This window comes from Sulfoacidibacillus thermotolerans (genome assembly GCF_003144315.1).
Classification (GTDB): Bacteria; Bacillota; Bacilli; order Alicyclobacillales; family SLC66; genus Sulfoacidibacillus; species Sulfoacidibacillus thermotolerans.
On record NZ_MPDK01000007.1, the window covers coordinates 57,672 to 115,342 of the forward strand.

Consider the following 57,671-nt stretch of genomic DNA (forward strand, 5'->3'; position numbering starts at 1 on the left):
AAAGGAGTGTGAAGTGCTCGTTTATTTTGGCCAACTAAATGATATAATACGGACGAATTGCTCAAAAGGAGTGGTATTTTATGGATCTTTGGTTTACGGAAAAGCAAACAGAGGATTATGGAATTACGGCCAAGATAACAAAGACGTTACACACAGAACAAACTGAGTTTCAAGATCTTGCAGTCATTGAAACGAATGAATGGGGACGAATGCTGGTTTTAGATGGTTGTGTGATGACGACCATCCGTGATGAATTTGTCTATCACGAGATGATTGCACATGTTGCTTTGTCTGCACATCCAAATCCGCAAAAAGTGCTAGTAGTTGGTGGTGGAGATGGAGGCGTAATGCGTGAAATTATTAAGCACGCTACAGTTCAAAAAGCTGTCTTAGCAGAGATTGACGGACGCGTGATTGAAGTTGCAAAACAGTTTCTTCCAGAAATTGCGGTTGCATTAACTGATCCACGCGTAGACGTACAGGTTATTGATGGAATTGCACACGTAAAAGAACATAAAGAAGAATATGATGTCATTATTGTCGATTCCACAGACCCTATTGGTCCAGCTGTGGGACTTTTTGCAAAGGAGTTTTATCAAAGTATCTATGAAGCATTAAAACCAGACGGCATCTTCGTTGCTCAAAGCGAATCGCCTTTTATGCACAGTGAATTGATTCAACGTGTACAAAATGACGTCTCAGATCTTTTTCCCATAACTAAACTATATGTGGCGTCGATACCAACTTATCCGAGTGGACTGTGGAGTTTTACAATTGGCTCAAAGCGCTACGATCCAGCGCAAATTGCAGATGAAAAGCGGGCAGACGGGTTATCTACACGCTACTATACGAAGGCGTTGCATCAAGCTGCCTTTGTTTTGCCGGCATTTGTTAAAGAGTTGGTGAAAGCATGAAGGAGCTATCACACAAAAAACCTTTTGATCCTGCTTATTCGGGAAATTCATTTATCGGTTCGACAGATACCTATGATTCTGCACGGGCAGTGATTTATGGGATGCCAATGGATTGGACGACGTCGTTTCGACCTGGGACAAGACTTGGACCGCAACGGATTCGTGAAGTGTCAATTGGACTTGAAGAATACAGTCCGTACTTGGACCGACATTTAGAGGATGTTTCCTATATAGATCTAGGAGATATTCCATTGCCCTTTGGCAACCCCGTGCGAAGTCTAGAGATGATTGAACAATATGTTGGGAAATGGCTTGATGATGGGAAGTTGCCTTTTGGGCTCGGTGGGGAGCACTTAGTCACGCTGGGAGCTGTGCGTGCAGTATTTTCACGCGTACCTAATTTGCACATTTTGCACTTTGACGCACATACTGACTTGCGCGATGAATATGAGGGAGAAGCGATGTCTCACTCGGCGGTGATGAAAAAGATCGCGGAGTTCATAGCGCCAGATCGCATTTACCAATTTGGCATACGCTCAGGTACGCGCGAAGAGTTTTCCTATGCGCGGGAAAATACGAGATTTTTCCCATTTGAAGTCCTAAAGCCGCTTCAACAAGTTCTGTCAGAGATCGGTCATAAACCTTGTTATATAACGGTTGATATTGATGTTTTAGACCCTGCCTTTGCTCCAGGGACAGGGACAGCAGAAGCTGGCGGAATTAGTTCTAAGGAACTGCTTTCCGCACTTCATGCCATGCGTGAATTGGAAGTGGTGGGATTTGATTTGGTCGAAGTAGCCCCCGTCTTAGATCCTACAGAACAAACGCAAATTGTTGCCGCGAAACTTTTGCGCGAAGCTTTGCTAACGTTTATTCAATAAACAGAAATGAATAAAACAGGGAAAATAAAAATTTTGTCGAATGCAGCGGGGGCCATTGAAACTCCACTATGCATGGAGCGAACTGGAGTGGGTGGATATTACCGCGCACATTATACCGAAGTGGCGCAAGGAATGGAAGGAAGCCATACACTGATCGAAGTAGACCTCTCCGATCCTCATACTCCTAAGATGCTCATGACACGTCGTGGAGCGGTGGAATCAGAACAAAGTTTTATTCTTGGCACGAGTACAAAAGGGTATTATCAAGTAGTTAGTGGCAATTTGGCATTTGATATTGAAACAAGAAGACTGCGGGCGAAGACGGATTCCCGCAGTCTTTGGATTGAATTAGAGGCCACTTTTACCTTTTCACAAGTCGAGAAGATTCCTTTTACAGCACAAATAGAACTCACTTGGTGACGCTGTGAGGGAAGACAGGAATCAATTCTCATTAGCGCTTGTCATTACAGAGTAAAATTGCTTTGCTTCCTCTTTTTTAGCGGAGTTTGTATAAACTTGTTCTTCTCGTCTTGTGATTTCCTCTTCCCCATAGCGTTCGATGAGGTGCTGGCGCTGAAAATACCGACTCGCCTGAAGATAACTTGCTTGTGCGAACGCAGCATGAATGGAACCTTGTACTGCTGCTCCCGCGATCGGCAGCAACAAGGTTCCTTGTTGTTCTAAAAGACCTATCGCGAGTCTTGTTGCGATCAGATCGACGAGTTGACCCACAGCTGGAAAAGACAGAGCGACGGTCCGAAGCGAAATGTGTTCTCCTACTGATTTGACAAATGTAAATCCAGCTTCTCGTAAAGCCAAGTGGGCACTCATCTTAGCTAAAATGAGATCGGTATCCGCAGTGATGGGAGCCATTGCGACCAGGAGGTGCGGGAGGTCTTCGGGCGTATGAAGGGTATATCCATAACTATAACCTGTCTCCACAGTGCACTGGGCCATCAGTCGCAAGGTTACATAGAGATCAGCTACAATCGCAGGAGCAATCAGGCCTTGCAGTCCAGGGACCAATCCTAAAGCAGAAGTGAGCAATCCTGCGGCTGCCCCTTGCGCAGTAAATGTTCTGCGAGTTGTCCGAAAGAGACGTTCTGCAGTTGCATCTTTTACATCTAAAGGGAGCATGCGAATGTCGGTAGGGGTTGAGGCATGACTTCCAAAGTCGCGTAAAATGACCTCAACCCGCTCAAATTGGCGTGCTGTGGAAGCCTGCTCTAATGCTGTATAGATCGCGCCACGCGCAAAATCAGTTATGCGTTCAGCAAGTTTTGGTTGCATGCGTTTCGTTACAGCTGAAACAAAATGAAGCAGGCGGCCTGTCTGTTGAGTCAAGCGTTGAGTAAATTGAACTGTAAAAGGGGGTTCAGCAGTCACTGACCAAGAAGCCAGTACTTGCTCTTCATATGGTGTCATTTGCAGGCCCCTCCTCGCATCAAAAGTTGTCTCCTAAAACCAATTCGCGACGAGCGTGTGATCTCCTGCTTTACGGGATTGTCGGTTATTGGTAGAGTGGGAAGGTAGAGATCTTTTGTGCGGGGAGAATTGGCGTGAAAAGTTTTCGCGATCCAGTGCATAATCTGATTGTATTTCAAAATGAAGATCAAATTGTGGTTGATCTTGTAAATACCAGAGAGGTTCAGAGATTGCGCCGAATTCGCCAACTAGGACTAGGGAACATTGCCTATCCAGGGGCGGAACACTCGCGATTTGTCCATTCACTAGGTGTAGCGCATTTGATGCGTCGTTTTTTGGATGATCTGCGTGAAGGGGCTGACGAGCAAACGAACCGCTTGCAGCGAGACTTGCAAAACTATCGGGTCTTGGCGTTAGCTTCTGCCCTTTTGCACGACATTGGGCATGGCCCTTTTTCTCATGCACTAGAAAGTGTGACAAAGATCCGACATGAGCGATTTACAAGTGCGATTTTGCGTTCTCATATGACGGAAGTGCATCAAGTTCTGGAGTCTTTTGAAGAGGGGTTATCTGCACGGGTTGCGAGCGTGATTGAGCGAACTTTTGAACCTTCGCGCGCCCTGGTTAAACTTTTATCTAGCCAGCTTGATCTTGATCGGGTGGATTACTTATTGCGTGATGCTCTGATGACGGGAGCGGGCTATGGAACATTTGATGTCGAGTGGTTATTACACGCGATGCGGATTGGCGAAGTTGATGGGGAACCTGAGGTGGGACTCGATCTGAAAAAGGGACAGAGTATAGCAGAAGACTATATTATGTGCAGATACTATATGTATCTCCATGTCTACTTTCATCGCACGACGCGTGCGGCTGAAGTCATGGTCGAGAAACTGTTGCAGAGGGCGGCAGAAGTTCGCGCTTTTTTGCCAGGTTTCGATGGATTAAATGCTTTGTTGCAAGGACAAATTGATCCTAACGACAGCACATCGCTTACTCTTTATTTACAATTAGATGATGGGGTTCTCTGGACAGCGATGCATTTTTGGTCGCGCCATGAAGACGTGATTTTGCGGGACTTTTCGCAGCGCTTGCTACATCGTAAAATTTTCCGCGGCATCGAAGTGGAATCTGAAGAGGAGGCGCAAAACGTCAGATCCAAGCAATGCAAACAGGCGATCGCAAGGGGCATGGATCCCGAGTATTATGTAATCGATGATCAGGCGGCGAGTCATGCGTATTCTGATCCGTATCTAGCGCCTCCGATTTCTGAGCAGGTGAAAGAACCTGCCAAAGTACGTTCTGCAGAAGCGTCAGAATCGATCTACCTCTTTGATGAGGAAGGAAGACCGCATGAATTATCTGAAGCCTCCTTCCTTGTGTATGCGGTTCGCAACCGCAGCGTGTATGCGCGACGTGTGTTATTTCCGGAGGAATGGGCATAGTGGCAGAACAACGCTCGCATTGCGATTTGTGGTTAGCGGAAATTTTAAACGTTGTTGATGTGGGGATTCACGCAGTCGATATTCAAGGGGTGACTATTTACTACAACCAAAGTGCAGCCAAATTGGATGGAGTAAATCCTCATGAAGTGATCGGACGACATGTACTTGATGTTTTTCCTTCGCTCTCAGAAGAGACGAGTTCGCTCCTGCGCGTGTTGCGCTCTGGCGAAAAAATTTCCCATCGTCAACAGACATACACGAATTTCCGTGGGCAAGAAGTGCACACCTCCAATACGACCATTCCGGTCTATTCTGGAGCAAAGCTGATCGGTGCGCTTGAAGTTGCAACAGACATGACAGAAGTTAAGCATCTCGCAGAGAAAGTTGTGAACTTGCAGGCGGCAACCATGCCGCAGCAAAAGAAGCATCCCGCAGGGGGAACTGTTGACTATACACTTTCTCACTTGATCACGAATTCAGCGTCTGTGAAAGCAGTGATTATGTTAGCACATAAGGTGGCCCACACTTCCTCTCCGGTGCTCGTGTATGGCGAAACGGGAACGGAAAAGGAACTTTTAGTGCAAGGGATACACAGTGCAAGTCCGCGAGCACAGCAGCCATTTATTGCGCAAAATTGTGCAGCTTTACCAGAGCCTTTGCTAGAAGGAATTTTATTTGGCACGGTGAAAGGGAGTTTCACTGGTGCTGAAAATCGCCCTGGCTTGTTTGAACTTGCGCATGGAGGAACGCTTTTTTTAGATGAGTTGAATTCAATGCCGCTTGATTTACAAGCGAAGTTGTTACGTGTCTTAGAGGACCATAAAGTGCGGCGTTTAGGAGATAATAAACTCATCCCAGTCGATGTACGCATTATGGTTGCGATGAATATAGATCCTGAAGAAGCTGTTCAAAAGGGGATTTTGCGGCCTGATCTATATTACCGCATTCGTGTTGCTGCATTGCATTTACCGCCACTGAGGGAGCGTCGTGAGGATATCCCCTTACTCGTCAATCACTTTGTTCAGGTATTTAATCATCGCTTTGCAAAACATGTTCGTGAGATTGCTCCAGATGCATTGAATTTCTTACTTCACGCAGAATGGCCGGGGAATGTTCGAGAGCTAAAACATGCGCTTGAGGCAGCCATGATCGTTGTTGAAGGAGATCGTATTGAATGTGACCATTTGCCAATCTACCTGCAAAATGGGAGAGGAAAGACCTCTGATTCGCCTTCTTGGACTGTTTCAACGCTAGCAGAAGCAAACTCGGAAGAAGTGTTTATGCCGATCAACCTGAAGCAAAAGTTGGCTGAAGTTGAGCGGGAATGGTTACATCAGGCCTTGCAAAAAGCAGATGGCAACATTGCATTGGCAGCAGAATATCTAGGGTTGCCTCGGCAAACGTTACAATCCAAACTAAAAAAGTATGGGGTTTGAACAGTTTTTATTGAATCATGTATAGTTTTCCTGCAGATGAGCCAAAATAAAAGTGCGATGGATGAGAGGGTGTGGTTGCGTTGGAAAACGAAACTCAGCACTCAGCGGAAGATGATACGTCCACTTCGTGAGAAGCTGGAGGGATGTGCTAAAGACAACTCCACAGTTGTTTCCGCGTCTATTTTAGCTTTCGGGAAGGGAATTTCTATCTGACGATTCTTCCATCGCAAAAGGGGACCTACGGGTTCCCTTTTTTTGTGCCGAAAAATCGGCTGGTTTGAACTCATATAAATTCTTTTGTCTCACTTTTTATGGGGATCACGTCTTGTGATCCCCTTGGCATAGAAGTTGCTTTAATGTTGGTGATGTTGGTACGAGGGGAGTTGTTCTTGTTGTTAGATCCATATGGGTTACAGCGGGTTCTGGAGCCACGTGGTGCCATGCCACAACCGGCTTGGAAAATTGACAATACAATGACGTGCGGGGCGGATGAAGTACTCATTGCAGTAGAGACATTAAATATCGATTCTGCTAGTTTTACTCAGATTAAGCAGGAAGTTGGATCTGATGAGATTGCGGTTGCAAAGCGTATGAAGGAAATTGTAGATCAACGTGGCAAGCATCATAATCCGGTCACTGGGTCTGGAGGCATGTTGATCGGACGCGTAGAGGAGATCGGTCCCGCATCGTCAAAGCGTGCTGAATTACAGGTGGGCGATCGCATTGCAACGCTTGTCTCCCTTTCATTAACACCACTGCGAATTGACAAAATCACGCACATCGAACTCGGAACAGGACAAGTCGATGTGATTGGCAAAGCTATTTTATTTGATCGCGGGATCTATGCAAAAATGCCGGATGATCTTCCTGACCGCGTCGCGTTGGCAGTTTTTGATATTTGTGGCGCACCAGCACAAACTGCACGGATTGTAAAGTCTGGACAGACGGTGATTGTACTTGGAGCTGGTGGAAAATCAGGGATGATGGTTTTAGCACAAGCGCGCCGAAATCTCGGCAAAACAGGACGGCTTATCGCTTTAGAATATGACGAAAAATCGGCAAAAAAAGTTCAGGAGCTTGGGTATGCAGATGATGTTCTCGTTTGTGATGCGCAAAATCCGGTGGAGACGTTAACTACAGTACAGGAAGTAGTAAAGGATCAGCTTGCAGAGGTAACCATTAATTGTGTAAGCGTCCCTGGCACAGAACTTGCTTCTATCATGGTTACGAAAGATCGGGGTCTCATCTATTTTTTTAGCATGGCGACGAGTTTTACAACTGCTGCACTTGGCGCAGAAGGACTTGGAAAGGATGTCGACATGATGATTGGCAATGGGTATGCGCAGGGGCACGCGGATTTGGCGTTACATCTCATTCGCACAGAACCTGCTTTACGTGCAGCGTACGAGCAAAAATGCAACTAATTTGATCTAGATCTGGGGGAGGGAATTTCAGTGAGTGTAAAAGAACATGACATTCTTTATGGAAAAAAACAGCGCCATTTTCGGGATATTCCCCTTTGGAAAGACGTTACGGATGAGCAATGGAATGATTGGAAATGGCAATTGACGCACACGATTGATACAGTTGAAGATCTAGGGCAAGTAATCCATCTGACAGAGGCGGAAATTCAAGGAATCAGTCGTGCGGGGAAAGACTCCATCCCGTTACGAATTACACCTTACTATGCGATGCTGATGGATCCAGATGATCCGAATTGCCCGATTCGTTTGCAAGCTGTGCCCATTTCGACAGAACTCACCCGTTCGCCCTGGGATATGGAGGATCCATTACATGAAGACGAGGATGCCCCGGCGCCTGGCCTGACACATCGCTATCCGGATCGAGTCCTCTTTCTAATTACCAATCAATGTTCTATGTACTGTCGCCACTGTACGCGCAGGCGCTTTTCTGGGCAAGTGGGCCATGCAGTGCCTAAACCACAACTTGATGCGGCGATTGATTATATTCGACGCACACCACAAATCCGTGACGTTTTACTTTCTGGCGGCGATGGGCTACTTGTGAATGACCGTATTCTTGAATACATCATATCGAGTTTACGAGCAATTCCTCACGTGGAGATTATCCGAATTGGTACGCGGGCACCTGTCGTTTTCCCACAACGCATTACAGAAAATCTTTGTAATATATTAAAGAAATATCATCCAGTTTGGTTAAATACGCATTTCAATCATCCGGATGAGATTACTCCTGAGGCGAAAAAAGCGTGTGAAATGTTGGTAGACGCTGGAGTGCCAGTGGGCAATCAGAGTGTTTTGTTGCGCGGGGTGAACGATTGTACTCACGTGATGAAGGATTTGTTGCACCAATTAGTGAAAATTCGGGTACGTCCTTATTACTTATATCAATGTGATTTATCTGAAGGCATCGAGCACTTTCGCACGACCGTTTCGAAAGGAATCGAGATTATGGAAGAATTGCGCGGTCATACGTCAGGATATGCGATTCCGACGTTCGTCGTAGATGCGCCGGGCGGAGGAGGGAAGATCCCTGTGATGCCGCAATACTTAATCTCACAAGGACATGGAAAAGTCGTACTGCGTAACTTTGAAGGCGTGATATCCGTATATCATGAACCGACATATGAAGATAAAGGATGTCCGCCCTCTTGTAAGCATGACCATCAAGAAGAAACGATTGGTGTGGCTAAATTGCTGCACAACCAAGCGGTCAGCTTGGAACCGCAAGGTTTAAAGCGAGCTGTGGCGCACCGCCATCATGAAGAGGGATAAAAGCTGTGAGTCGCCGGGAGAAAGCAAGCATGTGGAAGCGTATAGATGAACTCGCCGTCCGCGACCTTGCAATCGTTGGCGTGAGTAAACACGCAGGGAAGACGACTGCGTTGAATCGCTTAATTCAGGACGCCGCCTTAACTAAGCGGCGTCTCGCTATTGCAAGTATCGGGATTGATGGGGAGCGCGCCGATCATGTACTTGGCACAGTTAAACCAGAAATTTGGGTCCCAGCTCACACGCTGTTTGCTACTGCGGGATCTGTAATGTCTACCGCGAGTGCGGCGGTTGAGTGGAAAGTACCGACAGGCATCTATTCACCTCTAGGTGAAGTATGGATTGGTGAAACCATCACACAAGGGACGATTTGTTTGGCTGGGGTCAGACAATTGGCCCACTTACTCACTGTAAAAGAGATATTTCGTAAGTTTGCTGTAGATCATATCCTCTTTGACGGCGCGTTATCCCGTCTGATTGCCACTCATCCTCTCGTGTCTGATGGAGTGATTGTATCAACGGGGGCTGTTGTCGGTCCGCTTTCTGAAGTGGTGAAAGTGACGCAGGGAATTTTGCGCAAGTTAAATTTGCCTGCGTTTCCTGACCCATTTTTAAGGGAATTACCGATAGACGACGCTGGGGTTTTTGTGGGGAAAATGTTCCCTCGAGTGGATCATGCAGATCATTTCAGTGAATTTGAATTGGGAGAGATCGAACATTATCCCAATGCGAGTGCATTTACTGTGGATATACGAGGACAGGTGGCGTTAACCGAAGAGCATCGTTTATTTATCTATGGCGGAGCCGTCACTGACGGTGTGCTCCGTGGGTTGCAGAGTCGAAAGGCGCCTGTTTTTGTAGTTGCAGCGACACCTGCTCATGTGTTTGTATCTGATCTTGCTTGGCGGTCGTTTACTCGTGCCGGACACCATCTTTTCGTGCGCTTTGCGACACGAGTGATTGGGGTTACAGTGAATCCGACTTCTCCGAAGGGGACGATGATCGATCGGGAGCAACTCCTGCGGGGAATCGAATCGCTTACGGACGTTCCAGTATGGGATGTGATGGAGTAGATGCAAAAGCCATTTTTAAATCAATGGACCTACGAGCAAATCCAATTTTCGACTGTGCAGGCGATGGTAAAACCACTGACTGCAGCTGGGCAACGCTTAGCTCGATCAAGAACACCGTTTTTATGTGGGGATGAAGCACTGTGGTTGGCAGATCAAGAAGACGCACATAAGCTTTCTGCCGCGCTCTCACTCCCGCAGCGAAATGGGAAAGAATTGCGCGCAAACGTAGTGGCTCAGTTTATGTCGATGCCAGACCTGGAAGAAATTTTACGTTTATTACAACATGGTGAATCCTTGTTTCTCGAGCATATGGCGAACCTCAAACGCTTTTTCTACTTTGCTTGGCAACTTGGTGGGTATTTGCGTGAAGCAGACTTACACTTTGTCTGGTGGAATATCGATGCGGTGCCGCTTCTATCCTGTTTACAACAATCTGGATCAGCATTCACACCCACTTTTTCACTCGTCGAAGTAGGGGATGTCAGGCTGCGTGAAGCGCGTGCTGAACTAGAAGCGACGATACAAAAGCGGGGACAGCTTGAGTACGCCTTTTTAAATCAACTGAAAGAGCGGTATAAAATCTCGTTACGTCGCGATCAAACGCTGGTGATTGGTCTTGACTATGTCGATCTTTTACAACAAGCGCGGTCAGATCCTCAGTTGCAAATGCGCATGCAAACGATGTTTGAAGTGGTCTTTGCACCGATTTGGCCATCTGAGCGCGATGCTTGGATCGAGTTAGAAGCGAAACAGCGCGCAGACATAGCAGAGCTTGAACAGTCTTCCTTGCAAATGCTTACGCAACGGCTATTCCCTCTGCGTGAACGCATCGTTGCCCTTGTAAATCAAGTTGCACATTTAGACGAGTTGCTCGCGCGCGTCGCTGTGCATAAAGACCGCGGGTATACATGGACGGCATTATCATCCCATGACATTCAGTTAGTCGGCGGGTATCCGGTAGAGCATCCCGAGTTTACACCCATTGATTTAACCTTACACAACTCGATTTCCGTATTGACAGGCCCCAATATGGGAGGGAAAACGGCGGCGCTTAAAACGGTACTTACTGCGCTTGTTTGTCACCACTATGGGTACCCGGCACCCGTGACTGCATTTTTTGCACCATTATATGCACATGTGCGTTATGTAGGTGGGGATGCTCAATCCTTGCAATCTGGATTGTCTTCCTTTGGGGCTGAAATCGTTGCAATTCAAGAAGCGCAGAGTTTGCCAACTGCGTTTGTTTGTTTTGATGAAGTGGGGCGCAGCACAAATCCTATAGAAGGAGCGGCCTTAATCGAGGCGATTTTGCGTGAAGCACAAGTCGCGATGCAGAGCCAAATTCTCTGTGCGACGCACTTTCCGATTCGTTTGCAAGCACCAGTTTCCTATTTTCGTATAAAGGGGGTTCAAATGGATAAACTTCCCCTGGATCAAGTAGTAGAGGATTTATCAAAGCGTCTCGCTCTATTGCAGGAAGCGATGGATTACCACATAGTTGAGCAAACGTCAGGCGACGTTCCGCAGGAAGGATTGACGATTGCGAAGTGGCTAGGACTTTCTGATTCCGTCGTGCAAACTGCAGAGAGCCTTGTAAGAGGGAAAAAGAAGGGTTGAAAAATGAGGAAGGCATGTAGGATGAAGGGGTGATTTTGGTGAGTAGCAAGTTATATCTTGATCCGCAATTGATTGATCAAGCGCGTCAATATGCGTCAGCGATTGCCGATGATGTTGCGCGTTTTATCGCAGATAAAACAACTGTTGCGACGGAGCGTACCGTCTTGCGCTTATTGGGACTTGATGGTGTTGATGCAGAATATGTTCCATTGCCAAATGTAGTTGTAGACCATGTTCACGATCGCGGACAATTGCAACATGGAATTGCGCGGTTTGTGATCAATGGCATGATCCAAACAGGATGGTCGATCCAACAACTTGGTGAGGCAGTAGCTTCAGGGGCAATAGATTTATTAGCCTTACCGATGGCGCCTGAGAGTGAGTTAATCGATCTTGGCAAGCAGGCTGCAGACGCTGCACTTGCTAAAATTCGCGCGAATCGTGAGCGACGTGATCAACTTTTACAGAAACTTGGAGAAGGGCCACAGCCGTATATTTATGTGATCGTTGCTACAGGGAATATATATGAGGATGTTATCCAAGCGCGCGCTGCGGCCCGCCAAGGCGCTGATATTATTGCAGTGATTCGCAGTACAGGCCAAAGTTTACTCGATTATGTGCCCTTTGGCGCGACGACAGAAGGATTTGGCGGTACGTACGCAACGCAGGAGAACTTTAAGATTATGCGGGCGGCTCTAGATGAAGTCGGGGAAGAGATCGGCCGCTATATACGACTGTGTAATTATTGCTCCGGGTTGTGTATGCCGGAGATTGCTGCTATGGGTGCACTTGAACGGTTAGATGTCATGCTAAATGATGCACTCTATGGAATTTTATTTCGCGATATCAATATGCAACGAACCTTGATCGACCAAAACTTCAGTCGCATGATTAATGCGTATGCAGGGGTCATTATCAATACGGGGGAGGACAATTATTTAACCACTGCAGATGCTGTAGAGGCGGCGCATACAGTGCTTGCCTCTCAATTAATCAATGAGCAGTTGGCGTATCGCTCAGGATTGCGCGCGAATCAATTAGGATTAGGCCATGCATTTGAAATGAATCCCATGATCGAAGATGGATTTTTACTTGAATGGGCACAAGCATTGATGGCTCGGGAAATATTCCCTGAAGCGCCCCTTAAATACATGCCACCTACAAAACATATGACAGGAAATATTTTTCGAGGTCATGTGCAAGATGCTCTCTTCAATTTGATTGGGATTGCAACTGGCCAAGGAATCCAATTATTGGGAATGATGACAGAAGCGATTCACACGCCACTCATTCATGATCGGCAACTTGCCATTGAATCTGCAAAGTACATTTTCAATAATGCACGCCATTTGCAAGATGAACTGGAATTTAAACGCGATGGATTGATGGTCAAACGCGCAGCACAAGTGTTAGAAGAGGCAGTTACACTGTTGCGTGAGATCACACAAAAGGGACTTTTTAACGCCATCTCTGAAGGGATGTTTGCAGATGTAAAGCGTGCGATTACAGGAGGCAAAGGACTAAAAGGCGTGCTTGTGCGATCACAACAGTATTTCAATCCACTGGAAACGGCTTTGCGAACAGAACTAGGGTTACCTCCAATCGAGAGTTTGCTTGCGTCAACGCCTAATGAAAAAAGGGGAGAATGAGTGTGCGAGACTTCAAACATGTGCGACCTTATGGCGATACATTTAATGATGGTGTCGTGCAGTTTAGCTTCTCTTTACCTGTTCCCTTTGGCGAAGAGGCAAAGGAAGCTGCACGGCAATTTGTTGCAAAGATGGGGGTCCTAGAGCCGCGCGTTGTGCATAGTCAGGATCTAGGGGAAGAGATGACATTTTTCGTCGTCTATGGGAATGCGCCGTTTGAAATTGACTTTACAAGTATAAAAGTTCCTAAAGTAGAGAGTCCCGTGATGGACTTTTACGAAATCAACCAGTTTATTCGCGAGCAAATCGGGCGTAAAATTGTTGTCATTGGTGCATGTACAGGAACAGATGCACATACAGTCGGCATTGATGCGATTATGAACATGAAAGGATATGCAGGTGAATATGGACTTGAGCGCTATCCTGAGATTCAGGCGTATAATCTAGGGAGCCAAGTACAGAACGAAGAGATGGTCCGAAAGGCGATCGAACTTCAGGCCGATGCGATTCTTGTTTCCCAAGTGGTCACGCAAAAGGATGTTCATATTCCTAATTTAGGGGAACTTGTCGATTTGCTTGAGGCCGAAGGTCTGCGCAAGCGAATCGTGCTGATCTGTGGAGGGCCGCGGATTAGTCACGAGTTAGCCCTTGAGTTAGGGTATGATGCGGGTTTTGGACCTGGGACGCTGGCGCCTGAAGTGGCATCGTTTATCGTCCACGAAATCGTTAAGCGTAAGTTGGCTTTCCACGAATGAGATGAGGCGATGACAAATGCATGTCATTTTATATTCTCAGGCTACTTGACAGAAGTGTCAGGTAGCCAAGGTTTGGCTTGGGCGTTTAAAAATCCCCTTTGAAATTCGCGATATCTATGGTACAAAGGGTGCAGTAGAGGAGTTAACGCGTCTTGGGATTTCATCAGTTCCTGCCTTTCGAATTGGAGATGTGTGGATTGAAGGGTTCAAACCTTTAGAAATCCTCGAAGTCGTAGCTTCTCAACACGAATGAATGATTGGCCACTCATTGTTCGGGTGTCGGGAAAAGTGTCAATCTGCTTGACACGGAGTATGTTGCATCCGCATAGTGGCAATGGGGAGGAGTGATTTGACTTTGCATACATTAAACATCATTGCTTTTACGATTCTCGCTGTCGCTGCTTTGTACGGATTTTTTGGGGGATTGTATCAGCGATATGAATTTCTTACTCTGGGACAACCGATTGATCGCAGCGATCGTCGGGGGGAACGATGGCGCAGTTTTGCGCAGAATGTCTTGGCGCAAGGGAAGGTGCTTGCAGAACCATCGGGAATCGGTCACTTTTCCATTTTCTGGGGATTTATTCTACTTGGGTTTGGAGAACTGGACTTTTTCTCCTACGGGTTATTTGGAGTTCATATTCCAGGGTTTACAGCTCCATGGTTCACATTTACGCAGGAGATGTTGGCGACATTTGTCTTCGTTGCAATTGTCATAGCGGCTATTCGCCGGTATATCTGGCGGCCAATGCGGACAGAACCCACATTTGAGGCAGGATTTATCTTATTTCTGATCTTTGCCATCGTGGTTACATTGTTTGTGGTAGGGGCATTTAGTGCATTGCAGCAAGGGAGTATGCCTGGGTCTGCGGCGCCGATGTCTAATCTTGTGGCTTCGTGGTTTGTAGGGGTAAGCCCTACGGTCGCAGGGATTGTTGTGCAACTCGCGTTTTGGATTCATACCCTAGCTATTCTGGGCTTTCTTGTCTTTATTCCGCGCTCAAAACATTTGCATATGATCGGGGCCATGTTTAATTCGTATTACCGTAACCTCGGGCCCGTTGGCAAGATTCGCTCATTGGATTTAAGTGACGAAGCGGTAGAGGAATTTGGGGTAGGGAATATCACACAATTCACTTGGAAACAGTTGCTTGATGGATATGCCTGTACGGAGTGTGGAAGATGTCATGTCAGTTGTCCAGCGACACTAACAGGAAAAGATTTGTCGCCTAAATATTTGATTCTTAAGATGAAGGATCACTTAATTGAAACGGCGCCGGCACTGCTTGCTCAGAAAAAAATGGCAGCTGGTGCAGAAGACTTTTCACTTGCGACCGCACTTCAAGGAATGCCACAGCTCATTGGTGATGTGTATACGGAAGACGAGATCTGGGCGTGTACAACTTGTCGTGCATGTGAAGAAGCCTGTCCAGTGTATAATGAGCATGTGAGTCTCATTGTAGATATGCGTCGCAATCTTGTCTTGACGCAAGGGAGTGCACCAGGCGAAGTAAACCGCACATTTACGAATCTGGAGCGTCATTCAAATGAATGGGGGCGTCCACGTTCCGCCCGCGCCGAATGGGCAGAAGGGCTTGATATCCCGTTGATGTCAGAACTAGAGGAACCTGTTGAATACTTGTACTACGTGGGGACTGCGGCTTCATTTGATGTGCGCAATCAAAAAATTGCACGCGCTTTTGCTCAACTACTCAAACGGGCTGGCGTGAGCTTTGCGATTTTGGGGAAAGAAGAAGAGAGCGATGGAGATTCTGCTCGGCGTTTGGGGAATGAATTTTTGTATCAGGAATTGGTCGAGCGCAACATCGAAATTTTTAAGGAATATGGGATAAAGAAGATCATTACGACAGATCCACACGCCTATAATGCGTTTCGCAAAGAATACGTAGATTTTGGGTTTGAAGCTGAAGTGATTCATCATACAGAGCTTCTTGCACAGTTGATTGAGCAAGGGAAACTGCAGCCAAGTAAACGTGTAGAACGTAAAATCACTTATCATGATTCTTGTTATTTAGGTCGTTACAACGGAGTTTATTCAGCACCACGCTACATTTTAAGCAAAATTCCGGGTCTTGAGCTTGTTGAGATGGAGCGTAACCGCAACAAGAGTATGTGTTGCGGGGCCGGGGGCGGATCGATGTTCAAAGAAGAGACGGGTGAGCAACGCATTAATGTATTTCGCACCGAACAGGCTTTGGAGACGGGTGCAACAGCCATTGCGACAGCCTGCCCGTACTGTATGACGATGATGATCGACGGGACCAAGGCAAAAGGTGTGGAAGATGAGATCGACACTTACGACATTGCAGAGTTGCTGTTGCAGGCCATCTAGAGGGCAATGGAATACTGTAGAGTGTATGAAGATCCGCAGGTCGTAGCGATGGGAGGAAACGGATGGATCAGCCGCTTGTAAATCTGCGCCATGTATATGAATTTGAACAAGGGAAATACGTGGAGGCCACAACAGATGTGGTTGCGGAATACGCTCTTACAGTTTTTGTGAATGGACAAGAATTTGCAACGCTCGTGTGTACGCCTGCAAAACTACAGGAACTTGTACTTGGTTTCATCGCCTCTGAGGGATTGATCATTACGATCGATGAAGTGCAATCTCTTGAAGTAAACGAAGAGTCTGGTATGGCCTATGTACAATTGCACAAGAATGTCGAGATGAATCCCGATCATTTTACGAAACGCTATATCTCTTCATGCTGTGGAAAAGGGCGGCAATCCTATTATTTTTATAATGATGCGCAGACTTTGCCGATCCTGACGGAGGGGCCATGGCTTTTGCCACAGCAAGTTATTGCGCTTGTGCAACAGATGCAGCGACATTCGACCCTGTTTTTAAATACGGGTGGTGTACACAACGCAGCCTTGTGTGATGTCTCTGGCATTCTTGTAGCGCGAGAGGATATCGGTCGACACAATGCACTCGATAAACTGTATGGCTATATTTTACAGAACCGTGTTCCGGTCACGGATAAAGTCATGGTGTTTAGTGGCCGTATCTCATCGGAAGTATTGTTAAAGGTCGCGAAGATGGGGATAGGGATATTGCTTTCAAAGTCAGCGCCGACAGAATTAGCATTGCGAATGGCGGATGATTTAGGGATTACGGCAGTTGGGTTTGTTCGCGGAGAACGTTTTAAAGTCTATACTCACCCAAGGCGTATCTTACTTTAAAATCACGAGAATGTCTGACTACTCTATCCGTACAGCATCAAATATGTTAGTCTGATAGTGACAAGACTGAACGCTCAGTCGCCCGAAGACAGTCACCTCAGAAAGTGGAGGGATGAAGTCATGCGAAGTGTAATTGTATCAGCGGCGAGGACCCCGTTTGGAAAGTTTGGCGGGGCGTTGGCTTCCATGAAAGCGGTTGACCTAGGGGGCATCGTCATTCAAGAAGCACTTGCCCGAGCTGGGGTAGATCCGGCTTCCGTAGACGAGGTCATCATGGGGATGGTTTTACAAGGAGGGGCGGGGCAAATCCCTTCTCGTCAAGCAGCGCGAATTGCGGGCCTTCCTTGGGATACACCTACAGAAACGATCAACAAAGTATGTGCCTCTGGTTTACGGGCTGTTACGATGGCCGATCAGTTTATTCGCGCTGGTGACATCGAGGTTGCAGTGGCCGGGGGAATGGAGAGCATGTCAAATGCCGTCTATGCCTTGCCACGCGCGCGCTTTGGATTGCGCATGGGAGATGGCACAGCCATCGATCTCATGCAGCACGATGGGTTGCTTTGTGCTTTTCACAACGTGCATATGGCGGTGCACGGGTCACATGTAGCAAAAGAGTATGGAATCACGCGGGAAGCGCAAGACAAGTGGGCGCTGCGATCTCATGAGCGAGCACTTCGCGCGATGGACGAGGGGTTGTTGCGTGAGGAGATCGTTCCAGTGCGCGTGAGTGGGAAAAAGGGCGATGTCATCGTTGATACGGATGAAGCACCGCGTCGCGACACCAATCTAGAAAAATTAAGTGCGCTTGCACCTGTGTTTGATTCTGCTGGGACCGTAACAGCTGGAAATGCCCCCGGTGTGAATGATGGGGCCGGAGCACTTGTTGTCATGAGCGAAAAACGTGCAAAGGCCGAACAGCGCGAAGTGTTAGCAACCATTCGCGGGCATGCGGAAGTGGGGGCGGATGCGCCCTATATCGCAACTACGCCAGGCCTTGCCATATTAAAGTTACTTAAAAAGACGGGAGTTTCCCTCGAGGAAATTCGCTTGTTTGAAGTGAATGAAGCGTTTGCAGCGGTGACACTCACTAGTCAGGAAATTGTAAAATGGGATCCTGAAAAGGTCAATGTAAATGGGGGTGCTGTTGCTTTTGGGCATCCGATTGGCGCGAGTGGCGCGCGGATTTTAATGACTTTAATTTATGAATTGCGCCGACGCGGCGGCGGTCTTGGGATTGCAGCGATTTGCAGTGGTGCGGCGCAAGGAGATGCAATATTGGTGGAAGTCTAATTTGAAGAGGGGTTTGGTATGGTGAGTTTTCAGCGTGTGATGGTTGTAGGCGCAGGACAGATGGGGAGCGGAATTGCTCAAGTCGCTGCGCAAGCAGGTTGCGATGTCATTTTGCAAGATATCAAGGAAGAGTATACGGAACGTGGCATGCGTACCATTGCAACTAGTTTGAACCGTTTTGTGAAGAAAGGTCAACTCACAGAAGAGGAGTCAGCGCAAATCCTAAAGCGCATCACGCCGACGACAGAGATTGAAATGGCGCGTAACGCAGAAATTGTGATTGAAGCGGCCACAGAGCAAATGGCGATCAAAAAAGAGATTTTTAAAAAGCTAGATGAATTTGCTCCACAACAGACGCTGCTTGCGACGAATACTTCCTCCTTACCTGTTACGGAACTCGCTGCTGTCACAAAGCGTCCTGATCAAGTCATTGGTATGCATTTCATGAATCCTGTACCTATGATGAAACTTGTCGAAGTCATTCGTGGATTACAAACTTCAGACGAGGTATTTCAAGCGGTGATGAATTTTTCTGAAGAACTTGGTAAGAAACCGGTGGCTGTACAAGATTTTCCGGGATTTATCTCGAATCGTGTGTTGATGCCAATGATCAACGAAGCAGTGTATTGCTTATATGAGGGTGTGGCAGAACCACAGGCAATTGACGAAATTATGAAGCTCGGGATGAATCACCCGATGGGTCCGTTGCAATTAGCAGACTTTATAGGATTAGATACCTGTTTGTACATTATGGAAGTTTTATATGACGGGTTTGGAGATTCGAAATATCGTCCTTGTCCGCTATTGCGTAAGTATGTGGCTGCTGGATGGCTTGGCAAAAAGACTGGTCGCGGATTCTATGTTTATGAATGAAGCGAAGACGTTTACATTGGAAACTGGCAAAGACTCAGCAGCACAAAACTCAACTGCTGATTCTGAATGCTTCTATAACGTTTGAGAGTTGGTTTTAGTTGGAATGAGGAAGGAGGAATGGGCGTGGAGTTGAGACTGAGCTCTGAGCAGGAGGCCATGCGCAAACTGGTTCGCGATTTTGCAGGGCGCGTGATTGCGCCGCAGGCGCAGTCCATCGATGAAACGGACGCATTTCCTCGCAGTATTGTTAAACAAATGGGTGAATTGGGTCTGCTCGGGTTGCCGATCCCCGAAGAGTATGGAGGCGTCGGTGCAGATTACGTTTCCTACATGCTGGCAATTGAGGAGATCAGTTATGCGAGTGCAGCGCTTGGCGTAATTCTCGCCGTGCACACATCAGTAGGAACCTTACCCATTTATCATTTTGGAACGCCGGAACAAAGGGAACTCTATGTCCCTAAGCTCGCCACAGGCGAATGGATCGGTGCTTTTGCACTAACAGAGCCTAATGCTGGATCAGATGCACAAAGCATCCAAACACGTGCTGTGCGAGATGGGGATTTTTATCGTTTAACAGGAAATAAAGTATTTATTACAAATGGTGGCGAAGCAGACGTTTATACAGTGTTTGCTGTGACACAACCTGGAATGGGCGCGCATGGAATGTCTGCGTTTATCGTCCCGAAAGAGACAAAAGGCTTTCACGTAGGGAAAAAGGAACGTAAGATGGGACTAAATGGTTCATCTACTGCCGAACTTATTTTTGACGAAGCATGGGTGCCAGTAGAAAACCGACTGGGCGCGGAGGGCGAAGGATTTAAGATTGCGATGTCACAACTCGATGGAGGGCGCATCGGGATTGCCGCCCAAGCATTAGGTATTGCGCGTGCCGCATTTGATGCGGGAAAGCAATATGTTGCGCAACGGCGACAGTTTGGGCGACCACTCGCCGATTTTCAGTCCATACAAATTACACTCGCCGATTTAGCAATGCAAATTGAGGCGGCCAAACTGCTGACCTATCGCGCTGCCACATTGCGAGCAAGGAATGCACCTTGTACCATGGAGGCGTCGATGGCAAAACTTTTCTCAACAGATACCGCTATGCACGTGACAACGGAAGCAGTCCAGTTATTTGGGGGTTATGGGTATACAAAGGACTATCCTGTTGAGCGGTATATGCGTGATGCAAAAGTTACGCAGATCTATGAAGGAACAAATCAAATTCAGCGCATCGTGATCGCCAAGAGTTTGGCGAATAAAGAGTAAATTTAGGGGCGATAAAAACGTATGAATTTTACATTGACTGAAGAGCAGGAAGCACTGCGCAAGCTCGTTCGCGATTTTGCGATGAAGGAAGTAGCTCCATCTGCCGCACAACGGGATGAAGAAGAAGTATTTGACCGGGCCATTTTCAATAAAATGGGCCGCATCGGTTTGACAGGAATTCCTTGGCCGGAAGAGTATGGGGGCGCGGGACTTGATTTTGTCAGTTACGTGATTGCAGTAGAAGAATTATCGCGTGTATGTGCATCGACTGGTGTAACTCTATCGGCTCATTTATCACTCGCTTCGTGGCCTATCTTTAAGTTCGGGACGGAAGAACAGAAGCAAAAGTACCTGCGGCCCTTGGCGCTGGGAGAGAAATTGGGTGCCTATGGACTTACCGAACCAAGTGCAGGTACAGATGCAGCAAGTCTTCGGACAACTGCAGTGCGTGATGGGGACGAATATATTTTAAATGGCACAAAGATGTTCACGACAAATGGCGGCGAAGCAGATATTTATGTCGTGTTTGCAACCACAGATGCAAGCAAAAAGGCAAAAGGAGTTACGGCATTTATCGTTGAAAAAGGAATGCCAGGCTTTACATTTGGCAAGAAAGAAAAGAAGATGGGGATTCGGTCATCCCCGACTGTGGAATTGATCTTTGATCAGTGCCGAGTTCCAATGGCCAATGTACTTGGGGAGGAAGGTCAAGGGTTTAAGATTGCGATGATGACGTTGGATGGTGGGCGTAATGGCATTGCCGCTCAAGCTTTAGGTATCGCTAGTGGAGCGCTGGATGCGGCGCTAGAGTATGCAAAAACGCGGACGCAATTTAATCGCCCGATTACCGATTTTCAAGCAATCCAATTTAAATTGGCAGATATGGCGAAACAAGTTGAAGCTGCTCGCTTATTGACGTATCAAGCTGCATGGTTGGAAGATAACCAACTTCCGTACGGGAAGGCCTCGGCGATGGCGAAGGTTTTTGCATCCGATGCTGCCATGTACGTGACAACTGAAGCGGTGCAAATTCATGGCGGCTATGGGTTTACACGAGATTATGCCGTAGAGCGCTTTATGCGTGATGCGAAAATTACGCAAATTTACGAAGGAACCAACGAAGTGCAACGCATCGTCATCGCGGGCCATGTCCTCAAAGATTAGCAGAGATACAGAGAGCACGCATGTGTAGAATGTAAACAGGTTTGTCGTGAAACGGGGAGTTTTACACAGTGGAGCAGTTTGTCAAAGAGCTTGCACGTGGAAATCCACGTGCAATCGCACGTGCGATCACCTATATGGAGGAAGGTACTGAGGAGGCAAACGAGCTATTGGCTCGATTACAAAGTCCTTTGGGGGCCGTCCGTCAAGTTCATATCATAGGGATCACTGGAGCACCAGGAGCAGGGAAGAGTTCGCTTGTTGATCAACTCATGGGGTATTTGCGGAGTCAAGGTTTGCGTCTGGCTGTACTTGCCATCGATCCCAGCAGCCCATTTACTGGGGGGGCTGTTCTTGGGGATCGTGTTCGTATGATGCGACATGCACTTGATTCAGGGATCTTTATTCGAAGTATGGGAACGCGGGGGAGCGGGGGAGGGCTCTCCCGTTCTGTTCGTGATGTACTGCAAGTCTTGTCTTATGCTCCGTTTGATGTGATTTTGCTTGAGACCGTTGGAGTAGGGCAGGCAGAACTTGATATCGTTTATGTAGCAGATACGGTAACGGTTGTCTTAACACCTGTTGGAGGAGATCAAGTACAAGCGGCAAAAGCGGGGCTCATGGAAATTGGTGATGTCTTTTTGATCAATAAAGCGGATATTCCAGGAGCAGAACGCACAGCAAAAGATGTGCGAGACATGCTCCACGTTGCGGATCACAAAGAGGATTGGGAACCGCCTGTGGTACTTGTCTCCGCATTACAAAATACAGGGATTGCGGAGTGGTGGGCAGAATGTGAGCGTCACTTTGCGTTTTTAGCTCAGGAGGAGCGACTACAAACGCGTAGAGGGCGTGCGCGTGTACAGGCGATGCGTGAGTTGCTGCAGCAAAATATGTGGCGAGAGATGGAGCGTAAATTGCGTCTGGACGAGCGGTATATTCGTTTGCAAGAGTATGTACAAAGTGGGGAATGGTCGGTGCAACGTGCTGTCCGTGAAATTCTACACGATATATTCAAGGAATAGGGATTGCAAGGAACTCTTGGACGCTCTTTTTATAGGAATTTTCGCTATAACGCATTGCGGCTGAGAGGCAAGTGTGATTTAATGATTTAATGATCAAGAGATGATGCATGAGTAGGAGTGTGCAAAGTGACAGTTCAGGTAAAGCTGGCCGATCGAACGGCAGAACAACTGCGCGAGATGCCACTGATCGAGATTGCGTACGAGTTACTTGCAGAAGCAAAAGAACCGATTTACTATCGCGATCTGATGGGAAAAGTGGCAGGGCTCTTAGGGCTGACACAGGCAGAGATCGATGCGGTGATCGCCCATTTGTATACGGATATCAATATAGATGGCCGGTTTTTATGCATTGGGGACAACGTGTGGGGACTGAAGCGTTGGTACCCAGTGGAACGCAGTACAGAGCGCACATCGAGTCGTCGTTTTGTCCGTAAAGAAGCGCTCAGCTTAGATGATGAAGACGATCTTGAGGTCGATGATCTCGAACTCGAAGAACTGGAGTTAGAAGAGGAGCCGCCGTTTGTTTTGGCAGATGATGAGGATCTTCTTGAAGAAGAGGATGAAATCGTCGACGACGAACTTGAGTTTCTGGATGCCGAAGATGAAGTGGAAGATCTTGTTGAGGAAGAAGAGGAAGGCGAAGATTTTTGATTGTGCGGGCGTTTTCGCGCAATGCTTGACAGAGTCATTCCCTTCTCGGTACGATAGGCAAGTCAATTGGATGATGTGCATGTAGTGCGTTCTGGCAAAGCCAGGACGTTTATTTTGTGATCGTAGGAGCAGGGGGCAAATGGCGTGACTAAGTATATCTTTGTAACTGGGGGCGTAGTGTCTGGCCTCGGTAAAGGAATTACAGCGGCCTCATTAGGCCGTCTGTTGAAAAATCGGGGATTACGCGTGACCATACAAAAGTTTGATCCCTATATTAATGTGGATCCTGGTACCATGAGCCCCTATCAACATGGCGAAGTCTATGTGACGGAGGATGGCGCCGAGACGGACTTGGATTTAGGCCATTATGAGCGGTTTATCGATATTAATCTAACGCAAGACAATAATGTGACATCTGGTAGAGTATATTTTTCTGTTTTAAATAAAGAGCGTCGCGGCGATTATTTGGGTGGAACCGTACAAGTCATTCCTCACATCACAAATGAGATCAAGGAGCGTCTCATGCGTGCAGCCACAGAAGAGACGGATGTCGTGATTACAGAGATTGGTGGAACAGTTGGCGATATTGAAAGTCTCCCATTTCTTGAAGCAATTCGAGAAATGCGTCGCGATATTGGTCGTGAACATGTGATGTATATTCATGTCACACTGATCCCCTATCTGCGCGCTGCCGGAGAAGTAAAGACGAAACCAACCCAACATAGTGTAGCCGAATTGCGCAGCATTGGGATTTCACCTCAAGTTATTGTGTGTCGTACAGAAGTTCCACTCAGTGATGAAGTAAAACGTAAGATCGCATTATTCTGTGACACAGAACCGGAAGCGGTGATCGAGGCGCGCGATGCGGACACCTTATACGACGTGCCGCTCATGTTACAGGAACAAGGACTCGATGATTATGTAGTTCGCTATCTCGGACTGGAATGTGCAGAAGCAGACATGACAGAATGGAAAAACCTAGTAGATAAAATTAAAAACATCCATCAAACGGTACGCATTGCGTTAGTCGGTAAATACGTCGCGTTGCGTGATGCGTATCTTAGTGTAGCGGAAGCACTCTTCCATAGTGGGATTGCCAATGGCACACAGGTAGAAATCGAGTGGTTATCGTCAGAGGAACTGACGGATGAAAATGCGGAAGAATTGTTGGGGAACGTGGATGGTATCTTAGTTCCAGGTGGGTTCGGCGATCGGGGAATTGAGGGGAAAATTTCTGCTATCCAGTTTGCAAGAGAACACGATATCCCGTTTTTTGGAATATGCCTTGGGATGCAGATGGCTGTCGTAGAGTTTGCGCGCCATGTGCTAGGGTATGAAGATGCCCATAGTTCAGAAATCAACGAACTCACTACGCATCCTGTGATTGATCTGTTGCCCGATCAAAAAGATGTGGAGCACAAAGGCGGAACGATGCGACTTGGACTTTATCCGTGTTCAATTCGTGAAGGGACAAAAGCAGAACGTGCTTATCAGATCAAAGAAGTTGGAGAGCGCCACCGCCATCGTTACGAGTTTAACAATGCATATCGCGCGCAAATGCAAGAAGCAGGTTTATTGATCAGTGGTACCTCCCCGGATGGAAGATTAGTAGAAATTGTAGAATTGCAGAATCACCCATGGTTTGTTGCTGTGCAATTCCATCCAGAGTTTACTTCTCGCCCCAATCGTCCACAGCCGCTGTTTCGTGACTTTATCGCGGCGGCGGTTGCTTACAGCCAACTAAACAGAAGGTAAAGCAGGAACATTTAACAAAATGTCGAATATAGACAAAGTTGACTACGATTCGCTTGTCAAAACACATGGCGCTGAGCTTCAGAAGTGTGTTGCGAAGATTCATGCGCTAGACAAGGAGTGACAAGTGACGATGAAAATTTTAGTCGTCGATGATCAATTCGGCATTCGACTGTTGTTGCAGGAAGTGCTCAGCCGGGACGGATATGAAGTGTACTGTGCGGAAAATGGCACGCAGGCGCTCTCCGTCTTGGCGCGCGAGCAGCTGCAGCTGGTGCTGTTAGACATGAAGATTCCAGGAATGAACGGAATTGAGATTTTAACGAATATCCGCAAGCTAGATCCACGTTTAAAGGTGATTATGATGACAGCTTACGGAGAATTGGATTTAGTTAAAGAAGCCGCTGCGCTCAATGCCATAGGACATTTTGCTAAGCCATTTGACATTGACGAGATGCGGCGGTATATCGCACAATTGATCGGGGTGCCTGGAAATGACGGAAACGTCCAATCTGCAGGAGTACAGTTCTATTAGTCAAGCGCTCAATCAACAAGAGTATGTGATTCTTCGCACACGTATGGCGTCTGCTGATGCACATTATGCGGGAAACTTGGTGGATGGCGCAAAAATGTTGCAATTATTTGGCGATGTTGCGACGGAATTGCTAATTCGCCATGATGGGGATGAAGGATTATTTGTCGCTTATGATCGCGTTGAATTTAAAGCGCCCGTATTTGGCGGTGACTATGTCGAAGTGTATGGTCGGATCGTAGATGTTGGAAAAACCTCGCGGAAGATGGAATTTTATGCGTTCAAGGTCATTCGCGCGGCGATTGATCCCGCAAATCCTTCAGCGGCGCAAGTGCTGAGTCCTCCAGAGCTTGTTACATTTGCATCGGGGACATGCGTTGTGCCTAAGGAAAAGCAACGCATAGTGAGGTGAGAGACATGCAAAAACTAGTGATTACTGCAGCCGTCAATGGAGCAGAGGTAATGCGGGAGCAAACACCCTATGTACCCATTACCCCCGAGGAGATCGCGAGTGCAGCAGTTGAGGCAGCAGCAGCGGGTGCTTCGATTGTACACGTTCATGCGAGGCGTCCGGATGGGAGTCCTACACAAGATAAAGCAGTGTATCGAGAAATTATTGAGCGCATCAGAGAGCAAAGTTCTGTGATCGTCCAAGTTTCAACGGGCGGAGCAGTGGGCATGACAGCGGATGAACGCGGTGACGTCATTTCACTTGCGCCTGAGATGGCAACGCTTTCAACAGGGACTGTGAATTTTGGTGAAGGGGTTTTTTACAATTCGCCAGATTTAATTGCAGATTTTGCGGCGCGAATGAAAAAATACGGTGTTCGTCCAGAAATTGAAGTGTTCGATATCGGAATGATCGCTAATGCACAAAACCTGGTGAAAAAGGGGTTGCTGAGTGAACCCCTGCATTTCGATCTTGTACTGGGAGTTCCTGGGGCGATACCGGGTGAGATCGCGCATCTTATGCATATGATTGCGACACTTCCGCAAGGAAGTACATGGACAGCGGCTGGAGTAGGCCGCGCCCAATTGCCAATTACGACAGCAGCGATCTTGCTAGGTGGACATGTTCGTGTAGGGCTTGAAGATAATATTTATTATACAAAAGGTCGTTTAGCTGAATCGAGCGCCCAGTTGGTTGCACGAGTCGTGCGAATTGCGCAAGAACTCGGTCGAGAGCTGGCAACACCTGATGAAGCGCGTCAAATAGTTGGGATTTCGTCACGCGCGTGATATGATGTACCTAGTTAACACATATTGAATGTAAGGATGGGGGAGATTCTTTTGCCTTTTGGTTCATTTAAGGCGGCTTTAGAAGATGGCTTTAAAAATGGATATGCAGTGGGACAGTTTAATATTAACAATTTAGAGTGGACGCAAGCGATTGTGGAGGTAGCGAACGAAGAGAATTCACCTGTGATTCTTGGTGCTTCTGAAGGCGCAATCAAGTATATGGGAATTGAATATGTCGGCGCCATCGCTAAGGCGGCTGCAGATATGTCAAAGGTTCCGATTATTCTTCATCTTGATCATGGAAGTAGCTACGATATGATTTTAAAATGTATCCGCTATGGATTTACCTCTGTTATGATTGATGGATCACATTATCCTTTGGAAGAAAATATTGCACTCACGAAAAAGGTTGTCGAAGCTTGTCATCCACTGGGCATTCATGTCGAAGGCGAACTCGGTCGCATTGGCGGTGTTGAAGACGATTTGACGGTAGATGCGCGGGAGGCGGCACTTGTACGTCCTGAGGAGGCAGAGCGCTTTGTAAAGGAAACGGGCGTAGATGCATTTGCACCGGCAATTGGTTCTCAACATGGTCATTATAAAGGCAAACCGAATTTAGCGTTTGATCGTTTAGAAAAAGTGCGTGATCTGACGGGGATTCCGCTCGTTTTGCATGGCGGTACCGGAATTCCAGACGAAGATATCCGACATGCGATCAGTCTTGGTGTTGCGAAGATCAATGTCAATACCGAGAATCAATCCGCCTTTACGAATGTCATTCGAGAGATTTTTGACCGTGATAAAGAAGTCTATGACCCCCGCAAATACCTCGGGCCAGGACGAGCAGCGATTAAAGATGCGGTAAGGGCAAAAATTCGTCTGTTTGGCAGTGCGGGTCGCGCTTGATTGGTTAGACGAGATTGTTCTGGTTTTTGGATTCGGTGATGAGCGCCAGACGAAGGGAGTGAAGGGAAACCAGTGCGGTTTTACTTGGAGACTGCGCGTTTTTCTGAGGCACAACGGGCTTTGGCGCTCGGATTTGTTACGGGCATTTACATTGTGCGCAATGCGGTGGAGATGAAAGGAAGGGACTACAATGATTTAGTTGGGGAGATCTCGAAACTGTCTCTTCCTTGGCTAGGCGTTGAACTTGATGCATTAGATCGCGAAGGGATCATTACAGAAATACGCGAATTGCTACAGGTTGCGCCTGGATCATCCTTCCATCTGTTTACCCCTCTTACGCTCCAGACACTTCAAGCGTTGCATTCAGTGATCAGCCAATCACTCTTTTCAGAAGTGAATGTTGGTTTTCAGTATATTTGTTCGCTCACACAGTTGCTACTTGCAGTTCGGGCTGGCGCAAAAGAAGTTTTACTTGATGCGCGTACATTGAGGGAAGTCGGTATTGCTCTCCCGAATTTGCTATCCCAGATGAAGCGTTCGCTTATATCACATGGGCTCTCTTGTCAACTACTAGTTTATGGGGTTCAGGATGTACTTGAAGTGGAGCAATTGGCTTTAGCAGATGCAGACGGTGTCATTGGCTCATGGGATCTTTTGCAGGGACTTGCCTACCATCCATATACAGATGTAAGTATCCAACGTATTTTGGTACAGCGCGGAAAGACGACCTCGTAACCTCGTAACATGATTGCTCGTTGCCCCTCTCTTAGTACTAACCTCAGAATATGAGCTTCCTTTCATGTAACTCAGAAATTGGTCATGAAGATGTGTAACAAGATTAAGGAGTGGAAATTTCATGGATAGTTATATTCAAAATCTCTTTGCAGAGCGCATTGGCGGCTCAGCGTTTGGGAAAGAAACGGTAATCTATAAATTCGAGAAAATTAAGCGCGCAAAAGCAGCTGCACTTGCTGCTCATCCAGAAGTTCCTATGATCGACATGGGGGTTGGTGAACCGGATGAACGAGCAGATGACGGCATTGTTGATGTGTTGGCGCGAGAAGCGCGTAAACGGGAAAATAGGTTTTATTCAGATAATGGGATCGCCGAATTTAATGAAGCGGCTGCCAAGTATCTAGCACGTGTTTACGGGGTTGTGGGTATGGATCCCGTAAAAGAAATCAATCATGCGATTGGATCAAAGCCAGCGTTGGCGATGATACCAAGTGCATTGATCAACCCGGGTGACGTCACGATTATGCCTGTTCCAAATTATCCGGTTCTTGGAACACACACAAAGTGGCTAGGTGGCGAAGTATATACACTACCTCTTACACCTGAAAATCATTTCCTTCCTGATCTCTCCGCTATCCCTGTAGAGATTCGCAAAAGGGCGAAACTTCTCTATCTGAACTATCCTAACAATCCAACAGGCGCAACAGCAACTCGTGCATTCTTTGAACAAGTAGTGGAATTCGCAAGGGAAAATCAGATTGTTGTGGTTCATGATGCTGCATACTCTGCTTTAACATTTGATGGGGAACAACCATTAGCTTTTCTTTCCGTTCCTGGGGCAAAAGAAGTGGGAATTGAACTTTTCTCCCTATCCAAAGCGTTCAATATGACAGGATGGCGCATTGCATTTGTGGCGGGAAATGAGTTGCTCGTTAAGGCGTTTGCGACAGTAAAAGACAACAACGATTCAGGGCAATTCCGCGCGATTCAAAAAGCAGCTATATACGGGTTAGAACATCCAGAGATCACAGAGAAGATTGCTCAGAAATACTCCCGACGCCATACCCAACTAGTTGCAGCATTGCGTGAGCTAGGATTCGATGCAAAGAAACCGGGAGGATCCTTCTTTCTCTATACGAAAGCACCCAAAGGAATCAAAGGAGGTCCGCGTTTTTCTACAGCTGAGGAGTTCTCGCAGTTTTTGATTACAGAAAAGCAAATCTCGACCGTACCGTGGGATGATGCGGGTGCATTTGTGCGTTGGAGTGTCACATTTGAAGCAGATTCAGAACAAGCGGAACAAGAAGTGATTGCAGAAATCAAACGGCGTTTATCGAGTCTAGAATTTGAGTTTTAGTGGAGTTGTACAAACAAAGGTGGGGATTGTATGGATCGCGAACTCGCGCTGGAATTTACACGTGTAACAGAAGCGGCTGCATTAGCAGCCGCAAAATGGATGGGAACTGGAAAGAAGATGGAAGCTGATAATGCAGCAACTACTGCAATGCGCAAGGTGTTCGATACGATTGCGATTGACGGGACCGTGGTGATTGGTGAAGGGGAAATGGATGAAGCGCCCATGCTGTACATTGGTGAAAAATTGGGGCACGGGACAGATCCTGTAGACGTTGCAGTCGACCCGTTAGAAGGGACAAACATCGTCGCGAAGGGACTTTGGAATGCGATGGCCGTCGTCGCAGTTGCGCCTCAAGGGACTCTCCTGCATGCTCCTGATATGTATATGGAGAAACTCGCGGTAGGACCTGCAGCGAAAGGGTTAGTCGACATCGAAGCGCCAGTTGAGCATAACTTGCGTGTGGTCGCGAGAGCGCTTGGAAAATCACTGGAGGATGTGGTTGCGATTTTGCTCGATCGCCCGCGCCATGCAGAGTTGATCGAGCGTATTCGTAAAACGGGCGTACGCATAAAGTTAATTACAGATGGGGATGTCGCTGCAGCGCTAAATACAGCGTTTCCAGAAGTGGGAGTCGACATTATGTTTGGGACGGGCGGGGCGCCCGAAGGGGTGCTTGCGGCTGCAGCATTAAAATGTTTAGGTGGGGAATTTCAAGGTCGATTAGTCGCGCAAAATGAAGAGGAGCACAGGCGGTGTCTGGAAATGGGATTACAAGATCCAAGTGCTGTTCTGCGCATGGAAGACCTTGTAAAAGGTGAGGATGCCATATTTGCTGCGACAGGTGTGACTGATGGAGAATTGCTGCGCGGTGTACGCTTTTTAGGAGGTGATCAAGCCACCACGCATTCTCTTGTGATGCGCGCAAGCAGTGGAACTGTGCGATTTATCGAAGCGCGCCATCGCTTAGGAAAGAAACCGAATCTCGTGATGGTTTAGACAGCAGAGTCAAATCTTCATAACTAGTTGCTAGAAACTTGCATAAAGTGAAGAAAGAGCGGCAAACCTCTTAGTATGTGCAATAACATTCTGAATACAGTGAGGGTAGGTTCCATTGCAAATTAAGGAGCTAGAAACAAAAAAGCTCGCCGAACTCTATAAATTGGCGAAGGAATTTCAGATTCCCTATTACGCCACTATGAAAAAGAAGGAACTCATTTTTGCAGTGTTGCGAGCGCAAGCGGAAAAAGATGGCCTCCTTTTTGCAGAAGGTGTACTCGATATCATGTCGGATGGATATGGATTTTTACGTCCAATCGGCTATCTCCCAAGTGCTGAAGACATCTATGTGGCAGCTTCGCAAATTCGTCGTTTTGATTTGCGGGCAGGTGATCTCGTTTCAGGCAAGGTGCGTCCTCCTAAAGAGAATGAGCGTTATTTTGGACTTCTACAAGTGGAGGCTGTAAATGGTACGAATCCTGAAACGGCGGCGGAACGTCCACATTTTCCTGCATTGACACCACTATTTCCCCAACAAAAGTTGAAATTAGAAACATCACCCGAGAAGTTTGCGACGCGGATGATGGATCTACTTGCGCCAGTTGGACTTGGGCAACGCGGGTTAATTGTAGCGCCACCTAAAGCTGGGAAGACCCTATTACTCAAAGAGATTGCAAATAGTATTTCGACAAATATGCCCAATGCGGATCTATTTGTCTTGCTTATTGATGAGCGACCTGAAGAAGTAACGGATATGCAGCGCTCTGTCCGTGGGGAAGTGGTTGCGTCGACATTTGACGAAGTGCCGGAAAATCATATCAAAGTAACTGAACTCGTCCTGGAACGAGCAATGCGCTTGGTCGAACATAAACGCGATGTAATCATTCTGATGGATAGTCTCACGCGTTTGACGCGCGCCTACAATCTCGTCATTCCGCCGAGTGGACGAACTTTGTCTGGAGGGATCGATCCAGCTGCTTTTCACCGGCCGAAACGGTTTTTTGGCGCAGCGCGCAATATTGAAGAAGGTGGGAGTCTCACGATACTTGCAACCGCGTTGATTGATACAGGTTCACGGATGGATGATGTCATTTACGAAGAGTTTAAAGGGACTGGTAATTTAGAGTTGCATTTGGATCGCCGCCTCGCTGAGAAACGCATTTTCCCCGCTATCGATATTCGCCGCTCCGGAACGCGCAGAGAAGAACTTCTCTTGACCAAAGAGGAATTAGAAAAAATTTGGGCCTTGAGAAAATCATTAGGCGACAATAACGAATTCACAGAAATCTTCTTGCGACGCTTTACGCATACGAAAACGAATGCGGAATTTTTAGCAACACTGGAGAGTCCGCGAGAAACCAAGGAAGCACGGGATAACACGCGCGATGGGAATCATCGGGATCATCGGGACCGCGATCATCGACAAGCGAGTGTTAAGTAGGTGAGTTTCGTGTATATGGTCTACGCGAATAAAAACGGTGAACTGTTTGATGACCGTTCACTTCGTGCTGTGGGTCGAACGGGGAGAGCAGTAACAGAAGTGGATGATCGCGAATGGATCCCGCTTCCTGAAGGCGCGACGATGGTTTCTCTTCCAGGAACACGAGCGCTCGGCCTTGATGCAGCAGGGAAACTCAAGGCACTTCCTGAATCTGCGGTGGCGGTCGGCGCACTTTTACCTCAAGGCTATACGCGTCTTCTATTGCCCGCCTATTTCAAACCGATCGGAACAGAGCCGTTTCCACTATTCGGGTATACGGCAGTCGGGTTCAAAAAGGGGCGCTTCTATGTTGCAGCTACGCAGAGTGACGATCCCCGTCCGTGGAATCCGACACAATACAAAGAGAACGAAGTGCATAAAAAAGTACAGCAGATGGTGCTTAATCATCCGGATAATCGCTTGTATCAACACCTGCAAACTTGTGCAGTGGAATATGAGTGTGTCACATCACGCAATACTTTTTTTGGTCGTCTAGAAGGGGCGATTCCTGTGTCCCCTACTTGTAATGCAGGGTGTCTCGGATGTATCAGTGAGCAACCGGATGCAGCAGGGTTTCCATCTCCCCAGATCCGCATGACGATACGCCCAACGGTTGAGGAAATGGTAGATTTGATGGTGACACATCTGCGCGCTGCAGGTCCAAAAGGTGTGATTTCTTTTGGACAAGGATGTGAGGGGGAGCCATCCTTGCGTGGACGCGAAATTGCACTAGCAATTCGCAAAACGCGAGAGCAAGTAACCTTTGGTGCGATCAATATCAATACGAATGCCGGATTAACAGCGAACATTCAGCAGATCGTCGATGCTGGACTCGATCTCATGCGAATCTCGACAATTAGTGCATTACAAGATCACTACAATGCGTACTATCAGCCGCGTGGCTATACGGTAACAGACGTGGCTGCTTCTGCGCGCTATGCATCAGAACGCGGAGTCATTGTCTCACTCAATTATTTGGTTTTCCCTGGGATCTCTGATCAACCGCAAGAGATTGAAGCGATGATACATTTTATAAACCAAAATGGCATCAAACTTGTTCAACTGCGCAATTTGAATATTGATCCGGATTATTATTTGGAGCGTATTCCTTCACGAACAGAAGAACCGATTGGCATGTTAGCAATGATTGAAGCATTCAAGCAAGAATGCAAGGGATTGAAAATCGGTAGTTACACACATACGCCTGACTGGTATCTCATATGATAGCACTTGTAGTTAGGGGAACAACGTGGTAATATGTAAATTATCGTGTTCTTCGCAGTAGGAGGTGAATAACCATGAAACCAGGGATTCATCCGGAATATAAAAAAGTGATGGTGACCTGCGCCTGTGGCGAGCAATTTGAGACAGGTTCAGTAAAAGGAAATCTGCGCGTGGAAGTATGCTCGAAATGTCATCCATTTTTCACGGGTAAACAAAAGTTTATTGATGCCGGTGGACGTGTGGATCGTTTTAAGAAAAAATATGGAATGTAATTGGCCTCTAGTTTATGATATAGGCGGTACTGCACGACTTTGCGGTACCGTCTTTGTGTGTACAGGTTTTGCAATACGAATGAAGAAGAATGCAAAAAAGCGCGCTATGCATACATTGTATAGCCATAGTAGATAACTTTTAGGGGTGAATCAGCGTGTTTCATCGTTTGCAGGCGGTTGAAGAGCGCTACGATCAGTTAAGCGCCCTTTTGTCCGATCCTGAAGTGATCAGCGATGTCGATAAACTGCGTTCCTATGCGAAAGAACAGTCAGATTTAGAAGATACTGTTCAGGCTTATCGAGAGTATAAAAAAGTCTCATCACAACTTCAGGATGCCAAGGAAATGCTAAATGAAAAACTCGATGAGGAAATGCGAGAGCTTGTAAAGCAAGAGTTAGCGGAACTGACGCAACAAAAGGAAAAACTGGAGCATGATTTAATGGTCTTGTTACTTCCAAAAGATAAAAATGATGATAAAAACGTCATTGTGGAAATTCGCGGCGCTGCGGGTGGAGAGGAAGCTGCATTATTTGCAGGAGACCTGTTTCGCATGTATAGTCGTTTTGCTGACCGCAAGGGTTGGAAAATTGATGTGATCGATGTCAATGAGACAGATATTGGCGGTATTAAAGAAGCGATCTTTAGTGTGCAGGGCAAAGGAGCGTACAGTTTACTAAAATATGAGAGTGGTGCACATCGCGTGCAGCGAGTTCCAGCTACTGAATCAGGTGGACGCATTCACACCTCAACGGCGACTGTTGCTGTTTTGCCTGAAGTCGAGGAAGTTGAAGTGGAAATTAATGAAAAGGACTTGCGGATTGATACTTTTTGCTCGACAGGTCCAGGGGGACAAAGCGTCAACACAACCCAATCGGCAGTTCGAATTACACACTTACCAACAGGAATTGTCGTTTCCTGTCAAGATGAAAAATCTCAGCTTAAAAATCGCGATAAGGCGATGCGTGTACTCAGAGCGAGGCTTTATGAAAAGTACCAGCAAGAGCAACAACAGGAGTATGCCGAGCAGCGCAAATCAGCTGTAGGGACGGGCGATCGCAGTGAGCGAATTCGCACATATAACTTTCCGCAAAGTCGCGTTACAGACCATCGGATTGGATTAACCTTGCATCGTTTAGAAAGTGTACTGGCAGGGGATCTCGATGAGATTATCCATGCACTTGTGACCGCAGAACAGGCACAGAAGCTTCAAGCGGCAAGTGGTGACGAATGACGCTTCAAGAACTGCTGAAAAATGCGGAGCAAACGCTGCGTGTGGCCGGAGTTGAGGTTCCTGAACGGACTGCGCGTTGGCTCTGGCAAGCTGTATCGGGCATGGGGACAGCTGAACAACTCGTGCATGCCAAAGATCCTGTACCTGCTGCGATCAGGGAAACGTATTGGCAATGGGTACAGCGTCGTGCGAACCGCGAACCGCTTCAATATGTGTTAGGCGAGACGGAATTTTGCGGCTTGCCTTTTTTTGTTGATCGAAGGGTGCTTATTCCACGGCCAGAGACAGAGCAACTTGTGGATTTGGCGATGCAACTCATAACAACACGCATTGCAAAGAAAAATGAAGTCACTGTTGTGGACGTAGGGACGGGTTCAGGCGCTGTGATTGTTGCGCTTGCAAAGTTTCTTCAAGGAAGTGCCATTCCTCTGCGGTTTTTGGCGACAGATATTTCACAAGACGCCCTCGATGTGGCAATACAAAATGCAAAACGACATCAGGTAGATTCAAGTATTCAATTTGTGAAAGGGGAGTACTTGAATGGAGTGATGTTTGCAGCCCATAGCATCGATGTCATCGTCTCGAATCCGCCGTATATTCCAGTCGGCACTCCTCTACAACCAGAAGTTGAAGAGTGGGAACCGCATATTGCACTCTATGCAGAGCAGCAAGGCCTTGCCTGTTATCGGGGGCTTGCTCAGGCGGCGCAACAATATGTAGCGGAGGATGGCTGTCTAGCCGTTGAGCTAGGTGTCGGGCAAGCGGATGCCGTACAACAGATCTTTCGAGCGGCAGATCCATCCTTTGTGCTTCACGTAGTCAGTGACTTTCGCGGGATTGATCGTTTTGTAATTGCAGATCGCGGAAGTGGACTCTGTGAAATCTCTTAATTTCCTGTAACATTTTAGAAGATGTTTAAGAAGTTCATAGTCTGACCATACTGCCTCTTAGAACTCATCGATCGTGAGAACTCAAGGAGGCAGTATGCGTATGAAAACATGGATCGTCATACTCATCTTTCTAGCAGGATTATTCGGCATTCTCAATGGGTTCCAAGTCACAGGGATTGGGAAGGCCCACGCGTTTGTTGGACCTGATCCCAATGTGATTCCGCAAGATGCTTTGCGTTTTCGTGTCATCGCAAATAGCAACAGTCCCTGGGACCAAAATTTAAAACGAGACATTCGCAATCGCGTGATTGCTTTCATTGGTGAAAAAATGGCGCATGTGACGTCTGTATCACAAGCGCAAATCGTACTGCAACACTCTGTGCCTGAAGTTGAAGCGATTGCCATAGCAATGTTAAAAAAATACCATGCACCTTATGGTGCAACGACGACATTTGGCTTCGCTCATTTCCCGACAAAGCTTTACGGGGATAAGGTGTATCCAGCAGGGACATATAAGGCATTGCGCATCACATTAGGGAAAGGTGCGGGGCAAAACTGGTGGTGTGTATTGTTTCCTCCTCTGTGTTTTGTTGCGTTGAGTGATGGAGACGCAGTGGCGGCAACAGCTGCTTTTCCCGATTATCCTCCGCTTGCTGTGCGCTACATAAAAAACCCGGATGGGAAAGGCCGCATTCCCGTCGCCTTACGACTTGCTGTGGTAGACTATGGAGAAGAACTGCTAAAGGTTATTCGTGCGGATTTTGCACATTTGACACTCTAGGGAGCACGCGGAAAGGACGGATAAGAAAGATTGGCGAAAACTGATAGGGAAAAGACAATTTTATGGCAATTAGAGGAGGCGGATGACCTCTTGCAGCGACGTTCACTGGACAGTAGCTATCCAGAGGTACGGATACAACGTCTTCCGGTTGAACAACTTGTCTTTGAGGCGGCACAGCATCTTCGCGCAGATGAACTCGTTGCCTTTCCCACGGAAACGGTGTATGGGCTAGGAGCAAGCGCAGTGAGCAGCAAAGCACTGTTGCGTGTCTTTGCGGCAAAAAAGCGTCCTCTAGACAATCCCCTCATTGCACATGTGAGTTCCCTGACACAACTCGAACAGTTGACGACACACGTTCCTTCATTAGCACAACAACTAATGGACGCTTTTTGGCCCGGACCGCTCTCGATTTTACTTCCAGCTCGTCGCGATTTGCCAAAAGAGTTAACGGCGGGATTGCCAACCGTAGCCGTACGGATGCCGCGTCATCCATTGACACTCGCATTGATTGAAGAGGTTGGCATGCCACTTGCAGGACCATCGGCGAATCGCAGTGGCCGTCCGAGTCCAACAAAAGCCCAACATGTATTGGAAGATCTTGCCGGAGAAATTGCAGGTGTTGTCGATGGAGGGACTTGTTCGGTAGGAATTGAATCCACGGTAATCGAGATTATGGATGGGAGAATTGTAATTCTTCGGCCTGGGGACATTACCAGTGCGGATCTTAAAAGCTTTGGGGTCCCCGTTGTCTACGATCAACATCTAGTAGAACCACAAGAAGAGGCAGCTGTCCCGCGTTCACCAGGTCAAAAATACCGTCACTATGCGCCGCGAGGCGAGATGCGCGTGCTCATTGGTGAGACTGCAGCGTGCAGGAAGTATGTGCGCGAAGCCATTGGATTGGCGCACAATCAGGGCAAACGAGTCGCTGTGCTCGGATTTGAATCTTCAATTGGTGAAGGCGCCGATTTTTTTCTTGATTTAGGGAATAGTAGTCAAACGATTGCTGCTCATTTATATGAGGCACTACGAGCCTGTGATGAGGCGGCGATCGATCTGATCTTTGTGCGTGGATATGAGCCATCAGAATCACATTTTGCGTTGATGAATCGGCTTTTTAAAGCATCTGGCGGTGCGTTCATTGACTTGCGATAGCACCGCAAAGCACTCGTCTCATGAACCTGTCCGACGTTGCATACACATGTAATCGGATGTGGTGAAAGGTGGAGACGCTGTGTTAAGTTATACTCCTCTGTTGCTTTGGACAGTGGTCCTGATTGGGCTTGCGCTCAGTATGGACGCCTTTTCGCTTGGTCTTGGTCTTGGTGCCCAAGGCTTGCGCTGGCGTGATGTCGGACGCTTGTCACTGATCATCAGTTTATTCCATCTTTTACTCCCTCTTCTTGGTGTTTGGATTGGAGATGTACTATATGCACGATTTGGTGATATTGTACAAAAAATAACGGCAGTAGTGATGATGTTTCTTGGGTCTCAAATGATCGTCAAATCCCTTCAATTTGAAATGGGGATTCAACCGCCCCCGTTTCGCGCGCATTTTTTGCAATTAGTTGGCTTTGCTTTTGGCGTCAGCATCGACGCATTGTCAGTTGGCTTGACATTGGGTACACTAGGGATGACACCCGTCGTTCCAGCTGCTATGTTTGCGTTATTGAGCGGGGCGCTTTCGATGGTAGGACTTTACATCGGACGTCAGGTAAATGCGCGATTAGGGCGGTATGGACAACTAGCCGGTGGCGCAATTCTTGCATTTTTAGGGCTTAAGTTTTTCTGGTAGATGGAAGGCGATACCATGTATGAAATTCTGTTTGTCTGTACAGGGAATACGTGTCGGTCTCCGATGGCAGAGCGCATCATGGCGAATTTGCTAAAACAGTCTGGCTTGGATACGCAAGTATCCGTAAGTTCAGCGGGTTTATTTGCGTTGACGGGGGATGCGATGTCGCCGGGTGCACAAGCTGCACTGTTGCGTCGCGGCATTGGACAAGGAGAGACCCATAAGGCAAGGCGTCTAACGGAAGAACAGATAACCCAAGCGGATTTGGTGCTGACAATGACAGAAGCACATAAGAAAACCTTGCTGCAAGCGTTTCCGAAATTTCAAGAAAAGATTTTCACTCTTCTTGAATATGCCAAGGAAAGCGCGGGGGAAGGTGGAGTTTCTGCCGATCAGTTACCGACCTCTCTGGATGTGCAGGATCCGTTTGGATTAGACGATGAAGAGTATGAACGAGCGGCACGGCAGATTGAGGACGCGTGTGTATCGATAATTCAGCGGTTTCAGAACAACCGTCAACTACCATAAGCCTAGCATCATGTCTATAAGATGAGGAGCAGTTTTGCCTTGCAAAGGAGAGAGGAATAGAACCATGCGAATTGCGATCGGATCAGATCATGGGGGGTACGTGCTTAAACAGGAATTGCTTACACGTCTTCAGGATCTTGGCCATGAATGGAAAGATTTTGGCTGCTATTCTGAGGAATCTGTGGATTATCCGGACTATGCCATTGAGGTGGCACATCGCGTCGCTTCAGGTGAATTCGACCGTGGGATTTTACTGTGCGGGACTGGCATCGGGATGTGTATAACCGCCAATAAGGTACCGGGAATTCGCGCAGCTACCGTACATGATCTCTTTTCAGCAGAGGCTACACGCGCCCATAATGATAGTAATATTCTAACGATGGGCGGGCGCGTGGTTGATCCTGATCAAGCGGAGAAAATTGCACGCATATGGTTGACTACACCGTTTGAAGGAGGTCGTCATGCTCGCCGCTTAGGAAAAATAGAGGCACTTGAGCATGAGATTGAAAACGGTGCACAAGTTGGGAAGACCTCACGATGATCGAAGAATTTGAAAGGAAAGTTGCAACGGCAATCATGGAGTTACTTGCAGCGGCACAATTGACAGAAGATCAGATCCTTGTTGTGGGCGCAAGTAGCAGCGAAGTGCTTGGTCATCGCATTGGAACACACAGCTCACAGGAAGTTGCGCAAGCGATTGTCAGCGGGGTACTTCGTGTGCGCGCGAACCATCCATTTCATGTTGCTTTTCAGAGCTGTGAACACTTGAATCGCGCACTGGTCACAGAGCGTCGCACATGGCGTGCCTTTCAACTTGAAGAAGTAACTGTCGTGCCAGCTGTGACAGCAGGGGGCGCAGTTGCTGCAACAGCCTATCGCACGTTGCAGCAACCTGTTATGGTTGAGCAGATTGCAGCACATGCAGGCATTGATATTGGCGATACATTGATTGGGATGCACTTGCGGCGTGTTGCCGTTCCCGTTCGTTTGACGATCAAGGAGATCGGATTTGCTCATGTAACGGCAGCGCGAACGCGGCCAAAACTCATCGGTGGCGCGCGTGCCGTGTATCAATTAGAGGAACAGGGGGATAAGTGTTGAGCCATTTACATTTAATGGATCCCGCAATCGCGGAAGCAATTGAAGCAGAGCGCATTCGCCAACACTCAAAAATTGAGCTGATTGCGTCAGAAAACTTTGTCAGTCGTGCAGTGCTTGATGCACTTGGTACGGTATTGACCAATAAATACGCGGAAGGATATCCTGGGAAACGGTATTATGGGGGCTGTGAGCATGTAGATGTTGTAGAGCAAATTGCCATTGATCGGGCCAAGGAATTATTTAAAGCAGAGCATGTCAATGTTCAGCCACATTCCGGAGCACAAGCGAATATGGCGGTCTATTTTGCGTTGCTAAAGCCAGGCGATACTGTGCTTGGAATGAATTTGGCGCACGGTGGACACTTAACGCATGGCAGTAACGTCAATTTTTCCGGTCAACTTTATCACTTTGTTGCATACGGAGTGGACCCTGTCACCCATCGAATCTCCTATGAGGAAGTCGAACGGCTAGCAAAAGAGCATAAACCCAAACTGATCGTCGCGGGTGCTAGCGCATATCCGCGAGAATTTGACTTCCCGCGCTTGCGAGCGATCGCTGATGAGGTCGGCGCCTACCTAATGGTTGACATGGCACACATTGCCGGACTTGTTGCAACAGGTGTGCATTCGAGTCCAGTTCCCTATGCGCATGTGGTTACAACAACAACACATAAAACTTTGCGGGGCCCGCGTGGTGGAATGATTTTGTGTAAAGAAGAATTTGCAAAAGCAATTGACAAGTCCGTTTTCCCCGGCGTGCAAGGAGGACCCTTGATGCATGTGATTGCAGCAAAAGCAGTCGCTTTTGGGGAAGCGATGCGTCCTGAATTTGTAGACTATACGAAGCAAATTGTTGAAAACGCGAAGGCATTAGCTGAAATGTTGACGGAGCGTGGCTTTACACTCGTTTCTGGAGGTACGGATAACCATCTATTGTTGATGGACGTCCGTAGTGTGGGTCTTACCGGAAAAGTGGCAGAACATTTGTTAGATGAAGTTGGTGTGACGACGAACAAAAATGCAATTCCGTATGATCCAGAAAAGCCTGGTGTGACAAGTGGTGTGCGGATGGGGACGGCTGCTGTGACAACGCGTGGAATGGACGTTGAAGCGATGGGGCAAATCGCAGAAATTGTAGACCTTGTTTTGCGTCACCAAAATGAACAAGTACAGATCAATAAGGCGATACGTCTCGTCCGCGAATTAACGCAAAAGTTCCCACTGTATGATGGATTTTCATACCTTTAAATCGATCTTACTTACTATGAAATCACCAACCTAATAAAAAAGTAAAAGGGTGCTGTCGAATGACTTTGACAGCACCCTTTGCAATGAGCGATGTTGCTATTTTACGTGTGAAGTGAATGGATCAATAAAAAGTTCTTCCAACGAGGATACGTGATCGGGAAGAGGCGGTCCTAGATAATAGCGGCTGAGTAGTTCCTCGCGCGTCATCCACAGCAATTTAGGATGCATGTCGCCATGCCCTTGATACAACCGTTTGCGTCCCTCCGGGTGATAGAACACCATAATCCAGATAAGCAACATACTCACCCAGCGATTTGTTACAGTCGGTTCAATTTCTTCAACATGGAAACCGAGTTTTTCAGCGCCACGATGCATCAGTGTCATGCCAAATACACCTTTTGCATGGCGAAAGCGATCGTCATAAATGAGAGCGAGTGCCACGTCATGCATGCTATCTCGAAGCTCTTTTAATGCCCGAATCGCCATTTTTTCAGGTGATGGCATTTTTACTAATTGTTGCAGGAAGCCGTTTTGCAAATGCAATTCAACCATGAGATCGCCATCACAGAGTAGCGGCGTCGCATTTTCCGTTTCTGGGCTAGAATTCATGTGTTTTACCTGTTGAGCTGACGTTGCAGCGATATACGTTTGTGTATTCTCTATGTGTGTGGCGAATTGGATGGATCTTCGACCAAAACGCCATGGTACCACGCTTAAACGAAAGAGGCGAGACATCGGATACACCGCGTACAAAGTGTCAAATAAGCGCTCCCACAGCATCCATAAAGGATGAATCAGGCGCTGCAAACGCCTGGGGAAAGGTGTTTGCGGTTCTGAAAGGCGTCTGGCCGCTTGGCGAACAGGATTGGTATTACATGTAATACCAATCTGGGAGATGCGCGGCAATAAGACCGTAAGTGCAGCCAAAGTATGCAAGGGTGCAACTACGTCGCCCCCACTGTCGTGCAGAAGAACAATTGCACCGTTTTGCAACTTGGATGCGATCGCGTGGGCAATTTCCTGGGCGGAGACGTCACGACGCCAATCTCTCGCTGCAAATGTCCACAACACGGGAACTTGACCGATGCGGCGCATGATCAAAGGTGTTGCGATGGTTAATCTGCCCCAAGGGGGGCGATAAAAGCGCACAGGTTCCTCAATGATGGACTCGATGACTAGTTTTGTTTGGATCAGTTCGCGTTCTAGTTGTCTTGGTGTCATGAACCAAGCATTGCGATGATGATATGTATGGCTTCCGATCATATGTCCACGCGCATGAATGGCGCGCACCAATTCCGGGTATCGCTTTGCACGCTCACCTACAAGAAAAAAGATGGCCTTCACATTGTGTTGTTCAAGTAAATCAAGCAATTGGGGTGTATACAAAGGGTGTGGCCCATCGTCAAAAGTAAGCGTGATCTCCCGTACGAGGTCATTTCCCTTGTAGATCCCAAGCCAGTGGAAAAAATCAAAAATCCCTTCAGCGAGTGGCCCGTGGAGGGCCCAAATGAGAAGAATAAGTAAAACGATAAGGCCAATTCCGAGCATAGCGGACACTCCAATTCATGAAACGGCTAGGTGCTCGGTTTCAGGTGACGATTGAGACCTGGGATGCGAATAAAGAGATACAAAAGCCCCATCGTACCTACAACAATAGCACTCATCCAAAAAGGGGCCTGCGGCCCAAATGCCTGCCATAGTCTGCCGCCGATATAAGGTCCAGTAGCGGTGCCAAGTCCTTCTACGGTCATGAAAACGCCCCACATCGCTCCGCGTTTTTCTCGGTCGATCGCTCCGTCAAGCACAGAATTCCACGATGGCAAAATCATCGCATAAGAGAGTGCAAGAACTAACATAAAGCCAATTGCAGGCCAGATCGCCGTTTGCAGAGTGAAGAGAATCAATCCAATGGCTGTGAGAAGAAAGCCGCCCGATAAAAACGGACGAGCACCAATGCGGTCTACGAGTTTTCCCATAATCGGCAAGAAAATAGCAGTGGTTCCACCTACAATCACCATCGCCACGCTTTGCAGTTGTGGACTTACGCCGAGAACGACGCGTGCATAAGGCGTTAGCACAGGGATCAAAATTCCAATCGCTAGCGTCTGTACAAACATCCCCGGGAATAAGATTCGAATCTGCTTCAAGTTTACGATGATTTCACTAAAATATCTACGCGGCGCAATCAAAACTAAGAAGGGTTCATCGCCCTGCAGAGTTGACTGTTCAGGTTTGGTGAGGAGTGCGAGCAAACCACCGAGCAATAACAAAGAGATAAGCAACATAAAAGCAACTCGATAGGAGAGACCCAAGACCAAATTGATGACGACAGGTCCGGCTCCTCCTCCAATGAGCCAAGCAATATAAATATAGCCCATCGCACTTGCCTTTTGCTGCTCTGAGACAGTCCCAGTCACTGTAGAGATCACAGAGGGCCAAAGTGGTGAAGTCCCGACTCCTAGTATACCCGCCCCGACAGTTAAATTCACGGGGTTTGTCGCACGAGCGATGACAATCAATCCGACTGCGGCAATAAAGAGTCCGGTCACAAGCACAAAGCGATGTCCAAAGTGGTCGGCTAAAAAGCCCATAGGGCTACGCAAGATATTGTCAAAAAAGTAGTGAACACTAATCGCAAGACCAATCGCGGCGGGGGTTAGCCCTAGCGCATCGACTCCGATATTTGGAAGAAGCGCAAGCAAAAGTGCACCGCGCACGAATTCGACGAGCAGGAGGGTGACGAGTGCGCTTGCGACAAAGGGTTTGCGAATCTCTTGTGGAATCCCCCTCATGATTGCTCCGCCAAAAGAGGAGGAGTATGGGGTTGCGGTGGATGAATCACTTCTTGATTTTCAAGTTCAACGAGTTTATCAGCAATATCTCGTGCCGCGGTGACCTTGCGAATCGTGTTCGTATTTGCGCGCATGCGCGCGAGCAAAGATCCATTATCACGCAAGAGACGATAAATATGATCAATCACCTGTTTGCGCGTGCGTGCGAGGACAGCAACTCGAGATTTAACAAGAAAGGCTGCATTTTGTGTTTCCTGTCCTGGAATCGGCCGATACAGTAGCATCGGCAACTCCATTGCCAAGGCTTCGCTCACTGTAAGTCCTCCCGCTTTTGTCACAATGAGATCAGAGACTGCCATCAATTCATGGACTTCACGTGTAAAGCCAAATACCCATACCGGATTTTTCGCATCTTTGGATAATTGTTCAATTTGTTGGCGTAACTTCTCATTGCGTCCACAGACGACCATCAACTGCATACGCCGATCCGATTGAAACAATTCTTCGCAGATTTGTACAATATCCGATAACACACCGTAGGCACCGCCCATAATGAGTAGTGTCGGATAGTCCGGCTCAAGTCCTAATTTGGCGCGAATTCCTGCGCGATTGCTCGCCTCAAGAAATGCCGGGCGAATGGGGATGCCGGTAACAGAGATGCGACGTTCGTCGATTCCGCGCAAAATGAGTCCCTGTTTGACATGTTCAGAACCGACAAAGTAGTGATCGGTATACGGGTGGATCCATTGACTGTGAATCGCATGATCCGTTATTACAGTCGCAGCAGGGATCTGAGTTAGACCGTGTTCACGCAAAACAGACATAACACCAGCAGGTGTTGGGAATGTCGAGAGAATGACATCAGGCTGTTCTTCGTGAAGGAATTCAGCTAATTCTTCGTATCCCAGATGATTGAGCCGCCGTTGAATGAGGGAAGAAGGGGCGATGCGGCTTGTTCCTTTGTAAAAAAGTCCATAAAGTGCAGGTGCAAAGCGCACACTTTTTAAATAACAGTAACGGGCGACTGAATTCAATCGCGGATGGACCATCTCAATGTAATCGACGATGTGCACTTCATGACCAGGATGACTTTCCATAATGGCGTCGCGCACGGCGAGTGCCGCTTGTTGGTGACCTTCACCGTACGAGGCGGACAAGATCAGCACGCGCTTAAGCTTTTGCATGGAACATCCTCCTTATCTCCAAACGATGTACAAGACATCTTTAGCTATTGTAGGCGACAAAAGTTAGAATGGCATTAAAAGTGCGCTATAACTAATCAATTTTAACATGGAAAAGCCATTCTATACGAGGGGAAGGGAAAACTCCTCCTCTATGTGTCATAGTAGCGAAGTCTCGTGGGTTTGATATAATGACTCCATATGTGTGTTTAAAGTGGTATAAGAGGAGAGTGTGATTTGAAACCGATTCGCGAGATAAACCATCCCCTCGCTCTTGAAAAGATCGGGCGGCTGCGCGAGCAGGCGACAGATGTGCCGACTTTTCGACGCCTCGTCCAAGAATTATCTCTACTTTTAGCGATTGAATGCACGGATGATCTCAAAACAGAGTCAGTCACAGTCCAGACGCCTATTGCACAAGCGACGGTAGTACGCAGCAAAGAGGAAGTGACCCTGATTCCCATTTTGCGAGCCGGGCTTGGTATGATGGAAGGGATGTTGCAATGGATTCCGACCGCTAAAGTCGGACATCTCGGCATGTACCGTGATCCTGAAACACTCCTGCCCGTAGAGTATTATGCCAATACACCTGCTGGCATGAGTGAGAGTGTGGTAATTGTCTTAGATCCAATGCTTGCGACAGGTGGATCTGCCACGGCAGCGCTCGATTTGTTAAAGTCAAGAGGCGCTCGACGGATTAAACTGGCTTCCATTCTCGCAGCCCCTGAAGGAATTGCTAAGGTGCAAAGCAATCATCCAGATGTTCAAATATATGCGGTAGTAGTCGATCAAGGTCTAAACGATCATGGATATATTGTGCCGGGTCTAGGTGATGCAGGCGATCGCATATTTGGCACACTATAAGTGCAAGGGGATGATCAGGTGACGCGAAAACGCGTGATGACGGTGTTTGGCACGCGCCCAGAAGCGGTTAAAATGGCGCCGCTCGTCAAGGAATTGCAGGCCTCGGCAGAGTTTGAAACCACAGTGTGTGTCACTGCGCAGCATAGAGAACAATTGGATCAAGTGCTAAGCGCTTTTGCAATCCGCCCAGATTACGATTTAAATGTGATGGAAGCGCGTCAGACACTGACGAAAATTTCTACGAAAGTACTCGAATTACTTGCGGGTGTCTTAGAAGAAGTGCGTCCGGATATTGTGCTGGTACATGGGGATACGACAACGACATTTATCGCGAGCCTTGCAGCGTTCTACCAGCAAATCGCGATCGGTCATGTGGAAGCTGGGTTGCGTACGTGGGATAAATATTCTCCCTATCCGGAGGAGATGAATCGGCAATTGACGGGTGTACTTGCCGACTTACACTTTGCGCCGACCAACGTTGCGGCAGACAACTTGCTGCGTGAAGGCAAAGTGAAAGACCACATTTACATCACAGGGAATACGGCGATTGATGCGATGCGCACAACCGTACAGAAAAACTATGAGCATCCAGTGCTTGCAGAGGTGGGTGAATCGCGTCGACTTATTTACATGACAGCACATCGGCGCGAAAATATAGGGGAGAAGCTCGAAAATATTTTCACAGCTGTGCGGGAATTGGTGGATCTCTATCCGGATGTTTATGTCGTATATCCGGTACATTTGAATCCTGCTGTGCGCGAACCGGCCAATCGTTTGCTAGGGGGCCATCCGCGCATTGCACTCATCGACCCATTGGAGGTGATCGATGCGCACAATTTTATGGCGAAATCGTACCTTATTTTGACTGACTCTGGCGGCGTTCAGGAAGAAGCGCCATTTTTAGGCGTCCCCTGTCTTGTCCTGCGGGATACCACTGAGCGTCCGGAAGGCATTGAGGCGGGTACGTTGCGCCTTGTCGGCACAGAACACGGCAAGATTCTGCGCGCTGCAGCGGATTTGCTGGATCATGTTGAAGAATATGAGAAGATGTCGATTGCCGCGAGTCCCTATGGCGATGGCTTTGCCTCGCAACGCATTGTACAGGCATTGCGGCACTACTTTCAACTGGGTGAACGGCCGGCTCCCTTTATACCCAAACCGAAACAGCACAAGTAAAAGCCAGTTTTCATTCGTTTATAGTATGGGGATCTGCAATCGATTGAACATCCGAAAGGGGTAGAGAACGATGACAGAAGCGGTGATTGTAAGTGCGGCGCGGACAGCGATTGGTAGTTTTGGGGGCAGCTTAGCAGGGATACCGGCTCCGGAACTCGGGGCGATCGTCATTCGCGAAGCGCTAGCGCGCGCGGGCGTCTCTGGAGATCTTGTCGATGAGGTGATCATGGGCAATGTTTTACAGGCTGGACTTGGCCAAAATCCAGCTCGCCAAGCGGCGGTTAAGGCAGGCCTTTCGTATGAGTTGCCTTCTTTCACGGTGAATAAGGTGTGCGGCTCTGGTTTGAAATCAGTGGCGCTTGCAGCGCAGTCGATCCGTGCAGGCGACCAAGACGTTGTCGTGGCAGGAGGCATGGAGAATATGAGCCGTGCTCCTTATCTGCTTGAAGGAGCACGTACGGGGTACCGAATGGGTGACCAAAAAGTCGTTGATAGTATGATTCGCGATGGATTGTGGTGCGCATTTAATCAGGTGCATATGGGGATTACTGCCGAAAATGTAGCGGAGCGCAACCACATTTCACGTGAAGAGCAAGATCGCTTTTCGTTGCAGTCGCAAGAGCGTGCGCTGGCAGCGATTGCAGCTGGACATTTCAAAGACGAAATTGTCCCAGTCACACTCCCGCAGAAAAAGGGAGAGCCTGTGGTGTTTGACACAGACGAGTATCCGCGCAAAACGACAATTGAAGCTCTCGCAAAACTTCGTCCTGCTTTCAAGCAAAACGGGAGTGTTACAGCGGGAAATGCATCTGGAATCAACGATGGTGCGGCGGCGGTGCTTGTGATGGCAAAAGAGCGGGCGGAACAGCTCGGAGTAAAGCCACTTGCTCGCATTGTTGCGTATTCGTCTGCAGGGCTGGATCCCGCTGTGATGGGACTTGGACCGATATATGCAACGCAAAAATTGTTAAATAAATCAGGGTTATCGGTGGCGGATATGGACCTGATTGAGGCCAATGAAGCGTTTGCTGCGCAAGCGCTTGCAGTAGGGCAGGAACTTGGATTGGATGAAAGGAAAGTCAATATAAGTGGCGGGGCTATTGCTTTGGGACATCCGATTGGCGCTTCTGGCGCACGTGTCTTAGTCACACTACTCTATGGATTACAGCGGACAGGAGGTAAGATGGGGCTTGCAACGCTTTGCATCGGTGGCGGTCAGGGTGTTGCAATGGTCGTAGAACGTCTCTAATTAAAAGGAAGGATCAGTTCTGCAACGCAGGGACACATAGTGTCCCTGATAGGGTGTGCGGATTTTGCGTGGGTAGCAGGAATCTGCGCAAAGTGCAAAAATGCAGAAAAGGTACATCGTGAACCTGAGGAGGGGCAGTGCGAGCGTGGTGCATAAACATTGGGAAGTTGATTCGGGGTGTCCGCGTTGTGGAAAAATTAATCATGTGTCTGTTCCTGTAGGCGAGCGCGTGGTTCGCGTTCACTGTGAACATTGTACACATGGCTACGACTATCTGCACGTGGTGGCAGAACATACAGAAGTCGAGGATGACGAGTCGACGAAATGAATTCGTTTGCATGGACTGTTTCCTGACGAGAATGGCGGCGGCATAAAGAATGGACACGAATTGTTCAAAAAGTGCCGCCGCTTTGATATTTATCCGTTCCTGTGCATGATCATTCTTATTTCGCGAATTAAGTTTTTTTTTAGAACCCTTGCTGTAAACGATATGATTACCGCTTTCAGTCGTTGACAATAAATTTTAGCATAGTGTAGTATAAGCAAGGACTCATGCGTGTACCCTACTGCGCGAATATTTCAGACTAGGAATATTTTGCCATACAAGTTAACGCGACTTGGCGATGTAGGGATTAGGTCAATGAGACACTCAACTCCTTTATGCATGCTAGGGGCGGTGAGGGATTTCGACAAGAATGATAAAAAACCTACGGCACCATTTAACACTTGGAAGGCAGTTGCAATCTTTTCGGGTGCATCCTTGCAGGTGTTGGTGACCATGACGGTGTTCGGATTCCTTGGCCATCTCCTTGCGGATCGATGGGGACGCCCATGGTTGACCGCAATCGGAGTTTTGTTTGGTTTGATTGTAGGGATATCTGGCTTATCGTTCTTAATTAAACAACTTTTGGGTGGTAAGTCGTGAACGATATCGAAAGATTACAAGCGCGCTTGCGCGTTGTGCAGCGAATCGGCATTGGGATCATTGCCCTGAGCGCGGTGGCGCGATTTGTCTTTCGCAGTGCACAGCCAGACATGAACGGATTGCTTTTGGGCGAATTGGGTGGGGCCTATGTTTACTACAGCATGATCCGGCAGGGGCATTTGCGTGACGGGCTACAAGGAAAAGCTCTGTTTGCGTCTGGGATGCTTGGGATGGTCACGCGCTTTGTCGTGCTGATTGCAGTAATGGTCGTCGCGGTAAAATCGCCGGGCGTTAACCCGTTTGCTGCACTAGTCGGCTATTTGCTTGGTTTTGTTTTGCTCTTCTTTGGCCTTTACGGCTATGCGAAGAACCGACGAATAACTCCTGGGGGAAAGTAGGTGAGAAAGTGCCAGCATTCCCATACCTGTTTTATAACACGATCTTTCGAATCAATATCGTAACAATCGCCATGATGATATTGACGGGGATCATCGTCCTTGTCTTACTGCGTCTTGCCCAGCGCAATCTGGATGTGCGCAAGCCGCGTGGCCTGCAGAATTTTATTGAGTGGGCGATTGATTTTACAGCCAATATGGCGCGCGATACAATGCCGAGTGAGCGCATGGTGCAATGGATTCTGCCTTTGGCTTTCACGATGCTGATCTTTTTGTTTGTCGCCAACTGGTTAGGGCTCATCGCGACGATTAGCATTAAGCTGAATCATCCAATCCCATGGCTTGGCTTGACAGCGCAAAATTTGGCGATGGCGCACGGCGAAGTTCCGCTATTTGATTCGCCTACCGCGAATATGAGCATGACGCTTGGCATGGCATTTATGGTGTGGATACTGAGCCACGCACAAGGTCTGCGTCACCCTAGGCAGTATTTTCGCCACTATCGGAATCCGATGGCAATCATTGAGGAGATTACAAACCCGCTTACGCACGGCATGCGTCTTTATGGCAATATCTTTGCGGGAGAAGCTTTGATTGGCGTCATTTTGACCATTCCGTTGATTTTTGGATGGCTTCCGGTCAGCATTCCACTGTTGCTCGTGTGGCTGCTCTACAGTGGCTTTGTGAGTACGATTCAGGCGTACGTGTTTACGATTTTGATGACACTTTATGTTGGGCATAAGTCATACGGCGATCAAGTGGATCACGCATAAGACAAAAGACAAAACGCTCGCATAGGCGCCTTCGTGCGCGAGCAGTGAAACAAGCCCTATGCTTAAGATCATTGAGGAGGAAGTAAACAAATGACAGCTAATCTCGTAACCGCTTTATTTGACATCGCGGTCGCCCTTTTGTTGGGTCTCGCTGCAGTGGGATCTGGCGTTGGCGACGGTCTTGTAATGAGTAAGTACGTGGAAGGTGTTTCGCGTCAACCAGAAGCTCGTGGTTCTATCTTTGCAAGCGCATTACTTGGTGTGGCACTTGTTGAAGCGTTCCCAGTCATCGCACTTGCTTTCGGTATTATTATGCTATTCACCAAAGGCGCGCTATAAGTCGCTCAAAATCCATTGCAACAACCCTAAGTGGCAGTGAGCCGTGGATCCATACCGGTTGGAAAGGGGAGACAGGCACAATTGTTTGAACTTGGAACGTTTATCGTATCGATTGTGACGTTCTTGATCATGTTTTGGATTATCAAGACGTACGGATTTGCCCCCTTGGCTCGAATGCTTGAACAACGTCGCCAGTTGGTGGAAGGGCAGATCAGTGAAGCAGAACAGAATCGTCTACAAGCCGAGAAATACTTAAATGAACAACACACATTACTAGAAGAAGCTAGAAAACAAGCGAAAGAAATTGTTGATGCAGCGCGCGTCCGTGCAGATGAACAAGCCCGCGAGATCGTGGCAGCAGCGGAGGCAGAAGCGGAGCGGCTGCTTGAATCAAACCGTCAGTTGATTGAACGCGAGCGTGCAGAAGCCATGTCAGAAGTTATGGCGACCGTGTCATCGCTCACAGTGGAATTAAGTGAAAAACTGCTTCATCGTCACGCGGATCAAGCGGTGCATGCAGAAATGGTGCAAGAGGCCGAAAAAATGCTGGGTGACTTGGCATGCTAATCGGCGCGATTACTCATCGATATACAGGTGGTTTGTACGCGGCGGCGCAAGCAGCAGATGTGATCGAGCCTGTTGATGCAGGTTTGCGTGAAATTGCGCAGGCAATTGACGCATACCCGTCATTCAAATTATTGCTTGAGCATCCTGTACTTACTCCAGATGTAAAAATGCAAGTGGTCCGAAATGTTTTTGGGGATTCGTTGCCAACCTTGTTGCAAAACTTCATTCATTTGCTCTTTGTGCGCCATCGCAGTGAGTATCTCAGAGCGATCTATGAATCGTATCACCAGATGGCAGACGAGGCACAGGGACGAATCGAAGTACAAGTCGAAAGTGCACGCGTTTTTGACGAGGAACAATTGCTTTCTTTGCGCGAGCAATTGGCAAAAGCGTTACAAAAAGAAGTACAAGCAACGGTTGAGGTGCGACCAGAATTGATCGCGGGTTACCGTGTTCATGTAGGAAATCGAATTATTGATGCGACAGTAAGAGGCGCGCTGACACAATTTAGCCATAAATTGTTGGTCAATCAAGCCGCTAAGGAGGGAACCTTTTGAGTATTCGACCAGATGAAATCAGCGCTCTGATACGGCAGCAAATCGAGCAATTCGAATCTCAAATCCAGGACTACGAGACAGGAGTCGTACTACAGGTCGGCGACGGGATTGCGCGGCTCTATGGGCTAGATAACGTCATGGCGGGCGAATTGATCGAGTTTGCCAACGGCGTCTTTGGGCTTGCCTTTAACCTTGAAGAAGACAATGTCGGTGTGATTGTTCTGGGTTCTGTGACAGGCATTAAAGAAGGGGATCAAGTGCGGCGCACAGGCCGGATTGCGCAAGTGCCAGTCGGTCCTGAACTGCTAGGGCGCGTTGTCAATCCACTGGGTCAACCGCTTGATAACCTAGGTCCGATTGAAGCGAAGGAGTTTCGTCCAATCGAATCGCCTGCGCCTGGTGTAATTGATCGGCGTTCCGTGTTTGAACCGATGCAAACTGGGATTAAAGCAATTGATGCGATGATTCCAATTGGTCGTGGTCAGCGTGAATTGATTATTGGTGATCGCCAAACTGGAAAAACGGCAATTGCACTTGACGCGATCTTGAATCAAAAAGGCAACGGTGTGAAGTGTATATACGTCGCAGTTGGCCAAAAGCAATCAACGGTTGCGCAAGTGGTTGAGACACTGCGTAAGCATGGAGCCATGGAGTATACGACAGTGGTTGCGGCAAATGCCTCAGATCCGGCGCCGCTCTTGTATCTTGCACCCTATGCAGGATGCAGCATGGGTGAATATTTCATGTACAAAGGCGAGCACGCGTTGATTATCTATGATGATCTGACGAAGCAAGCCGCAGCATACCGTGAAATGTCGTTGTTGCTTCGTCGCCCGCCAGGTCGTGAAGCGTTTCCTGGGGATGTCTTTTACCTTCATTCACGTCTGCTCGAGCGTGCAGCAAAATTGTCTGACGCGCGTGGTGGGGGTTCACTAACAGCTTTACCGTTTATCGAAACACAGGCAGGAGATATTTCTGCGTATATTCCAACAAACGTGATTTCAATCACGGATGGGCAAATCTTTTTAGAGTCAGATCTCTTCTTCTCAGGGGTTCGTCCAGCGATCAACGTGGGTGCCTCTGTGTCGCGGGTCGGAAGTTCTGCACAATATAAGGCGATGAAGACGGTGGCAGGAACGTTGCGCCTTGATCTTGCGCAATATCGCGAACTTCAAGCGTTTGCGCAATTTGGCTCAGACCTTGACAAAGCGACGCAGGCTCGATTGGCACGTGGCGAACGCACGGTAGAGATTTTGAAGCAAGGACAATATGAACCCCTGTCGTTTGAGAAACAAGTGGTCTCAATCTGGACAGTAGTGAATGGCTACTTGGACGACTTAGAAGTCAGTGCGGTGCGCGAATTTGAAGCGCAGTGGCTGAGTTATGTTGCGGCTAACTACCCACAAATTTTTACGGCGATTGAGAGTTCAAAGGCTTTAGCAGATGACACTGTCGCGTTACTCAAAGAAGCAGTGGGGAAATTTAAGGCTACGTTTGTCGCCTAAGCTTCGTGTCCCATTCGAGGAACGTAAAAGGTGGTGAAAATGAGTGGCGCAAAGCCCAAGAGATATACGACGGCGGATTAAAAGCGTGCAAAACACAGCCCAGATTACAAAGGCGATGGAAATGGTTGCCGCTGCAAAGTTGCGGCGTGTGCAAGAGGCAGTACAGCTTTCCAAGCCCTATTTGGAAAAGATGCAGGAAATGCTTGCGGACATTGCTCATTCTGCGCGCTTTGTGAAACATCCGTTGCTTGCTGTGCGTCCCGTTCGACGTACGGGATATCTAGTCATTACCTCCGATCGCGGATTGGCGGGCGCATACAATGCGAATGTGATTCGACGTGCTCTGCAAGAATTTCGCGGGAAGGACAAGGCGTCCTACACTATTTTTGCAGTGGGACGCAAAGGACGCGATTTTTTCTCCCGTCATGGCTATCCATTATCGGGCGAAGCAACAGGTCTACCAGATTCGCCGACGTATCCAAGTATCAGTTCGCTAGCGGAGCAGATTGTCAGTGCTTACGGAGCGGAAGAGTTTGATGAACTATACATGGTGTACAACGAGTTTATCAATGCGGTCACGCAGCGGACCGTCGCAGTAAAAGTACTGCCGCTTACGGATCTAAGCAAAGCGGATACGGCCAGAAAGGTGAATTTCCTCTATGAGCCAGACGAAGTCACATTGCTGACTGCTTTGCTGCCAAAATATGCGGAGACTCTGGTTTATCAGGCCGTATTGGACGCAAAAGCAAGTGAACATGGCGCGCGCATGACTGCGATGGGCAATGCTTCTGACGCAGCCGGTGAAATGATCGACTCTTTAACATTGGCCTTAAACCGAGCGCGGCAAGCTGCAATCACCACGCAAATTGCAGAAGTGGTCGGCGGTGCCGAAGCGTTGAAGTGATCGCTAAGGAGGAGATTTTTTGAACACAGGAAAAGTAGTGCAGGTGATGGGGCCCGTAGTAGACGTGCGCTTTCCGAGCGGGCAACTTCCTGCAATTAACAATGCGTTACGCGTGGATATTGACGGCGAGGTGCCGGTCCATTTAACGCTAGAAGTGGCGTTGCATCTAGGGGATAACATGTTGCGCACGGTTGCAATGTCATCCACGGATGGACTCGTTCGCGGCGCAGAAGTGGTAGATACAGGCCGTCCTATTGAAATGCCAGTTGGCGAGGGCACTTTGGGTCGGATCTTTAATCTGCTTGGTGAACCTATTGATGAAGCAGGACCTGTCGAAGTGACCGAACGCTGGGCGATTCATCGTGCCGCGCCTGATTTTTCAGACGTCAGTACGAAAGCTGAAGTCTTTGAGACGGGAATTAAAGTGGTTGATTTGCTTGCTCCGTATATCAAAGGGGGGAAAGTTGGACTCTTTGGTGGCGCGGGTGTTGGGAAAACAGTTTTAATTCAGGAACTTATTCACAATATCGCGAAAGAACATGGCGGGTACTCCGTGTTTGCTGGGGTTGGAGAGCGGACACGCGAAGGGAATGACCTCTACCATGAAATGAAAGATTCAGGTGTTATCGACAAAACGAGCATGGTATTTGGGCAGATGAACGAACCGCCGGGTGCTCGCTTGCGTGTTGCACTAAGTGGATTGACGATTGCTGAGTATTTCCGTGATGTGGAACAACGGGACGTGTTGTTCTTTATTGACAACATCTTTCGTTTTACACAGGCCGGGTCTGAAGTTTCTGCATTGCTCGGACGGATGCCATCTGCCGTTGGTTATCAACCGACGTTGGCTACAGAAATGGGGCAATTACAAGAACGGATTGCCTCGACCGTTCGGGGATCGATTACTTCGATTCAGGCAATTTACGTCCCAGCCGATGACTACACAGATCCAGCGCCGGCTAACACGTTTGCTCACTTGGACGCTACGACAAACCTGGATCGACGAATTTCTTCAATGGGGTTGTTCCCAGCGGTTGATCCACTCGCCTCGACGTCACGCGCTTTGTCGCCTGACATTGTAGGGGAAGAACACTACCAAGTTGCGCGCGGAATACAGCAAGTTTTGCAAAGGTATCGCGAGTTGCAAGATATCATTGCGATTCTTGGCATGGATGAGTTGAGTGATGAAGATAAACTCACTGTGGCACGCGCACGTAAAATTCAAAACTTTTTATCGCAACCGTTCTTTGTCGGTGAACAATTTACGGGCATACCCGGAAAATACGTTCCTGTAAAAGATACTGTACGCAGCTTCAAGGAAATTTTAGAAGGAAAACATGATGAGATTCCCGAAGCCTATTTCCGCTATTGCGGGGCGATCGAAGAGGTATTGGAAAAAGCGGCGAAAGACGGTTATGTCTCCTAGGTCATGCCACTTGCATTTTTAGTGGTCCCTTGAAAAACTATGGGTGGATGATTCCCACTGCACAAAGGAAGTGTCGGCTTGAGCACCGTACCATTACAAGTCGTAACCCCCGACCGTGTCGTGCTTGATATGGACATACAGATGCTGTCCTTGCGCGGCGGCGGTGGGGAACTAGGAATTTTGCCGCGCCATACGCCGCTTGCGACGACCGTAAAGCCAGGAGTGATTAAGGTCAAATTGGCTGAAGGTGAAGACTTTCTTGCAGTGAGTGAAGGTTTTCTGCAAGTGATGCCAGATCGGATTACACTCCTTGTCGAATCTGCTGAAGTTGGCTCATTCATCGATATGGATCGGGTCTCGCTCGCTAAAGAACGAGCTGAAAAACGTTTGGCGGAACACGCTGACGATGTGCAGACCGAGCGAGCCAAAGCGGCGTTGCAACGGGCAAATTATCGGACAGAAGCACATGAATTGTCCTTAAAACATGGCGAAGTCATTAAACACAGAATAGAAGGCAAAGAAAATATCCGTTAAAAAAGCATAGCGTCAGTTCTGCGAGAGTAGACTGGCGCTTTTTGTACATGAGCAAACACATCTGGACTCAGCATGAAACAACACATAAAGAAAGAGTAAAACAGCTCGTAAACTTCTATACGAGTGAAAAAAGGATGCGAAAATACGGGGAATTGGGTAAGCTAAGCACTAAGTAGTCTTACTGGGTGTTTTACTCCTACAGGGGGCTTTGTTATAATATCCGTGTTTCACTAGTAGAAATGCTGTCTCACGTGTTGAAAATGTGAAGTGTGCAGACAGCGACGCAATCAACCTTCCAAACAAAGGGGGTGTGGCGATTTTGTACGGGAATAATTATTTATTTGTCCTTATCTTCCTAGCACTTGGGGTTTTTCTACCAGTTTCCTCACTCATGGTCATTGGACCACTGTTACGACCTAATCATCCATCGCGAGCCAAGACCACTACCTATGAGAGTGGTCTAGAACCTGTGGGGGATGCGCGTGCGCGTTATAACGTAAGGTACTATCTGTTTGCACTGTTATTTGTCATATTTGATGTAGAAATTGTATTTTTGTATCCTTGGGCGGTGGAGTACAAACATCTTGGAGTTTTTGGATTTGTTGAGATGTTGATCTTCATTTTGTTGCTCGTGATTGGCCTTGTTTACGCGTGGAGAAAGAAGGTGCTCGAATGGAAATGAATCCGCATGTCCAATTGCCGACGATCGAGTACGAAGGCTTTACGAAGGAGGAATCCTCTGAGCTTCGACGCGCAGGGGTGATCGTCGGACCATTGGAACAAATAAAAGGATGGGCGCGCAGCAATAGTTTATGGCCACTTACCTTTGGGCTCGCATGTTGTGCGATTGAAATGATGGGAGCTGGCGCATCCCATTATGACCTCGATCGATTCGGGATTATCTTCCGAGCCTCACCACGCCAATCTGACGTGATGATTGTTGCAGGGACAGTGACAAAGAAAATGGCTCCCTTATTGCGCCGTCTATAC

General features: G+C 47.9%; 59 protein-coding genes (1 of these 59 only partly in view). 55 read left to right on the forward strand and 4 right to left on the reverse strand.

Features of this window, described 5'->3' with window-relative positions:
• The first annotated feature begins 80 nt into the window (after positions 1-80).
• From speE to BM613_RS05920, 3 genes are read left to right on the forward strand one after another with little or no spacing between them, the layout of a single operon-like run.
• A complete protein-coding gene (speE, locus tag BM613_RS05910) occupies positions 81-914 on the forward strand; it encodes a polyamine aminopropyltransferase (protein WP_109430242.1) in 834 nt (277 codons plus the stop codon).
• Positions 911-1,795 (forward strand): agmatinase, encoded by an 885-nt coding sequence (gene speB, locus BM613_RS05915; RefSeq protein ID WP_109430243.1) that lies wholly within the window; start codon positions 911-913, stop codon positions 1,793-1,795. Before speE ends, speB begins: the two co-directional genes overlap by 4 nt.
• Before the next feature lie 6 nt (positions 1,796-1,801).
• The gene (locus BM613_RS05920) at positions 1,802-2,215 is read left to right on the forward strand and encodes a YwiB family protein (RefSeq protein ID WP_109430244.1); all 414 of its coding nucleotides are present in this window, start codon (positions 1,802-1,804) and stop codon (positions 2,213-2,215) included.
• 21 nt (positions 2,216-2,236) lie between these two features.
• Here BM613_RS05920 and BM613_RS05925 read toward each other — a convergent pair whose 3' ends face one another.
• A complete protein-coding gene (locus BM613_RS05925) occupies positions 2,237-3,220 on the reverse strand; it encodes an EcsC family protein (RefSeq protein ID WP_109430245.1) in 984 nt (327 codons plus the stop codon).
• 134 nt (positions 3,221-3,354) lie between these two features.
• Between BM613_RS05925 and BM613_RS05930 the strand changes: the two genes are divergently transcribed.
• The 36 genes from BM613_RS05930 (at position 3,355) to BM613_RS06105 (ending at position 41,494) form a co-directional block, all read left to right on the forward strand.
• Entirely contained in the window at positions 3,355-4,665 is a 1,311-nt protein-coding gene (locus BM613_RS05930) for an HD domain-containing protein (protein ID WP_219930643.1), read from the forward strand.
• Complete coding sequence (locus tag BM613_RS05935; protein ID WP_245926269.1) at positions 4,665-6,101, forward strand: sigma-54 interaction domain-containing protein; 1,437 nt, start codon at positions 4,665-4,667, stop codon at positions 6,099-6,101. Before BM613_RS05930 ends, BM613_RS05935 begins: the two co-directional genes overlap by 1 nt.
• Positions 6,102-6,412: 311 nt before the next feature.
• Entirely contained in the window at positions 6,413-7,525 is a 1,113-nt protein-coding gene (kdd, locus tag BM613_RS05940) for an L-erythro-3,5-diaminohexanoate dehydrogenase (RefSeq protein ID WP_245926270.1), read from the forward strand.
• A gap of 30 nt (positions 7,526-7,555) precedes the next feature.
• The gene (gene kamA, locus BM613_RS05945; protein ID WP_245926271.1) at positions 7,556-8,857 is read left to right on the forward strand and encodes a lysine 2,3-aminomutase; all 1,302 of its coding nucleotides are present in this window, start codon (positions 7,556-7,558) and stop codon (positions 8,855-8,857) included.
• 29 nt (positions 8,858-8,886) lie between these two features.
• Entirely contained in the window at positions 8,887-9,927 is a 1,041-nt protein-coding gene (gene kamB / locus BM613_RS05950) for a lysine 5,6-aminomutase reactivase subunit KamB (RefSeq protein WP_109430248.1), read from the forward strand.
• The gene (gene kamC / locus BM613_RS05955) at positions 9,928-11,544 is read left to right on the forward strand and encodes a lysine 5,6-aminomutase reactivase ATPase KamC (RefSeq protein ID WP_109430249.1); all 1,617 of its coding nucleotides are present in this window, start codon (positions 9,928-9,930) and stop codon (positions 11,542-11,544) included.
• 38 nt (positions 11,545-11,582) lie between these two features.
• A complete protein-coding gene (gene kamD, locus BM613_RS05960) occupies positions 11,583-13,193 on the forward strand; it encodes a lysine 5,6-aminomutase subunit alpha (protein ID WP_219930644.1) in 1,611 nt (536 codons plus the stop codon).
• A gap of 2 nt (positions 13,194-13,195) precedes the next feature.
• On the forward strand, positions 13,196-13,948 hold the full coding sequence (gene kamE, locus BM613_RS05965) for a lysine 5,6-aminomutase subunit beta (RefSeq protein WP_425450688.1): 753 nt from the start codon (positions 13,196-13,198) through the stop codon (positions 13,946-13,948).
• Between the two features lie 349 nt (positions 13,949-14,297).
• Positions 14,298-16,301, forward strand: a complete 2,004-nt coding sequence (locus BM613_RS05970) for a heterodisulfide reductase-related iron-sulfur binding cluster (RefSeq protein WP_245926272.1) — start codon at positions 14,298-14,300, stop codon at positions 16,299-16,301.
• Positions 16,302-16,363: 62 nt separating this feature from the next.
• Positions 16,364-17,155 (forward strand): formate dehydrogenase accessory sulfurtransferase FdhD, encoded by a 792-nt coding sequence (gene fdhD / locus BM613_RS05975; RefSeq protein ID WP_109430251.1) that lies wholly within the window; start codon positions 16,364-16,366, stop codon positions 17,153-17,155.
• 120 nt (positions 17,156-17,275) lie between these two features.
• Positions 17,276-18,448, forward strand: coding sequence for an acetyl-CoA C-acetyltransferase (locus BM613_RS05980; RefSeq protein WP_109430252.1), 1,173 nt, complete (start codon positions 17,276-17,278; stop codon positions 18,446-18,448).
• 21 nt (positions 18,449-18,469) lie between these two features.
• Positions 18,470-19,321, forward strand: coding sequence for a 3-hydroxybutyryl-CoA dehydrogenase (locus tag BM613_RS05985; RefSeq protein WP_109430316.1), 852 nt, complete (start codon positions 18,470-18,472; stop codon positions 19,319-19,321).
• A 117-nt stretch (positions 19,322-19,438) separates the two neighbouring features.
• On the forward strand, positions 19,439-20,590 hold the full coding sequence (locus BM613_RS05990) for an acyl-CoA dehydrogenase (protein ID WP_425450689.1): 1,152 nt from the start codon (positions 19,439-19,441) through the stop codon (positions 20,588-20,590).
• 21 nt (positions 20,591-20,611) lie between these two features.
• Entirely contained in the window at positions 20,612-21,754 is a 1,143-nt protein-coding gene (locus BM613_RS05995; RefSeq protein ID WP_109430254.1) for an acyl-CoA dehydrogenase, read from the forward strand.
• Between the two features lie 68 nt (positions 21,755-21,822).
• Positions 21,823-22,776 (forward strand): methylmalonyl Co-A mutase-associated GTPase MeaB, encoded by a 954-nt coding sequence (gene meaB, locus BM613_RS06000; RefSeq protein WP_109430255.1) that lies wholly within the window; start codon positions 21,823-21,825, stop codon positions 22,774-22,776.
• A 126-nt stretch (positions 22,777-22,902) separates the two neighbouring features.
• Entirely contained in the window at positions 22,903-23,427 is a 525-nt protein-coding gene (gene rpoE, locus BM613_RS06005) for a DNA-directed RNA polymerase subunit delta (RefSeq protein ID WP_245926273.1), read from the forward strand.
• A 144-nt stretch (positions 23,428-23,571) separates the two neighbouring features.
• The gene (locus BM613_RS06010; protein ID WP_109430256.1) at positions 23,572-25,182 is read left to right on the forward strand and encodes a CTP synthase; all 1,611 of its coding nucleotides are present in this window, start codon (positions 23,572-23,574) and stop codon (positions 25,180-25,182) included.
• Between the two features lie 130 nt (positions 25,183-25,312).
• The gene (locus BM613_RS06015) at positions 25,313-25,714 is read left to right on the forward strand and encodes a response regulator (RefSeq protein WP_425450690.1); all 402 of its coding nucleotides are present in this window, start codon (positions 25,313-25,315) and stop codon (positions 25,712-25,714) included.
• Positions 25,674-26,123 (forward strand): 3-aminobutyryl-CoA ammonia lyase, encoded by a 450-nt coding sequence (kal, locus tag BM613_RS06020; protein ID WP_109430258.1) that lies wholly within the window; start codon positions 25,674-25,676, stop codon positions 26,121-26,123. Before BM613_RS06015 ends, kal begins: the two co-directional genes overlap by 41 nt.
• A 5-nt stretch (positions 26,124-26,128) precedes the next feature.
• Positions 26,129-26,950 (forward strand): 3-keto-5-aminohexanoate cleavage enzyme, encoded by an 822-nt coding sequence (kce, locus tag BM613_RS06025; RefSeq protein WP_109430259.1) that lies wholly within the window; start codon positions 26,129-26,131, stop codon positions 26,948-26,950.
• Between the two features lie 51 nt (positions 26,951-27,001).
• The gene (fba, locus tag BM613_RS06030) at positions 27,002-27,856 is read left to right on the forward strand and encodes a class II fructose-1,6-bisphosphate aldolase (protein WP_425450691.1); all 855 of its coding nucleotides are present in this window, start codon (positions 27,002-27,004) and stop codon (positions 27,854-27,856) included.
• 72 nt (positions 27,857-27,928) lie between these two features.
• Positions 27,929-28,591, forward strand: a complete 663-nt coding sequence (locus BM613_RS06035) for a beta/alpha barrel domain-containing protein (protein WP_109430261.1) — start codon at positions 27,929-27,931, stop codon at positions 28,589-28,591.
• Positions 28,592-28,712: 121 nt separating this feature from the next.
• Entirely contained in the window at positions 28,713-29,948 is a 1,236-nt protein-coding gene (locus BM613_RS06040; RefSeq protein ID WP_109430262.1) for an LL-diaminopimelate aminotransferase, read from the forward strand.
• 30 nt (positions 29,949-29,978) lie between these two features.
• The gene (gene glpX / locus BM613_RS06045; RefSeq protein ID WP_109430263.1) at positions 29,979-30,944 is read left to right on the forward strand and encodes a class II fructose-bisphosphatase; all 966 of its coding nucleotides are present in this window, start codon (positions 29,979-29,981) and stop codon (positions 30,942-30,944) included.
• A 115-nt stretch (positions 30,945-31,059) separates the two neighbouring features.
• Complete coding sequence (gene rho / locus BM613_RS06050; RefSeq protein WP_109430264.1) at positions 31,060-32,385, forward strand: transcription termination factor Rho; 1,326 nt, start codon at positions 31,060-31,062, stop codon at positions 32,383-32,385.
• A 9-nt stretch (positions 32,386-32,394) separates the two neighbouring features.
• Entirely contained in the window at positions 32,395-33,648 is a 1,254-nt protein-coding gene (locus BM613_RS06055; RefSeq protein WP_109430265.1) for a radical SAM family protein, read from the forward strand.
• Positions 33,649-33,722: 74 nt separating this feature from the next.
• Positions 33,723-33,920, forward strand: coding sequence for a 50S ribosomal protein L31 (rpmE, locus tag BM613_RS06060; RefSeq protein WP_109430266.1), 198 nt, complete (start codon positions 33,723-33,725; stop codon positions 33,918-33,920).
• A gap of 155 nt (positions 33,921-34,075) precedes the next feature.
• Entirely contained in the window at positions 34,076-35,152 is a 1,077-nt protein-coding gene (prfA, locus tag BM613_RS06065) for a peptide chain release factor 1 (protein ID WP_109430267.1), read from the forward strand.
• Positions 35,149-36,042 carry a peptide chain release factor N(5)-glutamine methyltransferase gene (gene prmC, locus BM613_RS06070; protein WP_109430268.1) on the forward strand — a complete coding sequence of 298 codons (894 nt, stop codon included), beginning with the start codon at positions 35,149-35,151 and terminating at the stop codon, positions 36,040-36,042. Before prfA ends, prmC begins: the two co-directional genes overlap by 4 nt.
• Before the next feature lie 100 nt (positions 36,043-36,142).
• Positions 36,143-36,823 carry a stage II sporulation protein R gene (gene spoIIR, locus BM613_RS06075; protein WP_181362918.1) on the forward strand — a complete coding sequence of 227 codons (681 nt, stop codon included), beginning with the start codon at positions 36,143-36,145 and terminating at the stop codon, positions 36,821-36,823.
• Between the two features lie 30 nt (positions 36,824-36,853).
• Positions 36,854-37,978, forward strand: a complete 1,125-nt coding sequence (locus BM613_RS06080) for an L-threonylcarbamoyladenylate synthase (protein ID WP_245926274.1) — start codon at positions 36,854-36,856, stop codon at positions 37,976-37,978.
• 79 nt (positions 37,979-38,057) lie between these two features.
• The gene (locus BM613_RS06085; RefSeq protein WP_109430270.1) at positions 38,058-38,618 is read left to right on the forward strand and encodes a manganese efflux pump MntP; all 561 of its coding nucleotides are present in this window, start codon (positions 38,058-38,060) and stop codon (positions 38,616-38,618) included.
• 15 nt (positions 38,619-38,633) lie between these two features.
• Positions 38,634-39,146 (forward strand): low molecular weight protein arginine phosphatase, encoded by a 513-nt coding sequence (locus BM613_RS06090; protein ID WP_245926275.1) that lies wholly within the window; start codon positions 38,634-38,636, stop codon positions 39,144-39,146.
• 64 nt (positions 39,147-39,210) lie between these two features.
• Positions 39,211-39,687, forward strand: coding sequence for a ribose 5-phosphate isomerase B (gene rpiB, locus BM613_RS06095; RefSeq protein WP_109430272.1), 477 nt, complete (start codon positions 39,211-39,213; stop codon positions 39,685-39,687).
• On the forward strand, positions 39,684-40,247 hold the full coding sequence (locus BM613_RS06100; protein WP_109430273.1) for a TIGR01440 family protein: 564 nt from the start codon (positions 39,684-39,686) through the stop codon (positions 40,245-40,247). The genes rpiB and BM613_RS06100 overlap by 4 nt, the downstream gene beginning before the upstream one ends.
• Positions 40,248-40,261: 14 nt before the next feature.
• On the forward strand, positions 40,262-41,494 hold the full coding sequence (locus BM613_RS06105) for a serine hydroxymethyltransferase (RefSeq protein WP_109430319.1): 1,233 nt from the start codon (positions 40,262-40,264) through the stop codon (positions 41,492-41,494).
• 96 nt (positions 41,495-41,590) lie between these two features.
• Here the strand turns inward: BM613_RS06105 and BM613_RS06110 are convergent, their stop codons facing one another.
• The 3 genes from BM613_RS06110 to BM613_RS06120 are packed head-to-tail and all read right to left on the reverse strand — an operon-like array spanning position 41,591 to position 45,470.
• Positions 41,591-43,042: a polysaccharide deacetylase family protein gene (locus BM613_RS06110; RefSeq protein ID WP_109430274.1), complete on the reverse strand. Its 1,452-nt coding sequence runs from the start codon at positions 43,040-43,042 to the stop codon at positions 41,591-41,593.
• 26 nt (positions 43,043-43,068) lie between these two features.
• The gene (locus BM613_RS06115; protein ID WP_109430275.1) at positions 43,069-44,286 is read right to left on the reverse strand and encodes an MFS transporter; all 1,218 of its coding nucleotides are present in this window, start codon (positions 44,284-44,286) and stop codon (positions 43,069-43,071) included.
• Entirely contained in the window at positions 44,283-45,470 is a 1,188-nt protein-coding gene (locus BM613_RS06120) for an MGDG synthase family glycosyltransferase (RefSeq protein ID WP_109430276.1), read from the reverse strand. Before BM613_RS06120 ends, BM613_RS06115 begins: the two co-directional genes overlap by 4 nt.
• A 234-nt stretch (positions 45,471-45,704) precedes the next feature.
• On the opposite strand from BM613_RS06120, the gene upp reads away from it, so the two are divergent.
• The 16 genes from upp to BM613_RS06200 form a co-directional block, all read left to right on the forward strand.
• Positions 45,705-46,331, forward strand: a complete 627-nt coding sequence (gene upp / locus BM613_RS06125; RefSeq protein ID WP_109430277.1) for a uracil phosphoribosyltransferase — start codon at positions 45,705-45,707, stop codon at positions 46,329-46,331.
• 36 nt (positions 46,332-46,367) lie between these two features.
• Positions 46,368-47,507 carry a non-hydrolyzing UDP-N-acetylglucosamine 2-epimerase gene (wecB, locus tag BM613_RS06130; RefSeq protein WP_109430320.1) on the forward strand — a complete coding sequence of 380 codons (1,140 nt, stop codon included), beginning with the start codon at positions 46,368-46,370 and terminating at the stop codon, positions 47,505-47,507.
• Between the two features lie 70 nt (positions 47,508-47,577).
• Entirely contained in the window at positions 47,578-48,756 is a 1,179-nt protein-coding gene (locus BM613_RS06135; RefSeq protein ID WP_109430278.1) for an acetyl-CoA C-acetyltransferase, read from the forward strand.
• Between the two features lie 145 nt (positions 48,757-48,901).
• Positions 48,902-49,084 (forward strand): hypothetical protein, encoded by a 183-nt coding sequence (locus BM613_RS06140; RefSeq protein WP_109430279.1) that lies wholly within the window; start codon positions 48,902-48,904, stop codon positions 49,082-49,084.
• 336 nt (positions 49,085-49,420) lie between these two features.
• Positions 49,421-49,681, forward strand: coding sequence for an AtpZ/AtpI family protein (locus tag BM613_RS15730; RefSeq protein ID WP_342767157.1), 261 nt, complete (start codon positions 49,421-49,423; stop codon positions 49,679-49,681).
• Entirely contained in the window at positions 49,678-50,079 is a 402-nt protein-coding gene (locus BM613_RS06150) for an ATP synthase subunit I (protein WP_245926276.1), read from the forward strand. The genes BM613_RS15730 and BM613_RS06150 overlap by 4 nt, the downstream gene beginning before the upstream one ends.
• A gap of 8 nt (positions 50,080-50,087) precedes the next feature.
• Positions 50,088-50,849, forward strand: a complete 762-nt coding sequence (gene atpB, locus BM613_RS06155; RefSeq protein WP_109430281.1) for a F0F1 ATP synthase subunit A — start codon at positions 50,088-50,090, stop codon at positions 50,847-50,849.
• 90 nt (positions 50,850-50,939) lie between these two features.
• Entirely contained in the window at positions 50,940-51,188 is a 249-nt protein-coding gene (gene atpE / locus BM613_RS06160; protein ID WP_109430282.1) for an ATP synthase F0 subunit C, read from the forward strand.
• 30 nt (positions 51,189-51,218) lie between these two features.
• Positions 51,219-51,755, forward strand: a complete 537-nt coding sequence (gene atpF, locus BM613_RS06165; protein ID WP_245926277.1) for a F0F1 ATP synthase subunit B — start codon at positions 51,219-51,221, stop codon at positions 51,753-51,755.
• The gene (gene atpH, locus BM613_RS06170) at positions 51,749-52,312 is read left to right on the forward strand and encodes an ATP synthase F1 subunit delta (protein WP_109430283.1); all 564 of its coding nucleotides are present in this window, start codon (positions 51,749-51,751) and stop codon (positions 52,310-52,312) included. Before atpF ends, atpH begins: the two co-directional genes overlap by 7 nt.
• Positions 52,309-53,817, forward strand: a complete 1,509-nt coding sequence (gene atpA / locus BM613_RS06175) for a F0F1 ATP synthase subunit alpha (protein ID WP_109430284.1) — start codon at positions 52,309-52,311, stop codon at positions 53,815-53,817. Before atpH ends, atpA begins: the two co-directional genes overlap by 4 nt.
• Before the next feature lie 43 nt (positions 53,818-53,860).
• Positions 53,861-54,721: an ATP synthase F1 subunit gamma gene (gene atpG, locus BM613_RS06180; RefSeq protein WP_109430285.1), complete on the forward strand. Its 861-nt coding sequence runs from the start codon at positions 53,861-53,863 to the stop codon at positions 54,719-54,721.
• Positions 54,722-54,740: 19 nt separating this feature from the next.
• Positions 54,741-56,147, forward strand: a complete 1,407-nt coding sequence (gene atpD, locus BM613_RS06185) for a F0F1 ATP synthase subunit beta (protein ID WP_109430286.1) — start codon at positions 54,741-54,743, stop codon at positions 56,145-56,147.
• A gap of 78 nt (positions 56,148-56,225) precedes the next feature.
• Entirely contained in the window at positions 56,226-56,681 is a 456-nt protein-coding gene (gene atpC, locus BM613_RS06190) for an ATP synthase F1 subunit epsilon (RefSeq protein WP_109430287.1), read from the forward strand.
• Positions 56,682-56,991: 310 nt separating this feature from the next.
• Positions 56,992-57,363: an NADH-quinone oxidoreductase subunit A gene (locus BM613_RS06195; protein WP_109430288.1), complete on the forward strand. Its 372-nt coding sequence runs from the start codon at positions 56,992-56,994 to the stop codon at positions 57,361-57,363.
• Positions 57,354-57,671, forward strand: the 5' portion of a protein-coding gene (locus BM613_RS06200; RefSeq protein WP_181362920.1) for a NuoB/complex I 20 kDa subunit family protein. 225 nt of this gene lie beyond the right edge of the window; 318 of the gene's 543 nt are visible here — the first part of the coding sequence; the start codon lies at positions 57,354-57,356; the stop codon falls past the right edge of the window. The genes BM613_RS06195 and BM613_RS06200 overlap by 10 nt, the downstream gene beginning before the upstream one ends.

What these genes read in the sequence shown, in the direction of transcription:
- kamC (WP_109430249.1), top strand. Translation starts at nt 9,928, where the DNA reads ATGCAAAAGCCATTTTTAAATCAATGGACCTACGAGCAAATCCAATTT.
- glpX (WP_109430263.1), top strand. Translation starts at nt 29,979, where the DNA reads ATGGATCGCGAACTCGCGCTGGAATTTACACGTGTAACAGAAGCGGCT.
- fdhD (WP_109430251.1), top strand. Translation starts at nt 16,364, where the DNA reads ATGGATCAGCCGCTTGTAAATCTGCGCCATGTATATGAATTTGAACAA.
- BM613_RS15730 (WP_342767157.1), top strand. Translation starts at nt 49,421, where the DNA reads ATGCTAGGGGCGGTGAGGGATTTCGACAAGAATGATAAAAAACCTACG.
- rpiB (WP_109430272.1), top strand. Translation starts at nt 39,211, where the DNA reads ATGCGAATTGCGATCGGATCAGATCATGGGGGGTACGTGCTTAAACAG.
- BM613_RS06100 (WP_109430273.1), top strand. Translation starts at nt 39,684, where the DNA reads ATGATCGAAGAATTTGAAAGGAAAGTTGCAACGGCAATCATGGAGTTA.
- speE (WP_109430242.1), top strand. Translation starts at nt 81, where the DNA reads ATGGATCTTTGGTTTACGGAAAAGCAAACAGAGGATTATGGAATTACG.
- BM613_RS06090 (WP_245926275.1), top strand. Translation starts at nt 38,634, where the DNA reads ATGTATGAAATTCTGTTTGTCTGTACAGGGAATACGTGTCGGTCTCCG.
- wecB (WP_109430320.1), top strand. Translation starts at nt 46,368, where the DNA reads ATGACGGTGTTTGGCACGCGCCCAGAAGCGGTTAAAATGGCGCCGCTC.
- prmC (WP_109430268.1), top strand. Translation starts at nt 35,149, where the DNA reads ATGACGCTTCAAGAACTGCTGAAAAATGCGGAGCAAACGCTGCGTGTG.
- kamB (WP_109430248.1), top strand. Translation starts at nt 8,887, where the DNA reads ATGTGGAAGCGTATAGATGAACTCGCCGTCCGCGACCTTGCAATCGTT.
- kal (WP_109430258.1), top strand. Translation starts at nt 25,674, where the DNA reads ATGACGGAAACGTCCAATCTGCAGGAGTACAGTTCTATTAGTCAAGCG.
- kdd (WP_245926270.1), top strand. Translation starts at nt 6,413, where the DNA reads ATGGGGATCACGTCTTGTGATCCCCTTGGCATAGAAGTTGCTTTAATG.
- speB (WP_109430243.1), top strand. Translation starts at nt 911, where the DNA reads ATGAAGGAGCTATCACACAAAAAACCTTTTGATCCTGCTTATTCGGGA.
- BM613_RS06015 (WP_425450690.1), top strand. Translation starts at nt 25,313, where the DNA reads ATGAAAATTTTAGTCGTCGATGATCAATTCGGCATTCGACTGTTGTTG.
- BM613_RS06040 (WP_109430262.1), top strand. Translation starts at nt 28,713, where the DNA reads ATGGATAGTTATATTCAAAATCTCTTTGCAGAGCGCATTGGCGGCTCA.
- atpH (WP_109430283.1), top strand. Translation starts at nt 51,749, where the DNA reads ATGCTAATCGGCGCGATTACTCATCGATATACAGGTGGTTTGTACGCG.
- BM613_RS06135 (WP_109430278.1), top strand. Translation starts at nt 47,578, where the DNA reads ATGACAGAAGCGGTGATTGTAAGTGCGGCGCGGACAGCGATTGGTAGT.
- atpE (WP_109430282.1), top strand. Translation starts at nt 50,940, where the DNA reads ATGACAGCTAATCTCGTAACCGCTTTATTTGACATCGCGGTCGCCCTT.
- BM613_RS05980 (WP_109430252.1), top strand. Translation starts at nt 17,276, where the DNA reads ATGCGAAGTGTAATTGTATCAGCGGCGAGGACCCCGTTTGGAAAGTTT.
- BM613_RS06110 (WP_109430274.1), bottom strand. Translation starts at nt 43,042, where the DNA reads ATGCTCGGAATTGGCCTTATCGTTTTACTTATTCTTCTCATTTGGGCC.
- BM613_RS06115 (WP_109430275.1), bottom strand. Translation starts at nt 44,286, where the DNA reads ATGAGGGGGATTCCACAAGAGATTCGCAAACCCTTTGTCGCAAGCGCA.
- BM613_RS06120 (WP_109430276.1), bottom strand. Translation starts at nt 45,470, where the DNA reads ATGCAAAAGCTTAAGCGCGTGCTGATCTTGTCCGCCTCGTACGGTGAA.
- BM613_RS05925 (WP_109430245.1), bottom strand. Translation starts at nt 3,220, where the DNA reads ATGACACCATATGAAGAGCAAGTACTGGCTTCTTGGTCAGTGACTGCT.
- BM613_RS05990 (WP_425450689.1), top strand. Translation starts at nt 19,439, where the DNA reads ATGGGCGTGGAGTTGAGACTGAGCTCTGAGCAGGAGGCCATGCGCAAA.
- kce (WP_109430259.1), top strand. Translation starts at nt 26,129, where the DNA reads ATGCAAAAACTAGTGATTACTGCAGCCGTCAATGGAGCAGAGGTAATG.
- BM613_RS06105 (WP_109430319.1), top strand. Translation starts at nt 40,262, where the DNA reads ATGGATCCCGCAATCGCGGAAGCAATTGAAGCAGAGCGCATTCGCCAA.
- BM613_RS05995 (WP_109430254.1), top strand. Translation starts at nt 20,612, where the DNA reads ATGAATTTTACATTGACTGAAGAGCAGGAAGCACTGCGCAAGCTCGTT.
- spoIIR (WP_181362918.1), top strand. Translation starts at nt 36,143, where the DNA reads ATGAAAACATGGATCGTCATACTCATCTTTCTAGCAGGATTATTCGGC.
- rpmE (WP_109430266.1), top strand. Translation starts at nt 33,723, where the DNA reads ATGAAACCAGGGATTCATCCGGAATATAAAAAAGTGATGGTGACCTGC.
- BM613_RS05920 (WP_109430244.1), top strand. Translation starts at nt 1,802, where the DNA reads ATGAATAAAACAGGGAAAATAAAAATTTTGTCGAATGCAGCGGGGGCC.